This is a genomic window from Mesorhizobium sp. P2_D1, assembly GCF_056404455.1.
This window is the reverse complement of sequence record NZ_JBFUDZ010000032.1, coordinates 1-56,249: the sequence shown is the minus strand read 5'-3', so window position 1 is coordinate 56,249 and position 56,249 is coordinate 1. Positions and strand designations below refer to the sequence as shown.

The 56,249-nt window shown below is 61.7% G+C and carries 58 protein-coding genes and 1 pseudogene (1 of these 59 running past the window's edge); 46 read left to right on the top strand and 13 right to left on the bottom strand.

What is annotated here, in order from left to right:
- The 16 genes from secY to AC1D0I_RS21650 form a co-directional block, all read left to right on the top strand.
- Positions 1-195: the 3' end of a preprotein translocase subunit SecY gene (secY, locus tag AC1D0I_RS21725; protein ID WP_379097713.1), read on the top strand. 1,146 nt of this gene lie to the left of the window's left edge; only the last 195 of its 1,341 coding nucleotides appear in the window; its start codon lies off the left edge, out of view; the stop codon is at positions 193-195.
- The gene (locus AC1D0I_RS21720; protein WP_477397619.1) at positions 192-788 is read left to right on the top strand and encodes an adenylate kinase; all 597 of its coding nucleotides are present in this window, start codon (positions 192-194) and stop codon (positions 786-788) included. The genes secY and AC1D0I_RS21720 overlap by 4 nt, the downstream gene beginning before the upstream one ends.
- A 192-nt stretch (positions 789-980) precedes the next feature.
- Positions 981-1,349 (top strand): 30S ribosomal protein S13, encoded by a 369-nt coding sequence (rpsM, locus tag AC1D0I_RS21715; RefSeq protein WP_006205445.1) that lies wholly within the window; start codon positions 981-983, stop codon positions 1,347-1,349.
- A 125-nt stretch (positions 1,350-1,474) separates the two neighbouring features.
- Positions 1,475-1,864, top strand: coding sequence for a 30S ribosomal protein S11 (rpsK, locus tag AC1D0I_RS21710; protein WP_006205444.1), 390 nt, complete (start codon positions 1,475-1,477; stop codon positions 1,862-1,864).
- A 104-nt stretch (positions 1,865-1,968) separates the two neighbouring features.
- A complete protein-coding gene (locus AC1D0I_RS21705; RefSeq protein ID WP_477397618.1) occupies positions 1,969-2,979 on the top strand; it encodes a DNA-directed RNA polymerase subunit alpha in 1,011 nt (336 codons plus the stop codon).
- Positions 2,980-3,016: 37 nt separating this feature from the next.
- Positions 3,017-3,448: a 50S ribosomal protein L17 gene (gene rplQ, locus AC1D0I_RS21700; protein ID WP_027044984.1), complete on the top strand. Its 432-nt coding sequence runs from the start codon at positions 3,017-3,019 to the stop codon at positions 3,446-3,448.
- A gap of 199 nt (positions 3,449-3,647) precedes the next feature.
- Positions 3,648-5,135 (top strand): DegQ family serine endoprotease, encoded by a 1,488-nt coding sequence (locus AC1D0I_RS21695; protein ID WP_477397616.1) that lies wholly within the window; start codon positions 3,648-3,650, stop codon positions 5,133-5,135.
- A 42-nt stretch (positions 5,136-5,177) separates the two neighbouring features.
- Entirely contained in the window at positions 5,178-6,485 is a 1,308-nt protein-coding gene (locus AC1D0I_RS21690; RefSeq protein ID WP_477397614.1) for a replication-associated recombination protein A, read from the top strand.
- A 5-nt stretch (positions 6,486-6,490) separates the two neighbouring features.
- The gene (locus tag AC1D0I_RS21685) at positions 6,491-7,168 is read left to right on the top strand and encodes a DUF930 domain-containing protein (RefSeq protein WP_477397612.1); all 678 of its coding nucleotides are present in this window, start codon (positions 6,491-6,493) and stop codon (positions 7,166-7,168) included.
- A 160-nt stretch (positions 7,169-7,328) separates the two neighbouring features.
- Complete coding sequence (locus tag AC1D0I_RS21680) at positions 7,329-8,159, top strand: aspartyl/asparaginyl beta-hydroxylase domain-containing protein (protein ID WP_477397611.1); 831 nt, start codon at positions 7,329-7,331, stop codon at positions 8,157-8,159.
- 284 nt (positions 8,160-8,443) lie between these two features.
- A complete protein-coding gene (locus AC1D0I_RS21675) occupies positions 8,444-10,102 on the top strand; it encodes a hypothetical protein (RefSeq protein WP_477397609.1) in 1,659 nt (552 codons plus the stop codon).
- Positions 10,103-10,242: 140 nt separating this feature from the next.
- Complete coding sequence (crcB, locus tag AC1D0I_RS21670) at positions 10,243-10,617, top strand: fluoride efflux transporter CrcB (RefSeq protein WP_477397607.1); 375 nt, start codon at positions 10,243-10,245, stop codon at positions 10,615-10,617.
- 60 nt (positions 10,618-10,677) lie between these two features.
- On the top strand, positions 10,678-11,658 hold the full coding sequence (locus tag AC1D0I_RS21665) for an RluA family pseudouridine synthase (RefSeq protein ID WP_477397605.1): 981 nt from the start codon (positions 10,678-10,680) through the stop codon (positions 11,656-11,658).
- A gap of 47 nt (positions 11,659-11,705) precedes the next feature.
- Complete coding sequence (locus AC1D0I_RS21660) at positions 11,706-12,578, top strand: DMT family transporter (RefSeq protein WP_477397624.1); 873 nt, start codon at positions 11,706-11,708, stop codon at positions 12,576-12,578.
- A 12-nt stretch (positions 12,579-12,590) separates the two neighbouring features.
- Positions 12,591-13,382, top strand: coding sequence for an ATP12 family chaperone protein (locus AC1D0I_RS21655; RefSeq protein WP_477397603.1), 792 nt, complete (start codon positions 12,591-12,593; stop codon positions 13,380-13,382).
- Between the two features lie 192 nt (positions 13,383-13,574).
- Entirely contained in the window at positions 13,575-15,464 is a 1,890-nt protein-coding gene (locus AC1D0I_RS21650; RefSeq protein WP_477227540.1) for an MFS transporter, read from the top strand.
- Positions 15,465-15,547: 83 nt separating this feature from the next.
- On the opposite strand, the gene AC1D0I_RS21645 is transcribed toward AC1D0I_RS21650, so the two are convergent.
- Positions 15,548-15,745, bottom strand: coding sequence for a DUF2735 domain-containing protein (locus AC1D0I_RS21645; RefSeq protein WP_457155357.1), 198 nt, complete (start codon positions 15,743-15,745; stop codon positions 15,548-15,550).
- Positions 15,746-16,061: 316 nt separating this feature from the next.
- Between AC1D0I_RS21645 and AC1D0I_RS21640 the strand changes: the two genes are divergently transcribed.
- Complete coding sequence (locus AC1D0I_RS21640; protein ID WP_477397601.1) at positions 16,062-17,102, top strand: glutamine synthetase beta-grasp domain-containing protein; 1,041 nt, start codon at positions 16,062-16,064, stop codon at positions 17,100-17,102.
- Between the two features lie 693 nt (positions 17,103-17,795).
- Here AC1D0I_RS21640 and glnA read toward each other — a convergent pair.
- Together glnA and AC1D0I_RS21630 are read right to left on the bottom strand one after the other, a co-directional pair.
- Entirely contained in the window at positions 17,796-19,205 is a 1,410-nt protein-coding gene (gene glnA, locus AC1D0I_RS21635) for a type I glutamate--ammonia ligase (RefSeq protein ID WP_095091650.1), read from the bottom strand.
- 67 nt (positions 19,206-19,272) lie between these two features.
- Complete coding sequence (locus AC1D0I_RS21630; RefSeq protein WP_006205430.1) at positions 19,273-19,611, bottom strand: P-II family nitrogen regulator; 339 nt, start codon at positions 19,609-19,611, stop codon at positions 19,273-19,275.
- Between the two features lie 358 nt (positions 19,612-19,969).
- On the opposite strand from AC1D0I_RS21630, the gene AC1D0I_RS21625 reads away from it, so the two are divergent.
- Both AC1D0I_RS21625 and AC1D0I_RS21620 read left to right on the top strand, forming a co-directional pair.
- Positions 19,970-21,502 (top strand): NAD(P)H-hydrate dehydratase, encoded by a 1,533-nt coding sequence (locus tag AC1D0I_RS21625; RefSeq protein ID WP_477397599.1) that lies wholly within the window; start codon positions 19,970-19,972, stop codon positions 21,500-21,502.
- Positions 21,499-23,502: a hypothetical protein gene (locus tag AC1D0I_RS21620; protein ID WP_477397597.1), complete on the top strand. Its 2,004-nt coding sequence runs from the start codon at positions 21,499-21,501 to the stop codon at positions 23,500-23,502. The genes AC1D0I_RS21625 and AC1D0I_RS21620 overlap by 4 nt, the downstream gene beginning before the upstream one ends.
- An 80-nt stretch (positions 23,503-23,582) precedes the next feature.
- On the opposite strand, the gene AC1D0I_RS21615 is transcribed toward AC1D0I_RS21620, so the two are convergent.
- Both AC1D0I_RS21615 and AC1D0I_RS21610 read right to left on the bottom strand, forming a co-directional pair.
- Positions 23,583-24,653, bottom strand: coding sequence for a M48 family metallopeptidase (locus tag AC1D0I_RS21615; protein ID WP_477397595.1), 1,071 nt, complete (start codon positions 24,651-24,653; stop codon positions 23,583-23,585).
- Positions 24,654-24,660: 7 nt separating this feature from the next.
- A complete protein-coding gene (locus tag AC1D0I_RS21610) occupies positions 24,661-26,193 on the bottom strand; it encodes an acyl-CoA carboxylase subunit beta (RefSeq protein ID WP_095091646.1) in 1,533 nt (510 codons plus the stop codon).
- Positions 26,194-26,602: 409 nt separating this feature from the next.
- Between AC1D0I_RS21610 and AC1D0I_RS21605 the strand changes: the two genes are divergently transcribed.
- A complete protein-coding gene (locus AC1D0I_RS21605; RefSeq protein WP_477397593.1) occupies positions 26,603-28,024 on the top strand; it encodes a DEAD/DEAH box helicase in 1,422 nt (473 codons plus the stop codon).
- Positions 28,025-28,128: 104 nt separating this feature from the next.
- Here AC1D0I_RS21605 and AC1D0I_RS21600 read toward each other — a convergent pair whose 3' ends face one another.
- Both AC1D0I_RS21600 and AC1D0I_RS21595 read right to left on the bottom strand, forming a co-directional pair.
- The gene (locus AC1D0I_RS21600) at positions 28,129-29,103 is read right to left on the bottom strand and encodes an alpha/beta hydrolase (protein ID WP_477397591.1); all 975 of its coding nucleotides are present in this window, start codon (positions 29,101-29,103) and stop codon (positions 28,129-28,131) included.
- A 96-nt stretch (positions 29,104-29,199) separates the two neighbouring features.
- On the bottom strand, positions 29,200-30,021 hold the full coding sequence (locus AC1D0I_RS21595) for an SDR family oxidoreductase (RefSeq protein WP_095091643.1): 822 nt from the start codon (positions 30,019-30,021) through the stop codon (positions 29,200-29,202).
- A gap of 227 nt (positions 30,022-30,248) precedes the next feature.
- Here AC1D0I_RS21595 and AC1D0I_RS21590 point away from each other — a divergent pair, with 227 nt between their 5' ends.
- The 6 genes from AC1D0I_RS21590 to AC1D0I_RS21565 all read left to right on the top strand — a co-directional run bounded on the left by AC1D0I_RS21590 (position 30,249) and on the right by AC1D0I_RS21565 (position 34,372).
- A complete protein-coding gene (locus AC1D0I_RS21590; protein WP_477397589.1) occupies positions 30,249-31,283 on the top strand; it encodes a cysteine synthase A in 1,035 nt (344 codons plus the stop codon).
- Positions 31,283-32,026: an alanyl-tRNA editing protein gene (locus AC1D0I_RS21585; protein WP_477397587.1), complete on the top strand. Its 744-nt coding sequence runs from the start codon at positions 31,283-31,285 to the stop codon at positions 32,024-32,026. Before AC1D0I_RS21590 ends, AC1D0I_RS21585 begins: the two co-directional genes overlap by 1 nt.
- Before the next feature lie 141 nt (positions 32,027-32,167).
- Positions 32,168-33,019, top strand: a complete 852-nt coding sequence (gene sseA / locus AC1D0I_RS21580; protein WP_477397585.1) for a 3-mercaptopyruvate sulfurtransferase — start codon at positions 32,168-32,170, stop codon at positions 33,017-33,019.
- 5 nt (positions 33,020-33,024) lie between these two features.
- The gene (locus AC1D0I_RS21575) at positions 33,025-33,588 is read left to right on the top strand and encodes a GNAT family N-acetyltransferase (protein ID WP_095091816.1); all 564 of its coding nucleotides are present in this window, start codon (positions 33,025-33,027) and stop codon (positions 33,586-33,588) included.
- Between the two features lie 101 nt (positions 33,589-33,689).
- Positions 33,690-34,157 (top strand): DUF1203 domain-containing protein, encoded by a 468-nt coding sequence (locus AC1D0I_RS21570; RefSeq protein ID WP_477397583.1) that lies wholly within the window; start codon positions 33,690-33,692, stop codon positions 34,155-34,157.
- Positions 34,158-34,219: 62 nt separating this feature from the next.
- A complete protein-coding gene (locus tag AC1D0I_RS21565; protein ID WP_477290573.1) occupies positions 34,220-34,372 on the top strand; it encodes a hypothetical protein in 153 nt (50 codons plus the stop codon).
- Between the two features lie 21 nt (positions 34,373-34,393).
- Here AC1D0I_RS21565 and ald read toward each other — a convergent pair whose 3' ends face one another.
- A complete protein-coding gene (gene ald, locus AC1D0I_RS21560; RefSeq protein WP_477397581.1) occupies positions 34,394-35,509 on the bottom strand; it encodes an alanine dehydrogenase in 1,116 nt (371 codons plus the stop codon).
- A gap of 156 nt (positions 35,510-35,665) precedes the next feature.
- Here ald and AC1D0I_RS21555 point away from each other — a divergent pair, with 156 nt between their 5' ends.
- Positions 35,666-36,139 carry an Lrp/AsnC family transcriptional regulator gene (locus AC1D0I_RS21555; RefSeq protein WP_010909317.1) on the top strand — a complete coding sequence of 158 codons (474 nt, stop codon included), beginning with the start codon at positions 35,666-35,668 and terminating at the stop codon, positions 36,137-36,139.
- Here AC1D0I_RS21555 and AC1D0I_RS21550 read toward each other — a convergent pair.
- Both AC1D0I_RS21550 and AC1D0I_RS21545 read right to left on the bottom strand, forming a co-directional pair.
- Positions 36,136-36,549: a hypothetical protein gene (locus AC1D0I_RS21550; RefSeq protein ID WP_477397579.1), complete on the bottom strand. Its 414-nt coding sequence runs from the start codon at positions 36,547-36,549 to the stop codon at positions 36,136-36,138. The two genes, AC1D0I_RS21555 and AC1D0I_RS21550, sit on opposite strands and share 4 nt — an antisense overlap.
- A gap of 201 nt (positions 36,550-36,750) precedes the next feature.
- Complete coding sequence (locus tag AC1D0I_RS21545; protein WP_095091637.1) at positions 36,751-37,401, bottom strand: 5-formyltetrahydrofolate cyclo-ligase; 651 nt, start codon at positions 37,399-37,401, stop codon at positions 36,751-36,753.
- 165 nt (positions 37,402-37,566) lie between these two features.
- Between AC1D0I_RS21545 and AC1D0I_RS21540 the strand changes: the two genes are divergently transcribed.
- Together AC1D0I_RS21540 and AC1D0I_RS21535 are read left to right on the top strand one after the other, a co-directional pair.
- A complete protein-coding gene (locus AC1D0I_RS21540; RefSeq protein ID WP_477397577.1) occupies positions 37,567-38,832 on the top strand; it encodes an NAD(P)/FAD-dependent oxidoreductase in 1,266 nt (421 codons plus the stop codon).
- A gap of 148 nt (positions 38,833-38,980) precedes the next feature.
- Complete coding sequence (locus AC1D0I_RS21535) at positions 38,981-40,960, top strand: bifunctional 2',3'-cyclic-nucleotide 2'-phosphodiesterase/3'-nucleotidase (protein WP_477397575.1); 1,980 nt, start codon at positions 38,981-38,983, stop codon at positions 40,958-40,960.
- A 38-nt stretch (positions 40,961-40,998) separates the two neighbouring features.
- Here AC1D0I_RS21535 and AC1D0I_RS21530 read toward each other — a convergent pair whose 3' ends face one another.
- Positions 40,999-42,255 (bottom strand): class I SAM-dependent methyltransferase, encoded by a 1,257-nt coding sequence (locus AC1D0I_RS21530; RefSeq protein WP_477397573.1) that lies wholly within the window; start codon positions 42,253-42,255, stop codon positions 40,999-41,001.
- A gap of 132 nt (positions 42,256-42,387) precedes the next feature.
- A pseudogene (locus AC1D0I_RS21525) lies at positions 42,388-42,495 on the bottom strand (DUF1365 family protein); the annotation flags it as partial.
- Positions 42,496-42,601: 106 nt separating this feature from the next.
- On the opposite strand from AC1D0I_RS21525, the gene AC1D0I_RS21520 reads away from it, so the two are divergent.
- The 6 genes from AC1D0I_RS21520 to AC1D0I_RS21495 all read left to right on the top strand — a co-directional run bounded on the left by AC1D0I_RS21520 (position 42,602) and on the right by AC1D0I_RS21495 (position 45,762).
- A complete protein-coding gene (locus tag AC1D0I_RS21520) occupies positions 42,602-42,736 on the top strand; it encodes a hypothetical protein (RefSeq protein ID WP_280952844.1) in 135 nt (44 codons plus the stop codon).
- A 184-nt stretch (positions 42,737-42,920) separates the two neighbouring features.
- The gene (locus tag AC1D0I_RS21515; protein ID WP_457153997.1) at positions 42,921-43,211 is read left to right on the top strand and encodes a Dabb family protein; all 291 of its coding nucleotides are present in this window, start codon (positions 42,921-42,923) and stop codon (positions 43,209-43,211) included.
- A gap of 44 nt (positions 43,212-43,255) precedes the next feature.
- Positions 43,256-44,146: a VOC family protein gene (locus tag AC1D0I_RS21510; RefSeq protein ID WP_477397571.1), complete on the top strand. Its 891-nt coding sequence runs from the start codon at positions 43,256-43,258 to the stop codon at positions 44,144-44,146.
- Positions 44,143-44,988, top strand: coding sequence for a 3-deoxy-8-phosphooctulonate synthase (kdsA, locus tag AC1D0I_RS21505; protein ID WP_457153995.1), 846 nt, complete (start codon positions 44,143-44,145; stop codon positions 44,986-44,988). The genes AC1D0I_RS21510 and kdsA overlap by 4 nt, the downstream gene beginning before the upstream one ends.
- A gap of 121 nt (positions 44,989-45,109) precedes the next feature.
- On the top strand, positions 45,110-45,313 hold the full coding sequence (locus AC1D0I_RS21500; protein WP_436260047.1) for a dodecin family protein: 204 nt from the start codon (positions 45,110-45,112) through the stop codon (positions 45,311-45,313).
- A gap of 83 nt (positions 45,314-45,396) precedes the next feature.
- Entirely contained in the window at positions 45,397-45,762 is a 366-nt protein-coding gene (locus tag AC1D0I_RS21495) for a PRC-barrel domain-containing protein (RefSeq protein ID WP_477397570.1), read from the top strand.
- A gap of 55 nt (positions 45,763-45,817) precedes the next feature.
- On the opposite strand, the gene AC1D0I_RS21490 is transcribed toward AC1D0I_RS21495, so the two are convergent.
- Positions 45,818-45,943 (bottom strand): hypothetical protein, encoded by a 126-nt coding sequence (locus tag AC1D0I_RS21490; protein WP_095091814.1) that lies wholly within the window; start codon positions 45,941-45,943, stop codon positions 45,818-45,820.
- Between the two features lie 286 nt (positions 45,944-46,229).
- On the opposite strand from AC1D0I_RS21490, the gene eno reads away from it, so the two are divergent.
- The 11 genes from eno to AC1D0I_RS21435 all read left to right on the top strand — a co-directional run.
- Positions 46,230-47,504 (top strand): phosphopyruvate hydratase, encoded by a 1,275-nt coding sequence (gene eno / locus AC1D0I_RS21485; protein ID WP_184874324.1) that lies wholly within the window; start codon positions 46,230-46,232, stop codon positions 47,502-47,504.
- Positions 47,505-47,665: 161 nt separating this feature from the next.
- On the top strand, positions 47,666-47,989 hold the full coding sequence (locus AC1D0I_RS21480; RefSeq protein WP_184874323.1) for an FtsB family cell division protein: 324 nt from the start codon (positions 47,666-47,668) through the stop codon (positions 47,987-47,989).
- A gap of 194 nt (positions 47,990-48,183) precedes the next feature.
- Complete coding sequence (gene pdhA, locus AC1D0I_RS21475; RefSeq protein WP_477227108.1) at positions 48,184-49,221, top strand: pyruvate dehydrogenase (acetyl-transferring) E1 component subunit alpha; 1,038 nt, start codon at positions 48,184-48,186, stop codon at positions 49,219-49,221.
- A gap of 15 nt (positions 49,222-49,236) precedes the next feature.
- The gene (locus AC1D0I_RS21470; RefSeq protein ID WP_477397568.1) at positions 49,237-50,622 is read left to right on the top strand and encodes a pyruvate dehydrogenase complex E1 component subunit beta; all 1,386 of its coding nucleotides are present in this window, start codon (positions 49,237-49,239) and stop codon (positions 50,620-50,622) included.
- A gap of 18 nt (positions 50,623-50,640) precedes the next feature.
- Positions 50,641-52,017 (top strand): pyruvate dehydrogenase complex dihydrolipoamide acetyltransferase, encoded by a 1,377-nt coding sequence (locus AC1D0I_RS21465; RefSeq protein WP_477397566.1) that lies wholly within the window; start codon positions 50,641-50,643, stop codon positions 52,015-52,017.
- A 14-nt stretch (positions 52,018-52,031) separates the two neighbouring features.
- Complete coding sequence (locus AC1D0I_RS21460; protein WP_477397564.1) at positions 52,032-52,454, top strand: hypothetical protein; 423 nt, start codon at positions 52,032-52,034, stop codon at positions 52,452-52,454.
- A complete protein-coding gene (locus AC1D0I_RS21455; protein ID WP_477397562.1) occupies positions 52,451-53,089 on the top strand; it encodes an SGNH/GDSL hydrolase family protein in 639 nt (212 codons plus the stop codon). The genes AC1D0I_RS21460 and AC1D0I_RS21455 overlap by 4 nt, the downstream gene beginning before the upstream one ends.
- Before the next feature lie 15 nt (positions 53,090-53,104).
- The gene (gene lpdA / locus AC1D0I_RS21450) at positions 53,105-54,550 is read left to right on the top strand and encodes a dihydrolipoyl dehydrogenase (RefSeq protein WP_477397560.1); all 1,446 of its coding nucleotides are present in this window, start codon (positions 53,105-53,107) and stop codon (positions 54,548-54,550) included.
- A 90-nt stretch (positions 54,551-54,640) separates the two neighbouring features.
- A complete protein-coding gene (locus AC1D0I_RS21445; RefSeq protein WP_095091622.1) occupies positions 54,641-54,898 on the top strand; it encodes a GlsB/YeaQ/YmgE family stress response membrane protein in 258 nt (85 codons plus the stop codon).
- Positions 54,899-55,036: 138 nt separating this feature from the next.
- On the top strand, positions 55,037-56,002 hold the full coding sequence (gene lipA, locus AC1D0I_RS21440; RefSeq protein WP_379025166.1) for a lipoyl synthase: 966 nt from the start codon (positions 55,037-55,039) through the stop codon (positions 56,000-56,002).
- Between the two features lie 113 nt (positions 56,003-56,115).
- Positions 56,116-56,249, top strand: a 134-nt coding sequence (locus AC1D0I_RS21435) for a type II toxin-antitoxin system RatA family toxin (protein ID WP_477397622.1), incomplete at its 3' end; no start/stop codon positions are given.

The following is a 56,249-nucleotide window of genomic DNA, read 5'->3' as shown; positions in this document are numbered from 1 at the left end:
GTGCTGGTGTGCTTGCTGCCGGAGTTCCTGATCTCGGCGACTGGCGTACCATTCTACCTTGGTGGCACATCGCTTCTGATCGTGGTCAGTGTCACGCTCGATACGGTTGCGCAGATTCAGGGCCACCTGATCGCGCACCAGTATGAAGGCCTGATCAAGAAGTCGAAGCTGCGCGGGGGGAAGAAAGCCAGATGAGGTTGATATTGCTTGGGCCGCCAGGGGCGGGCAAGGGGACACAAGCACAAAGACTGGTAGAAAAACACGGCATACCCCAGCTCTCGACGGGCGACATGCTGCGTGCTGCAGTCCAGGCTGGCACCGAAGTCGGCAAACGCGCCAAGGCGGTGATGGATGCCGGTGAACTGGTTTCCGACGCCATCGTCAACGCCATCGTCGCCGAACGTATCGATCAGCCGGATTGCGCGAAGGGTTTCATCCTCGACGGATATCCGCGGACCCTGGTGCAGGCGGACGCGGTTGAGCAGATGCTTTCGGATCGCTCGCAGGGCCTCGATGCGGTCATTGAACTTGTCGTCGACGACAAGGCGCTGGTTGGTCGTATCGTCAAGCGCGCCAACGAAGCACAAGCCGCCGRCCAGCCCGTGCGCAAGGACGACAATCCGACCGTGTTCGAGGAGCGTCTGAGGGAATACTACAAGAAGACAGCGCCGCTGATTGGCTACTATTATGCCAAGGGCAAGCTCCGCAGCGTCGACGGCATGGCCGATATCGACGCCGTGACGGGACAGATCGAAGCGGTGCTAAGGGACGCAACGCGGGGAATTTAAACGATTGCACTTGACGGGAGCGGTTCGCTGCGGTATGGCGGCCCGTCTTCCTATCAGGCATCGGCTTTGCTTGTCCGCAAGGGCAAGGCAGCCGCTTTGAACTGGAAACTCCCGCATGGGCCGGCCTCCACCGGACGCGGGGCAACTTAAGATAGCGCCGGTTCGTCCGGCCCACATGGAGAAGAGAAGAATATGGCTCGTATAGCCGGCGTCAACATTCCGACCAACAAGCGCGTTGTCATCGCGCTTCAGTACATTCACGGCATTGGCAAGAAGTTCGCCCAGGAGATCGTCGACAAGGTCGGCATCCCGGCCGAGCGTCGCGTCAACCAGCTCACCGACGCGGAAGTGCTGCAGATTCGCGAAACCATCGACCGCGACTACCAGGTCGAGGGCGACCTGCGCCGCGAAGTCTCGATGAACATCAAGCGGCTCATGGACCTCGGCTGCTATCGCGGCCTGCGTCACCGCCGCTCGCTGCCGGTCCGCGGCCAGCGCACGCATACCAATGCGCGCACCCGCAAGGGCCCGGCCAAGTCGATCGCCGGCAAGAAGAAGTAATTGAGCAAATAGCGATTGGGTCGTGGCGAATAGGTTTCTACCCACTATTCGCTACGCCCTACTCGCTTTTGCAAGGTGGAGCCGCTGGCATTACGGCGGTGTAGAGATCAACTGAAAGGACTATCATGGCCAAGGAAGCCGCTCGTGTTCGCCGTCGCGAACGCAAGAACATCTCGTCGGGCGTTGCCCACGTCAATTCGACCTTCAACAACACGATGATCACCATCACTGACGCACAGGGCAATTCGATTGCCTGGTCGTCGGCCGGTGCCCAGGGCTTCAAGGGTTCGCGCAAGTCGACCCCGTTCGCTGCCCAGATGGCTGCCGAGGACGTTGCCAAGAAGGCCCAGGAACACGGCATGCGCATGCTCGAAGTCGAGGTCTGCGGACCTGGCTCCGGTCGTGAATCGGCACTGCGCGCCCTGCAGGCGGCCGGCTTCACCATCACCTCGATCCGTGATGTGACGCCGATCCCGCACAATGGCTGCCGCCCGCGCAAGAAGCGCCGCGTCTAAAAAATTACCGAACGCCGCGCGAGCGCCCTTTGTGGCGCTCCTCCACGGCATTCCAGGTCGCCCGCCACGATTGGATGGTGGCGGGTCAACGGAAGGAAAGCATCATGATCCAGAAAAATTGGCAGGAACTGATCAAGCCGAACAAGATCGAGTTCTCGTCGAAGAAGAAGACGCTGACCACGCTGGTCGCCGAGCCGCTCGAGCGTGGCTTTGGCCTGACGCTCGGCAACGCGCTGCGCCGCGTGCTTCTGTCTTCGCTGCGCGGTGCGGCTGTTACCGCCGTGCAGATCGACGGCGTTCTGCATGAATTCTCGTCCATCGCCGGTGTGCGCGAAGACGTGACCGACATCGTCTTGAACATCAAGGAAATCGCCATCCGCATGGAAGGCGATGGCCCCAAGCGCATGGTCGTGCGCAAGCAGGGACCGGGTGCGGTTCTCGCCGGCGACATCCAGACGGTTGGCGACGTCGAAATTCTCAACCCCGACCACGTCATCTGCACGCTGGACGAGGGCGCTGAAATCCGCATGGAATTCACCGTCGACACCGGCAAGGGGTACGTGCCGGCCGACCGCAACCGCGCCGAAGACGCGCCGATCGGCCTGATCCCGGTCGACAGCCTGTATTCGCCGGTCAAGAAGGTCTCCTACAAGGTCGAAAACACCCGCGAGGGCCAGGTTCTCGACTATGACAAGCTGACCATGACCATCGAGACCGACGGTTCGATCTCGGGCGAAGACGCAGTGGCTTTCGCGGCCCRCATCCTGCAGGACCAGCTCGGCCTGTTCGTCAATTTCGACGAGCCGCAGAAGGAAGTCGCCGCCGAAGCCGTCACCGAGCTCGCCTTCAACCCGGCGCTGCTCAAGAAGGTCGACGAACTCGAGCTTTCGGTGCGTTCGGCCAACTGCCTGAAGAACGACAACATCGTCTATATCGGCGACCTGATCCAGAAGACCGAAGCCGAGATGCTGCGCACCCCGAACTTCGGCCGCAAGTCGCTGAACGAGATCAAGGAAGTCCTGGCGGCAATGGGCCTGCACCTCGGCATGGAAGTGCCGGACTGGCCGCCGGAGAACATCGAAGACCTCGCCAAGCGTTACGAAGATCAATATTGAGGCGTTGCCTCTGAACCCGCAATGAAGGAGAAGAGCCATGCGCCACGGATTTAAGGGCCGCCGGTTCGCCCGCAGCATAAGCCACCGCAAGTCGATGTTCGCCAACCTGGCCGTGTCGCTGCTCGAGCACGAGCAGATCGTCACCACCCTGCCGAAGGCGAAGGATCTGCGTCCGATCGTCGAGAAGCTGGTGACGCTCGGCAAGCGGGGCGACCTGCACGCCCGCCGCCAGGTGATCGCGCAGATCGGCAATGAAGGCGTCGTCAAGCGCCTGTTCGACACCATCGCCCCGCGCTACGCCACCCGCAACGGCGGCTATCTGCGCATCATGAAGGCGGGCTTCCGTCACGGCGACAATGCCGCGATGGCTGTCATCGAGTTCGTCGATCGCGACACCTCGGCCAAGGGCGCCGGCGACCGCGCCCGCATCGAAGCCGAAGGCACCGAAGCGGACGCCGCAGCCGCATAAGGCTTGGTTCTCCGGAATGAATGCAAAGGGGCCCACGGGCCCCTTTTTGTTTTCTGAAAGCAGGAGATTGCAGCCAAAGCCGATCTTCAGGCCGGAACCGAGGCTCTTTGGCCAAAATAATCGGATTTCAGCGGCTTAGCCTTTCATTTTGCACAATCGTCGGGACAATGCCCCCGAACTCGCCTTGGAGGATTCGTGAATGCGCGCCAACCGACTGTCCCTTGTTCTGCTCTTCGCCATGATGGCGTTCGCAGCCGCACCGGTGGCCAGGCAGGCATTGGCCGAGGGGACCAAGACCGATCCCGGCCTGTCCGATGTGCTGACGGACCTCTTGCATGGCGTCGAAGGCGAGAGCTCTACGTCCGGTCCCGACAAGCGCGTGCCGTTCGGCCGTGAAGAGGTGCAACTGTCGTTCGCCCCGCTGGTCAAGCAGACGGCGCCGGCCGTGGTCAATGTCTATGCCTCGCAGACCGCCAAGGTGACGTCGCCCTTCGACGGCGATCCGTTCTTCGAGGAGTTCTTTGGCCGTTCGCAGCCGCGCGCGCAGTCTTCCCTGGGCTCCGGTGTGCTGGTCGACCCGACCGGCATCGTGGTCACCAATTACCACGTCATCAAGGACGCCGACCAGGTCAAGGTGGCGACCGCGGACGGGCGTGAGTTCGACAGCAAGGTGATGCTGAAGGACGAGACACTCGACCTTGCAGTGCTCAAGATAACCTCGGACAAACCGTTTCCGGTCATCGCCATCGGCGATTCCGATGCGCTCGAGGTCGGCGATCTGGTGCTGGCCATCRGCAATCCCTTCGGTGTCGGCCAGACCACCACCAGCGGAATCGTTTCGGCACTTGCCCGCAGCCATATTGGCGTCGCCGATTCAAGCTTCTTCATCCAGACCGACGCCGCCATCAATCCCGGCAATTCGGGAGGTGCGCTGATCAACATGGGCGGCCAGCTGGTCGGCATCAACACGGCGATCTACAGCCGCAGCGGCGGCTCGATCGGCATCGGCTTTGCCATCCCCGCAAACATGGTGCGCGCCTTCGCCGATGCCGCCAAGGCCGGGCTCGACTTCTTCGAACGGCCCTATATCGGCGCCGAGTTCGAAGCGGTGACGCCGCAGATTGCCGAATCGCTCGGCATGGAGAAGCCGACCGGTGCTTTGGTCTCGTCGGTCGAGGCGACCGGCCCGGCCGCCAAGGCGGGGCTCAAGCCTGGCGACGTCGTGATGCAGCTCAACGGCAAGCCGGTCGAGAGCATCGAAGCGCTGGATTACCGGATGGCGACGCTGTCGATTGGCACCAATGCAAATTTCGCGGTTCTGACCAAGGGCCAGCAGGCGGCGATGGACATCGCGCTGGAGCGCGCTCCGGAAGGCATGAAGGCGGCTGAAGTGACGCTGCACGGCCGCAGCCCGTTCTCAGGCGCCAAGGTCGCCGAACTGTCGCCCCGGCTTGCCCAGAAGCTTGGCCTGCGCACCGACATCAAGGGCGTCACCGTGGTCGACATCAACCGCGACTCGCCGGCCGCCGATTTCGGATTCCAGCCGGGCGATATCGTGCGCGAGGTGAACGGCACCACCATCGATACCGCGGCGACCCTGGAGCAGGCCGCCCAGGCGGACACGCGCTGGTGGCGCTTTACCGTCGAGCGCGGCGGGCAGATACTGCGTCAGGTATTGCGTTATTAAAGCACGTCCCTTCGGGTTCATGCTCCAACCAAAAAGAAGTGCATGGCCGATCTGTTCAGCGTCGATGAACCGGAAAAGGCGTCGCCCGGGCGGCCGCTCGCCGACAGGCTGCGGCCGAAAAACCTCGGTGAGGTCGTCGGCCAGGAGCATCTGACCGGCCCTGATGGCGCGCTGACCCGGCTGATTGGTTCCGGCTCACTCGGCTCGATGATCTTCTGGGGACCGCCCGGCACCGGCAAGACCACGGTGGCGCGGTTGCTGGCCGGCGAAACCAGCCTTGCTTTCGAGCAGATATCGGCGGTGTTCTCCGGCGTCGCCGACCTGAAAAAAGTGTTCGAAGCCGCCAAGCTGCGGCGCACCAACGGTCGCCAGACCTTGTTGTTCGTTGACGAGATCCATCGATTCAACCGCGCCCAGCAGGATTCCTTTCTCCCCGTCATGGAGGACGGCACGGTCGTGCTCGTCGGTGCCACCACCGAAAACCCGTCCTTTGAACTGAACGCGGCCCTGTTGTCGCGCGCGCGTGTGCTGGTCTTCCATTCATTGGGCGAGGAAAGCATCGCCAAGCTGATGGCGCGAGCCGAGGAGGCTGAGGGCAGGGCGCTGCCGCTCGACGACGAGGCAAGGGCGATGCTCATCCGCATGAGCGATGGCGACGGCCGCGCCTCGCTGACGCTGGCCGAAGAGGTGTGGCGCGCCGCCAAGCTAGGCGAGGTCTTCAACCCCGAGGGCTTGCAGCGCATCGTCCAGCGTCGCGCGCCGATCTACGACAAGGGCCAGGACGGCCACTACAATCTGATCTCGGCGCTGCACAAATCGGTGCGCGGTTCGGATCCAGACGCCGCGCTCTATTATCTGGCGCGCATGTTCAATGCCGGCGAGGATCCGCTCTATCTCGGCCGCCGGCTGGTGCGCATGGCCATGGAAGACATCGGCCTTGCCGACCCGCAGGCGCTTGTCGTCGCCAACGCCGCTAAGGACGCCTACGACTATCTCGGCTCGCCCGAGGGCGAGCTCGCCTTTGCCGAGGCCACCGTCTATCTCGCCACCGCGCCCAAATCCAATGCCGTCTACACCGCCTTCAAGGCAGCCACGCGTGCGGCGAAGGAACATGGCTCGCTGCTGCCGCCGAAACACATCCTCAACGCGCCAACCAAGCTGATGAAAGAGGAGGATTACGGCGCTGGCTATCGCTACGACCACGACGAGCCGGATGCCTTTTCGGGCCAGGACTATTTTCCCGAGAAGATGGGCCGGCAGACCTTTTATGATCCGCCTGAACGCGGCTTCGAGCGCGACATCAGAAAGCGGCTCGACTATTGGGCGAAGCTGCGCAAAGAGCGGGAATAGCAGGCTTGCGTGCCCCGGTCGTCGTCACGCTTCCAAACCAGGCTTCGCCTTGGGGCATCTCCGCTTCGGTCGTTCTCCACACGCTGCTGGCTGCGACGCTGGCCCTGATGCCGTTGCCGAAGCGGCCCAAGCGGCTCGAGGAGGACCGGGTGTCGGTCGACATCCTGACGCCGCAACAATTCGAGGCGGCGACCAGGCCACCGCCTGCTCCAATGACGCCGGCACTGCTTGAAGCGCCTGCAGCGGCGCCTCCGCCTGCCTCGATCCCGCCCGAACCGCAACCGCCCGCCGCGCCGGCCATGATCCGGTCGACCGAAATGCTGTCGGCCAAGACACTGGCCGATCCGCGCAGCCGGCAGGCGCGCGCCGATCTCGCCACCTTCGCTTCCGACGAGCGCATGGTTCAGCTGTGCAATCTCGAAGCCATGGATCAGATCCGCAAATGGCGTACGGATTTCAAGCCGGAGCGGGTCGTGCCCTACGCAATGGCGGAGGAAAAAATCACTGGAACCACCATCGCCGCGAATGGCGCGGCTTTCCGTAATCGCAGAAACTGGTATAGCCTGAAGTTCAGATGCCAACTGGCTGCGGACGGCGAAAGCGTCGTCGGCTTTGAGTTCCTGGTTGGCGATCTGGTCCCCAGGGAAAAATGGGACGAGCTTGGCCTGCCGGCGGTGCATTGACCGAAATCCGACAGGCTTCACAAGGCAGCCAGCCGGCCACGATACCACGGCCGTTGTGTGGTGACCCAAAAAACCTTATCAAGGCGCACGGCCGGGGGGTGGTCGTTGCCATGATTTTGGCGCCTCATTCGCAACAGGATCGCGCTTCGCGCGTGGAAAAATGACAAGAACCCTTCGCAAAACCCTTCGCAAATTCGCCATTGCCATCCCGCTTCTCGCCCTTGGCTTTTACTTCATCCCGATCCTGACATCGGTGTTTATCGTCCTCGGCCTCATCGATGTCCTGCGCAACGACCGCAAGGACCTGTCGCTGTTCTCGGGCTATTTCCTCGGCAACGGCCTCTTCACCTGGCTGCTTTCGCCTTTCAATCTGCTGGTCGATCTCCTGTGCTACCGCAATCCCGGCGTCTGGAAGCTGGAACAGTTCCCCGCCGACTATCAGCGCGAGGTCAATGAGGTCCTGGACATCTTCAAGGCGCGCAAGGACGAGATCATCGCCGACATCGACGCCAATTTCGGCGCCGGCCGGCGCGGCATGTATGTCTATCAGTGGTACGGCAAGCACAAGATCGACAACGTCGCCGAGTTCAACAAGGACTTCAAATACATCAAGACCATCGCCGTTTCCGTCTTCAGCAAGCGCGAATCGACCTCATGGCACTTCGGTCCGCTGCGGCTCAGCCTGCGCATTCTCTACAATCTGATCCCGGTGAAATCGGAGATTTTCGTCGAATGCGGCAACGTCAAGAACTACTGGTATGACAATCCGCTGTTCATCTTCGACGACACGCTGCTGCATCGCTCGGTCAACGAATATGATGGCCGCCGCTACTGCGTGTTCATGGACATTATCAGACCATCCCCGGTTCCCGGGCTGATCGCCGGCATGCTTGCCGTCGTCTCGGTGAGTGTCGAGCRCATCAACTCGATGTTCTACAAGAACTGGAAGATGATCGGTTCGACCAAGCCGAAGAAGGTCGGGACGGCCTGAGCCTGAAATCGTCAATGCTGCCGGCCCTGCCGGCGGCATTGAGGCGCTTTTAACGCGCCACTCATCCCACCGCCCCGTGCTCGCTGTTCCGCCCCGTGTCTTCTGAGGGCGTTCTGAATGCTTGCGATGGCCGCGCGTTCAAGTATACATCCCGCCAAGCTCTCAACAGTTCCTGATACGAATCGCGTGGGGTTCCTGTTTGCCGAAACGGCTTCCTGGCTACATCGGCGGGAGTCCCGGTTTGCCTCGACAGTCCTGCCTCTTCCCTTCCTTGGCGGCCTCAAGTGACGAAGAACGAAACCCTCGGATTCTGGCTAAAAATCTACATATGTACGGCGTTGCTGGGCGTTGCTTTCGCCGCGATATACGTAAGGCTTGAGCAGCCCGTCTACTATTGGGATTTTGCCGCTTACTTCAATGGGYTTGACCAGTATGGCTCACTCCTGGCCGAGAGCCCGCTCCAGTGGCTGAGCCAATTGCGGGCTTCTGTCGCGAGGGATGACTACAGCGCGGCAATTCTGGTGCCGCTTATGCCGTTTCACATGTTTTTCGGCGGTTCAAGGCTTTCCTATATCGCTGGAATAGTCATCGTTTACCTGGTCCCGACCGCTCTTTTCATAGGACGAATGAGCTACCTGGAGGCGGTCTCCGACACTCCTTCGCCCCGAAGCTGGTTTGTCGTGTGGATCGCGGCCTTTCTCTACACGCCGTTCTGGTCGGCGACGCTTCGTGGATTGCCGGATATTGCCGGCTGCCTCGCGCTTTCTGCGGCAACTTATTTTCTCTGGAAATCAAGGTTCCTGACACGCCAACCGGTGGTCAACGGGATACGCATCGGCATATGCCTGTGGTTGGCGTTCATGCTGCGCCGTTGGTATGCATTTGCCGTCATAGGGATCGCACTTTCTGCAGCCTTCTTTTGTTTGTTGCAGGTCGCAAAAGACCGCGACTTCGCGGCATTCCGGAACGCGGCGTTAGGGGGCGTGTGCACGCTTTTTGTGATTGCCGGAGCCGCATTGGCCTTCCAGCAACCGCTGATCCTCAAGATTCTGGGAACCAGCTACGGTGACCTTTACAGCGGATACAAAACCAACTTCGTTTCGCAGATCGACCAGGTGGGATCGCGGCTGAGCTATGTGAACTGGCTGTTGATCATAGTGGGCCTTTATATCTCCATTGTACGCCGCAACAGTTTCGTTTTGTTCTGTGCTCTCGCCTCGGTACTGACCTTCTTCCTCTTCACCCGGACGCAGGATCCGGACCGTCATCATTCGATGCCAATGTTTCTTTGGCTCTTTCCTGCATATGCCCAGGCAATCGTCTCGATCGTTTCGATGCCGGCGCTGAAATCTCGATGGTCAACCGTCGTCATAGCCGTCGTCGCCGGGTTTGCGTATCTGGGTACCTTTTTCCCGATCGGCCGCCAGTTGCTGCCACCGATCGCCTATGTTTTTGCCAGGGAAGATACGCTTCCTCTTCACCTCGACAATCTTCCCGAATACAGGCGCCTCATCGACGATCTTGTTAGGGAAATGCGGCCTGAGGACCGCTTCTCGGTGTTTGCCTCTGGCGCGGTCATGAATAGCTCGCTGCTGTTTGAAATGGATATGGACCTTTTCCCTCGTGTCGGATGGTCTTGCCAGGTTGATAGTCGCGATCAATTCGCACCGGAGGCATTGAAATCGAGATATGTCGTCGTAACCGATCCTCCTGTTACCCATTTGCAGTCGGGTGCGCAGATCTGCGTCACGATACCGGACCAGGATATTGTCGAAGGGAAAGGTATCGGCGCCGCCTATGAGCGCATTGCGACATATCAGCTGTCCGACGGTGTCACGGGCTATCTCTACGAACAGGTGCGCCCGGTCAGCAAAACGGAACTCGATGCCCTTTACAGCGAGTTCAGGAAAAAATACCCAGGCTGGACAACGCCTGAGTGGTGACGATCAGGTTGACACGCTCTGAGCAACTCGACGATGGCCGCGAAAGGCGGCTCGCGCCCGATTGTCTGCGCGGTGCCAACCGCATCGTCGTCAGCTTCAGGGGATTGACCATGCCGCGCTTGTGGAGGCAGTAAACGTTCATGTTCAATCTGCTTCTCGTTGTGGTCGGCGGTGGCATCGGCGCCGGCATTCGTCACCTCACCAACATCGGCGCGCTGCGCCTTTTCGGCCCCAACTATCCCTGGGGGACGATGGCCATCAACATCGTCGGCTCGTTCGCCATGGGCCTGTTCATAGCCACCCTGGCGCGCCGCGGCGGATCGAACGAGCTCAGACTGTTCGTCGCCACCGGCATCTTTGGCGGCTTCACCACCTTTTCCGCGTTTTCGCTCGATTTCGCGACTTTGTGGGAGCGGGGAGCCACGCTGCCGGCGTTTGGATATGCCCTTGCCAGCGTCATTGGCGCCATTATCGCCCTGTTTCTGGGACTTTGGCTCGCAAGAACCGTTTCATAGTGTTATTGCCGCGCCAAGAGCGGGCCGAACCCTGCTCGGGAAACGGATAAGCGGAAAAATATGGCAGGCGTTGAACAGATCACAGTGGAGGCCGGCGAGGCGGGCATGCGGCTCGATCGCTGGTTCAAGACCCATTTTCCGGGCCTGGGCTTCGGCCATCTGCAAAAGCTGCTGCGCTCCGGCCAGATCCGTGTCGATGGCGGCCGGGTCAAGGCCGACACCCGCGTCGAACCCGGCCAGATGGTGCGCGTTCCGCCGCTTGAGGTGGACAAGAAGGGCGAGAGCGCGCTGACCGGTCACTCGATCCGCAACCAGGGCGATGCCGACGTCCTGGCGAAAATGCTGATCCATGAAGATCCCAAGGTCTTCGTCTTCAACAAGCCGGCGGGCCTTGCGGTGCAAGGCGGCTCGGGCGTCACCCGCAATGTCGACGACATGCTGGAGGCCTGGCGCAACCAAAAGGGCGAGAAGCCGCGGCTGGTCCATCGCCTCGACCGCGACACTTCGGGCGTGCTGGTCGTCGCCCGCACCCGGCTTGCCGCCATGAAGCTGTCGGAAGCGTTTCGCGCCCGCGAGACCAAGAAGACCTATTGGGCGCTGGTCAAGGGCGTGCCGCCCAAGCGCGAGGACAAGATCTCGACCTGGCTGATCAAGGAGCCGACGCCCGATGGCGATCGCGTGCGCGTCGCCGCGCATGGCGAAAAGGGCGCCGACCACGCCGTGTCATACTATCGCATCATCGAGCAGGCGGCGCAGACGATGACCTGGCTGGAAATGGAACCTTATACCGGCCGCACGCACCAGCTTCGTGTTCATGCTGCCTATATCGGCTGCCCGATCATCGGCGACCCGAAATATTTCGAGGCCGACACCAATTGGGATTTCCCTGGTGGCATTCAAAACCGCCTGCACTTGCATGCGCGCCGCATCATCATTCCGCACCCAGACAAGGGCGTCATCGATGTCACCGCGCCGATGCCACCGCATATGCGCCAGAGCTGGAACCTGATCGGCTTCGACGACGCCTGCGCGGAGGACTGATCGTGAGCGGCGCGACCGATACGCTCGACCGGCGCGACACAGTCGACATGGCCGCCGCCGCAATCATGGTCGGCCTGACCTTTTCCTGGGGGCTGAACTACGTCGCCGCCAAGATCTCCTACGCCGGTTACGATCCTGTCTTCCTGTCGATCGCGCGCTCGGTCATCGGCGGCCTGTGTGTCTTCGCGTGGTGCCGCTGGCGCGGCATCGCGCTTTTCACGCGCGACGGGACATTGCTCGCCGGCATCGCGGTTGGCGCGCTGTTCGGCATCGAGTTCCTCTGCCTCTATGTCGGCCTGGAGCACACGACCGTCGCCCGCAACACGCTGCTGGTCAACACAATGCCGTTCTGGATGTTGGTCGGCGGCCACTTCCTGCTCGGCGAGCAGATCACTTTGCGTAAGTTCCTTGGCCTGCTGCTGGCCTTTGCCGGCCTTGCCGCGGTGTTTTCCGACAAGCTTGGCGGCGGCGGGGACATGCTGTTCGGCGATCTCTTGAGCCTTGGCTCCGGATTTTTCTGGGCCTTGACCAACATCCTCATCAAGCGGTCGAAGCTGGTCGAGGCGAGCGCCGAGAAGCTGCTGCTCTATCAGCTCGCCGGTGCGGCAATCGTCGGAATACTGGTGTTGCCTCTCGCCGGTGCGCCCATCCGCGACCCTGCCGTGCTGCCGACATTGGCGCTGCTTTTCCAGGCAGTCTACATCGTTGCCTTCACCTATGTGCTTTGGTTCTGGCTGCTGAGGCGCTATCCGGCCTCAGGCCTATCCAGCTTCACCTTCTTGTCGCCGGTTTTCGGCGTGCTGTGCGGCGCCATGTTCTTGAATGAGCCGCTGACCATGCGCATCTTCCTGGCACTTGGCCTGATTGCCGCCGGCCTCATCATCGTCAACCGGCCGGCGCGCAAGCTCGTGCCGGTTTGAGAGAGCCTTTCAATGCGTGATATCCTCAACGATCTCGAAGCGGGCAAGCAGCTTTCCGATCCGGATCCGGTGCGCCGTGCCCAGATCCAGATGAAGACGCCTTTGCCGAAGCGTTTCTACAAGACCGTCGCGGTGGCGCCGGTGGAAGACGGCTTTGCCGTGCATCTCGACGGCAAGCCGGTGCGCACGCCGGGCAAGGCGCTGCTGTTGCTGCCGACCGAGGCGGCGGCTGCACTCGTCGCCGACGAATTCGCAGCGCAGAGCGAAACCATCAACCCGGTGACGATGCCGGTGATGCGCCTCGTCAACACTGCTATCGACGGCGTCGCCAGCGATCCGCAGGCGGTGCTGGAAGACATTCTGCGCTTCGCCTCGTCCGATCTGCTCTGCTACCGCGCCGATGCGCCGCAAGGCTTGGTGGAGCGGCAGAACGAACATTGGGACCCGGTCCTTGATTGGGTGCGCGGCAGCCTCGGGGCTCGCTTCAATCTCGCCGAAGGCATCATCCATGTCGAGCAGCCGCGTGAGACGATCGCCGTGCTGGGAAGTCATCTTGCCCAGCGTGCCGAACCGCTGCGGCTCGCTGCCATCCATGTGATGACCTCGCTGACCGGTTCGGCGCTGCTGGCGCTGGCTGTCGATTTCGGCGAACTCGACGCCGAGGCGGCCTGGGCGGCCGGCCATGTCGACGAGGACTGGCAGATCGAGCATTGGGGACAGGACGCCGAAGCAGTCGCGCGCCGCTCGGCCCGCAAGCGCGACATGATGGCTGCCGCCGGGCTATTGGAAGCGCTCAAGGGCTGACGGCTCCGCCGCTGGCTCCGCTTCATCCCGCAGCGCACCTAATACCAAAGTCATAATCCCAAAGACGCCCTGACGTTGGCGCACGCTTTCTGTCATTTTTTCCGTGATCGCAGTGCATGAGTCCATGTTCGGAGGAGAACGCGGACAATGAGGCACAGCATCGAGGACAAGGTCTCACGGGAGGACAATTCTATGGCAATGGCATCGACTGCCGGCGGAGCAAGCCGCGGCATGACGCGGGAGGAAAAGAAGGTCATCTTCGCTTCCTCGCTGGGCACCGTTTTCGAATGGTATGATTTCTATCTCTACGGCTCGCTCGCGGTGTTCATTGGTTCGACCTTCTTCAGTCCAACCATTCCGGAAGCGACGCGCAACATCTTCGCGCTGCTGGCGTTCGCCGCCGGCTTCCTGGTACGACCGTTCGGCGCGCTGCTGTTCGGCCGCATCGGCGACCTTGTCGGCCGCAAGTATACGTTCCTTGTCACCATGACGATCATGGGCCTTTCGACCTTCCTGGTCGGCCTGCTGCCTGGATATGCGACTTTGGGCATCGCGGCTCCCGTGATCCTGATTGTCCTGCGCATGCTGCAAGGCCTGGCGCTGGGCGGCGAATATGGCGGCGCGGCCACCTATGTCGCCGAGCATGCACCGGACAACCGACGCGGCTACTACACCTCGTGGATCCAGACGACGGCGACGCTCGGCCTGTTCCTGTCGCTGGTCGTCATCCTGATCGTCCAGGGTTCGATGAGCAAGGAAACCTACGCCTCATGGGGCTGGCGCATTCCGTTCATCGTCTCCTTCCTGCTGCTCGGCATCTCGATCTGGATCCGGCTTTCGCTCTCCGAATCGCCGACCTTCCAGCGTATGAAGGATGAGGGCAAGGGCTCCAAAGCGCCGCTTTCGGAAGCGTTTGGTCAATGGAAGAATGCCCGAATCGCGCTGCTGGCGCTGCTCGGCCTCACCGCCGGTCAGGCCGTGGTCTGGTACAATGGCCAGTTCTACGCGCTGTTCTTCCTGCAGAACGTGCTCAAGGTCGACGCGCAGTCGGTCAACATCATGATCGCCATAGCGCTCGCCCTCGGCTCGATCTTCTTCGTCGTCTTCGGCTGGCTCTCCGACAAGATCGGGCGCAAGCCGATCATCATGGCGGGCCTTGCCTTGGCGATCGTCTGCACCTTCCCGCTGTTCAAGGCATTGACCTGGGCCGCCAATCCGGCGCTCGCCACGGCCCAGCAGAACACACGCGCGACGGTGACGGCGGCACCCGGCGACTGCAAGTTCCAGTTCAATCCGGTCGGCACGGCGAAGTTCACGACGTCTTGTGACATCGCGACCTCGTTCCTGACCAAGAACTCGGTTCCCTATGACGTGGTGTCGACGGCCGCGGCCGGGACGGCCGCGTCGGTCAAGATCGGCAACGAGACGGTGGAATCCTACGATGCCATCGCCGCTGGCGATCAGGCGAAAGCCAAGGACGCCGCCTTCATCAAGGCCGTCAACATGTCGCTGCGGGACGGCGGCTATCCGCTGAAGCGCGCGGCGATCAAGATCCCGGACCAGAAGCTTGACGCGTTTGTCGCCGCCAACCCGGAACTGAAGCTCGATGCCGCCGCCATTCGCGCCGGCGAGAAGGCGACGGTCCCGACCGATCAGGCGATCAAGGACAAGCTGCTGACCGCCGACGAGGCCGCGGGTGCGCCCGAGGTCACCGTCTACAATATACCGGGCGGCGGCGCTTTCGCCATGTTCGCCGATCCGGCGGGAATCAACTGGCCGATGACGATCGGCATCCTGTTCATCCTGGTCCTGTTCGTGACCATGGTCTACGGCCCGATTGCCGCGATCCTGGTCGAGATGTTCCCGACCCGCATCCGCTACACCGGCATGTCGTTGCCCTATCACATCGGCAATGGCTGGTTCGGTGGCCTGTTGCCGGCGACGGTGTTCGCACTCAGTGCCTACAGGGGCGATATCTACTTTGGTCTGTGGTACCCGGTGGTGATCGCCGCGATGTCGCTGGTCATCGGCATGATCTTCGTCAGGGACACGCTGGGAACCGATCTGAACACCAAGCAGTAACGACTGTTCGGTAGTCAACGAAAACCCGGCGCGAGCGATCGCGCCGGGTTTTTCAATGATAGTCATGCGATGAGGGTAGGGGCTTAGCTTTGACGGTCCTGCTTCGCGTCCTCTATCGCCGCATCGTGATACCAGCCGTCGCCGAAATCCGCCCGAACACCGCGCAGTGAGGCAAGCTCTGCCGCAAACTTAGCCTTGCCGCTCAAATTTGAGGCAGAGACGCGCGCTGCCGCCGGGAACATCAGAATTTTTGCCGACGGACGCGTGGAAATGATTTCCATTGTCGGGCTCCTTTCTTCAGTCGAACCTTGTCGATTCAACCTACCTCGAAGATAAGGTCTGCAATCAAGTTAGGCAATATGCCTACGAAAAGATCAGTATTTGCCTATTATTTGTGCGAATTGCGATTGTGATTGATCTCAACGCATTGCTTAGGCGGCGTGCCAACTTCAATCGAATGCGGCGTCAATTTTGCCGCACCCTGCAGGTCAAGAGTGGCACACGAATTGCATTTTAGTGATCCGGCAGGCCGGCTGCTGGTGGCAGACGCATGTCGACGCCGTCCAGTGTTCGGTGATCAAGCAACGAGAGGCTAGAATGACGAAATACAAGCTCGAGTACATTTGGCTCGATGGATACACCCCGGTCCCCAACCTTCGCGGCAAGACGCAGGTCAAGGAATACGCCGAATTCCCGACGCTCGAGCAGCTTCCGCTGTGGGGCTTTGATGGCTCGTCGACACAGCAGGCCGAAGGCCACAGCTCCGATTGCGTGCTGAAGCCGGTTGCTGTCTATCCGGATCCGGCCCGCAGCAACGGCGTGCTTGTCATGTGCGAAGTCATGATGCCTGATGGCGTCACGCCGCATGCCTCCAACAAGCGCGCAACCATCCTCGATGACGAGGGCGCCTGGTTCGGTTTCGAGCAGGAATATTTCTTCTACAAGGACGGCCGCCCGCTGGGCTTCCCGGAAAGCGGCTATCCGGCACCGCAGGGCCCGTACTACACCGGCGTCGGCTATTCCAACGTCGGCTCCGTCGCCCGCCAGATCGTCGAAGAGCATCTCGATCTCTGTCTGGCGGCCGGCATCAACCATGAAGGCATCAACGCCGAAGTGGCCAAGGGCCAGTGGGAATTCCAGATTTTCGGCAAGGGCTCCAAGAAGGCCGCCGACCAGATGTGGATGGCCCGCTACCTGATGCAGCGCCTGACCGAGAAATACGGCATCGACATCGAATACCATTGCAAGCCGCTCGGCGACACCGACTGGAACGGCTCGGGCATGCACGCCAACTTCTCGACCGCCTATATGCGCGACGTCGGCGGCAAGGCCTATTTCGAAGCGCTGATGGCGGCCTTCGACAAGAACCTGATGGATCACATCGCCGTCTATGGCCCGGACAACGACAAGCGTTTGACCGGCAAGCATGAGACCGCGCCGTGGAACAGGTTCAGCTATGGCATCGCCGATCGCGGTGCTTCGATCCGCGTCCCGCATTCCTTCATCAAGAACGACTACAAGGGCTATCTGGAAGACCGTCGTCCGAATTCCCAGGGTGACCCCTACCAGATCGCCTCGCAGATCCTGAAGACGATCGCCTCGGTGCCGGCGAGCGCTGAGGTTTCGGCAGCCGCGTAATCATTCGAATCGGGACTTCACGTCCATGCCGTGACAGTCTGAGATTCATCCAAGTCCATCCAAGAACCCCGGCGAAAGCTGGGGTTCTTTTTTTGCCGTGACCCGGCGGATCGGGCCCCGGGCAAAACATACCCAGAAAAAGTCAGGCAATGCAGGCGATCGCGAATCCGGTTGAACCCTCGGCCGCCACTGTTCCAGTTTCCAGTGGCAGCCCGCCAGAAAGCCCGCAAAACTGGCATTTTGAGCACTATCCGTGACCTCGCACCCCTTCCATAACCACCTGTTCATGTTGCGGAATCGGCTGCCCGCAGCCGGCTTGGCGGCGTTGACAGATTGCAGTGCAGCATGCGTATTCGAAGCGCTTGGGGTTACGTCACGCGATGCTGTTCGGACGGGCGGGGTTTACTTGAACGGCGGCATAGGCGTGGGCGCCGGACGAGCGGTCACTGTAGCCTGAGGCAGTGCGCCGCTCGCTCCTGGCTTTCATGTTCACCATCGACCGAACTGTTTCTGCCAGCCCATGAAACGCGGGCTCAGCAACCCAGGCATTCACACACGCCGAAAAGCTCAATGGCAAAGGGGCGTCCATCGCGATGGGCGCGGACCTGTCGGTACAGGCGGGGCCCATCGGAGCGCAGCAAAAAGCCCTTGAAAGAGGGAACTCTTTCAAGGGCTTGAATAGTATATCGAATCTTAGACCGAGTAGTACATGTCGTACTCGACTGGATGCGGGGTCATTTCGAAGCGCATCACCTCAGCCATCTTCAACTCGATGTAGCTGTCGATCTGATCGTCGTCGAAGACGCCGCCGGCTTTCAGGAAGCCGCGATCCTTGTCGAGGCTCTGCAGCGCTTCGCGCAGCGAACCGCAGACGGTCGGGATCTTCTTCAGCTCCTTCGGCGGCAGGTCGTAGAGATCCTTGTCCATCGGCTGGCCGGGATGGATCTTGTTCTTGATGCCGTCGAGACCGGCCATCAGCATGGCGGCGAAAGCGAGGTAGGGGTTCGCGCCCGGATCGGGGAAGCGGACCTCGACGCGCTTGGACTTGGGCGATGAGCCGAACGGGATGCGGCAGGATGCCGAGCGGTTGCGCGCCGAATAGGCGAGCAGCACCGGCGCTTCGTAGCCCGGCACCAGACGCTTGTAGGAGTTTGTCAGTGGGTTGGTGAAGGCGTTGATCGCCTTGGCATGCTTGATGATGCCACCGATGTAGAACAGGCAGCTTTCCGACAGGCCGGCATATTCATTGCCGGCGAAGGTCGGCTTGCCGTTCTTCCAGATCGACTGGTGGACGTGCATGCCCGAACCATTGTCGCCGAAGATCGGCTTCGGCATGAAGGTGGCCGTCTTGCCGTAGGCGTTGGCGACCTGGTGCACGACATACTTGTAGATCAGCATCTTGTCGGCGTTGCGCACGAGCGTATCGAACTTGATGCCGAGTTCGTGCTGGGCGGCCGCCACCTCGTGGTGGTGCTTTTCGACCCGCACGCCCATTTCGGCGAGCACGGTCAGCATTTCCGAGCGCATATCCTGCGCGGAATCGATCGGCGGCACCGGGAAATAGCCGCCCTTGATGCGCGGACGGTGGCCGAGATTGCCGGTCTCGTAGTCGGTGTCGTCGTTCGACGGCAGTTCGGTGGAATCGAGCTTGAAGCCGGTGTTGTAAGGATCGGCCTTGTACTTCACGTCGTCGAAGACGAAGAATTCGGCTTCCGGGCCGACGAAGATCTGGTCGCCGATGCCTTCCGACTTCATGTAGGCCTCGGCCTTCTTGGCCGTGCCGCGCGGATCGCGGTTGTAGGATTCACCCGAAACCGGATCGAGGATGTCGCACAGGATGACCATGGTCGACTGCGCGAAGAACGGGTCCATGTGGACCGTGTCCGCATCGGGCATCAGCACCATGTCGGACTCGTTGATGGCCTTCCAGCCGGCAATCGAGGAGCCGTCGAACATGACGCCATCAGCGAACATGTCTTCCTCGACCTCGATGACATCCATCGTCACGTGTTGCAGCTTGCCCTTCGGGTCGGTGAAGCGCAGGTCGACGAATTTCACGTCGTTGTCCTTGATCTGCTTCATGATGTCTTTGGCTGTCGTCATGTCATGTATCCCTGTGTGATGACGTTTTTTGATGATGACGGTTTTTCAGGCGGATGGCCGGGTCGAATCAGACCGCGTCCATGCCGGTTTCGCCGGTGCGGATTCGCACGACTTCCTCGATGTTGGAGACGAAGATCTTGCCGTCGCCGATGCGGCCTGTCTGGGCCGCCTTGCGGATGGCTTCGATCGCACCTTCGACCGCGTCGTCGCCAAGCACGACCTCGATCTTCACCTTGGGCAGAAAATCGACGACATATTCGGCGCCGCGATAGAGTTCGGTATGGCCTTTCTGGCGCCCGAAGCCTTTGGCCTCGGTGACGGTGATGCCTTGCAGTCCGGCCTCCTGAAGCGCTTCCTTCACTTCGTCCAGCTTGAATGGCTTGATGATCGCTTCGATCTTTTTCATGTAAAAAGTGGCCTCCACTGCCAAAAAAACGGGTTGTGAACCCCCGCTTGCGCCTCCATCAAGCACGAACTGTGCCAATTGGACGGATTTGAAGCGGTCTCATACGATTTCAAAGCCGCGCCGCGCCGGGAAGCAAATTAGCGTCATTCACTGCATCAGGTGCGCCATGGGCCGCTGGAGCCACGAAGGAGCCAGCATGTGCGTCTGCACAATAATTAGGCATATCGCCTATTCAGCGGGCAGTTTTGTGCCTGCGACGCCCTCATTCCAACGATATGGCCGCAAAATTCGCCACTCCCCTTTGTTTGCTTCGGATCGAAAATTGGACAATGCTTGATCGAATGCGGATCGGCAATCCATGAGCAACGAACTTCTTTCCCCGGCCGAAATGAGTGAGGCCGATCGGCTGGCGATTGCCGCCGGTCCGCTCGATGGCTTCGGGCTGATGCGCCGTGCCGGCGAAGCGGTCGCGGCCGTGATCCTGGCGCGTTATCCCGCAGCGACGCGTGTCCATGTGCTGTGCGGCCCCGGCAACAATGGCGGCGATGGCTATGTCGTTGCCCGGTTGCTGGCCGGCAGCGGCGTAAGCACAACGATCTGGGCGAGCGGCACGCCGAGGCCGCAAAGCGATGCGGCGCTCGCCGCCGCGCAATGCCCGGTGAAACCTCGGCCACTGTCGGATTTTGCCGCCGAGGCCGGCTCGATTGTCGTCGACGCGCTTTACGGGGCAGGGCTGTCCAAGCCGCTGGCCGGCGATGCCGTGAAAGCCGTCGACACTGCAACAGCTCTGCGCCTGCCTGTGGTCGCGGTCGACCTGCCGTCGGGTGTCTCAGGAGCCAGCGGCGCAATATTGGGCAGGGCGTTTCACGCCGAGGTCACCGTCACCTTCGCGGGGCAAAAGCCCGGCCACTTGCTGCTCCCGGGACGAGAGCAATGTGGTGAAATCGTGCTCGCTGATATCGGCATAGGCGACGGCATCATCGCCCAACTCGCCGTGTCGACTTTTGAGAATGTGCCAGACCTGTGGTCGCGGGAATTTCCCGTGCCAGCGGTGGACACGCACAAATACAAGCGCGGCCATGTCGGCGTCTTTTCCGGCGGTCCGAGCGCCACCGGCGCGGCGCGGCTGTCGGCACTAGCCGCCGCGAGAAGCGGGGCAGGGGCGGTCACCGTGCTGTCGCCGGCCAATGCCATGCAGGTAAACGCTGCGCATCTCACCTCGATCATGCTGCGCAAGGCCGATGACAGCGTCGACATCGACTCGTTCATCGGCGAACGCCGGCCGTCGGCTTTTGTTCTCGGGCCCGGTTTCGGCATTGGCGAAAAGACGCGGCAATTTGCACTCGCGCTGCTCAGCCCTGCCCAGCCTAGCGGCACGTCAACCCGGATTGACGGCGTCGTGTTCGATGCCGACGCGATCACCTCTTTTCGCGAGGCGCCGGACGTCCTGTTCGAAGCTTCTCGCCAACCGGTTGCTCCGGGCCTGGTGATGACGCCGCACGAAGGGGAGTTCGCCAGGCTGTTTCCCGATATCGCCGATGACGTTGCGTCCTCCAAGCTCGACAAGGCCCGCGGAGCCGCCGTGCGTGCCAATGCCGTCATCGTCTACAAGGGCGCCGACACCGTCATCGCCGCTCCTGACGGCAGGGCGGCGATCAACGCCAACGGCGCGCCGTGGCTGGCCACCGCAGGGTCGGGCGACGTGCTGTCAGGCGTCATCGCCGGGCTGCTGGCGCAAGGCATGCCGGCCTTCGAAGCGGCCTGCGCCGGGGTGTGGATTCATGCCGAAGCCGGCAGCCGGTTCGGGCCGGGGCTGATCGCCGAGGATCTGCCGCCGGCGCTGGTGCCGGTGCTGCGCGACCTTGTCGAAGCACGTTCGGCCGCTCGATGAGCCGCGCCCTGGCTCTGATGCTCGCCACCCTCCTCGCTGTCTTCGTGGCGTCGGCAGCGCGCGCCGAAGGTCCTGTGACGATCGTTGATGATCCGGCGGTGCTCGCCGCACTTGATGCCAAGGGCTACGGCTTTGCCGATATTTTTGGCGCGGCGGGCGCGGGCGACCTGAAAGCTCTCTACGACAAGGCGCCGGCCTATCACGCTGTCGTCGACACTGTGGCGGCCGATGTCGCCGCGCTGCGCGCCGACATGAAGGCCGGCGGGCGGCCGCTCTACGAGGTCACCGACGGCAATGTCGGCCGCATCATGGACCTGCGCTGGCTGAAGACCGATGCAGCGCGCTCCCGGCTGGTCGGCGTCGTCAACCGGCTCGACCGTCGCGACTTCGCGGCCCTACTGGGTGACAAGAGCTGCGGCGAGGTGCGTTTCATCTACCGCCTTGCCTACAGTTTCCGCAAAAATGGCAAGCTGTTGGCGTCGCGTCTCCCGTTCAATTTCAACGCCGTCTACAGCGCGGCGCCCGATGCCGACGGCGGCTGCGTCGGTGTTGCCGGACGCTGGACGCCACAGCTTGACGAGACCGTTGATGCCGGCTGGCTGACCGGCGGACCGCTGGAGAAAGCCGGGCTGACCTTCAAGCAGCTGGAACTCAACGCGCAGGTGGTGCGCTTTCCCTCTGGCCAGGAAACCGAGTTCGGCGGCCAGGCCGCCTATCTCATGCGGATATTCGGCATCGATGGCGACGCCGTCAGCGAGAAGCCGCTGGAGAACACGCCTGACGCCGCACGGCTTTCGCAAGACGCGGCGCTGAAGGCAAGGCTCGCCGCCTATGTCAGCGCCAATCTGCCGGCCGTCGACGAAGGCGTCTACGAAATCCCCGACGAATTCCTGGCCAGGAAGGTCATCTCGTGTTCGACCTTCGGCAGCGCGCGGCAGGCCAACCACCCGTTCACGCCGCTGCTCCAGCCAGAGGAATTCGCATCGCTCGACTATTCCGGGCTCAAACTGCTGCGCACGCCAGAAGCTCTCGTCGAGCGGCTGGACAATGGCGCCTGCCAGGGTTGCCATCAGGCTGGTTCCACCGCCGGTTTCCATTTCATCGGCCTCGACGACAAGACGACCTCGCCGCTCAACCGCATCGAGGTCGGCATTTCGCCGCATCTTCACGCCGAGATACCGCGCCGTCAGGCCTGGCTGCGCGCCATGGCGCAAGGCAAGGAGCCGAACCGCTTCCGCCCGCTGTCCTTTGCACCACCGGCTGCCTGGACGGACGCCGGCGCGATCGACTACGCGCCGGCAGAGATGGCAATGCCGTGCCTGATGCCGGACGATGCCGCACGCTTCGGCAAGACTTGGCAGTGCGGCGGCGGCACCATCTGCACGCCGCTAGCCAGCGCTTCGGGTGTGCGGACGAAGCTGGCGCAATGCCTGCTGCCCAAGGACAGTCCCGACATGTTTTCCGGCCATCCCTGCCTGACCGGATCGATCGCCAGCAACGCAACGCAGCCTTTCAACGATCGCTTCAAAATATCAGGCCAGTTCGCGGCCTTTGCGCAGGATGTCTCGCGCGCTGCCTACACCTGCCGTCCGCCGAAGATCGGCGTGCCTGGCGGCATCGCTTATCGCGGCTGCGACGACAAGGACCGCGCCTTCGCGGGCTTCAAATCCGGCAAGCCGATGCCGAACGAGATCTGCGGGCTGGTCGGCGGCAAGAAATTCGACATCTGCGTGGCCACCAACAATTTCGACCAATGCCTTGGCGGCGCCATCAACCGCGGCAACCGGCCGGCCTGTTCGGCCGATCATTTCTGCCGCGAGGACTATATGTGCCAATCGCTGCCGCCCGATACGCCTGGCATCGGTAAGATCAAGGGAATCGGCTTCTGCTCGCCGACCTATTTCATCTTCCAGATGCGCATCGACAACCACGCGACGCCCTGGGGCAGTTCCGTCCGTGCCACCATGGGGGCAGGATTTGGCGCGGCGGAAGAGGAGTAGGTATCAGTCGCGGGTGACGGCGATCGGTGAAAAGGCGTCCCGCACTTGGGTCTCGTCGACATCAACGTGCGAGCATCGCCTTAGCGTTGAAGATAGTCCTCCATCTGCTCGGTCCACGTCTTGTTGAATTCCGCAATGTATCGTTCGGTGGCACTCGGGCTTAGCAGCGTCGAGAGGGCCGTGACGGCTATCGGCTGGATGTCGGGCGCTTCGGCATACCCAAGTGCCACCAGTCGCTGTGCCCATGATGGATGCGTCGACTTCCCGTCATCGGGACGTTCCCACGCTCTGTGGACGCAAGCGTCCAGGTAAGTCTGTTCCGACAACTGCCCGGCCGTCTGCAGAAGGCGGTCGAGTGGTGGCCGTGGTGGACGCATTGCTCCCCTCAGTTCAAGCCCCAAAGGGTCATACACCTTCTCCTTGAAGTGTACGTCTGCAGCCGCAACGAGCAACAGCGCACGCGCGGCTTGCTCGGCATTGCCAGACACTGCCGCATGACGATCCGCTTTGATCTCTGCTTCGCGTGAAAGCCGGATATCCTCCCGTTGAAACGATTCCGACAGCCAACCGATTGCAGCATGAAGCAGGCTGCCCGAAATCGTCGCTCCCGGAGGGGCGTACTCGAACACAAATCCGAAACTATTTTCGAACTCTGCGAGATTGAGGCCGCCATTGGTGTCTTTGTTGCGTAAATGGGCATCTTCATGAGCAAGAATCGCTGCAAGCGCCTTCTCATCGGTCACCGCCAGGAGGGGAATGCCGACGGTCAAGAACACGCGGCGACCCAAGCGTCCGAGAAGTGTGCGTTCTTCCCGTACGCTGGCGTTAAGGTCGTCTTCCAACGCAATCACGGTGCGTGCCGCACGGCGCGGGCCGGCAATTTCTTCCCAGTGCGCCCATAGGCCGGGTGCCTCGGTTCTGGGCACGCCCTTGACCTTGCGGCGCCGAAGTCCGGCAAACAAAGTGCCGAACAGGAATGCCGCCGCCGTGGTTGCGATCGGCATGGCAACAAATCCACTGGCGATAAACCAGATCGGATGGCTGTCGAGCAGTGACATCCAGACGCAGAAGATGATTGCTGCAGGGATCACGAAAAACAGCACGGCAAACCTGCCGAACCGCCGCCCTGCGCTGATGACCAGACGCGACATCAGCGCCTCACAGCGGGATGTTGTCGTGCTTCTTCCAGGGGTTTTGCATGTCCTTGTTGCGCAGCATCCGGAGCGCGCGCGCGATGCGGCGACGGGTCGAGTGCGGCATGATCACCTCATCGACATAGCCGCGCTCGGCGGCGACGAAGGGCGACAGGAAGCGATCTTCGTAAGCCTTTGTATGGGCTGCGATCTTTTCAGCATCACCGATGTCCTTGCGGTAGATGATCTCGACCGCGCCCCTGGCGCCCATCACGGCGATCTGCGCCGTCGGCCAGGCATAGTTCATGTCGCCGCGCAGATGCTTTGACGCCATCACGTCATAGGCGCCGCCATACGCCTTGCGGGTGATGACGGTGATCTTCGGCACGGTGGCCTCGGCATAAGCGAACAGGAGTTTCGCCCCATGCTTGATCAGCCCGCCATATTCCTGCGCCGTGCCGGGCAGGAAGCCCGGAACATCGACGAAGGTGACGATCGGGATTGAGAAGCAGTCGCAGAAGCGCACGAAACGCGCCGCCTTGCGGCTGGCGTCTGAATCGAGCACGCCGGCCAGCACCATCGGCTGGTTGGCGACGAAGCCGACAGTGCGGCCCTCGACCCGTCCGAACCCGGTGACGATGTTCTTGGCGAAATTCTGCTGGATCTCGAAGAAGTCGCCTTCGTCGGCAACTTTAAGGATCAACTCCTTGATGTCGTACGGCTTGTTGGCGTTGTCGGGAATCAGCCGGTCGAGCGACTGATCATGGTCGGTCACCGACTGATAGCATTCGATCTCCGGAAGCTCCGATGTGTTGGAGGCGGGCAGCAGGTCGACCAGCCGGCGCATCTGCAGCAGCGCCTCGACGTCATTGTCATAGGCGCCGTCGGCGATCGAGGATTTCGTCGTGTGCACCGAGGCACCRCCAAGGCTCTCGGCGGTCACCGTCTCGTTGGTGACGGTCTTCACCACATCCGGTCCGGTGACGAACATGTAGGAGGTGTCGCGCACCATGAAGATGAAGTCGGTCATCGCCGGCGAATAGACGTCGCCGCCGGCGCAGGGGCCCATGATCAGCGAAATCTGCGGAATGACACCGGAGGCGAGCACGTTGCGCTGAAAGATCTCGGCATAGCCGCCCAGTGCGGCCACGCCTTCCTGGATACGCGCGCCGCCGGCATCGTAGAGGCCGATGATCGGCGCGCGGTTGCGCAGCGCCATCTCCTGCACCTTGATGACCTTTTCGGCATGCGCTTCCGACAGCGAACCGCCAAACACGGTGAAGTCCTTGGCGAAGAGATAGACCGGGCGGCCGTTGACGGTGCCCCAGCCGGTGACCACACCGTCGCCGGCGATCTTGGTCTTCTCCATGCCGAAATCGGTCGAGCGGTGTTCGACATACATGTCGAACTCCTCGAACGAGCCCTCGTCGAGAAACACCTCGATGCGTTCGCGCGCGGTGAGTTTGCCCTTCTTGTGCTGTGCATCGATGCGGGCCTGGCCGCCGCCCATGCGGGCGATGTCACGGCGGCGCTCGAGTTCTTTCAGCACGTCCTTCATCGGTTACCTCCCAAGCCAGCGGCATTTCGTGGTAATCGTGCGGGCGGGCGAGCGCAAGGACCGCTTGCGCCGTGGTTTTGTTGCGCTGCAGCATGACGGCCCTTGCATTTGACCGCGAACTGGGCCATATGCGGCGACATAGGCGCTTGGGCCGGGAACAATCCGGCCTTCTCGACAAATGAGACTGGTTGCGTCTGTTTTCCCTCTTTCCGGTATATCGGCCCCTCTTTCCGGTAAATCACAAAGTGGCGAAAAAGCCCCGTGGCATGATGCCTGCGGGCACGACAGCGCAGCCGAGTGGACGAAACCGTCCGCCCGCCTTGTCGTTCCATGACAATTTATCCGACGGCAGGTTGCGCCCTGCCGCCATTGATGTTTGCGGCCAGAGGCCGCGTGAAAGAAGAATATTTTGACCAACGAAAACACTTTGCTTGCTGATAAAACTGGGGAACTCTCCGGTTTCGCAGCACTGGGAATTACGGGTGCGCTGCTCAAGGCGACCCATGCCGCCGGCTTTACCGATCCGAAGCCGATCCAGGCGCAGGCGATCCCGCCGCAGATGGAAGGCCGTGACATTTTCGGCATCGCCCAGACCGGTTCCGGCAAGACGGCTGCCTTCGCGCTGCCCATCCTGTCGAAGATCATCGCTCTCGGCACCAAGCGGCGGCCGAAGACGGCGCGTGCGCTGATCCTGGCGCCGACGCGCGAACTTGCCGTGCAGATCGAGGACACCATCAAGATCCTCGCCAAGGGCGCGCATGTCTCGACCGCACTTGTGCTGGGTGGCGTCTCGCGCTTCAGCCAGGTGAAGAAGGTCGCGCCCGGCGTCGACATCCTGATCGCAACGCCCGGTCGCCTGACCGATCTGGTGCGCGAGGGCGACCTCATGCTTGCCGACACCAAATGGCTGGTGCTGGACGAGGGCGACCGCATGCTCGACATGGGCTTCATCAACGACGTCAAGCGCATCGCCAAGGCGACCGCGCCCGACCGTCAGACGGTGCTGTTCTCTGCGACCATGCCCAATGAAATCGCCGAGCTGGCCAAGGGTCTGCTGAAGAACCCGATCCGCGTCGAAGTCGCGCCGCAAAGCACCGCGGCCGCCGAGATCGTGCAGGGCGTCGTCTTTGCCCGCACCAAGCAGAAGCGCCAGGTGCTGTCGACGATGCTCGCCGACGAGGCAATGAAGTCCGTCATCATCTTTTCGCGCACCAAGCACGGTGCCGACAGGGTGACCAAGGACCTCGAGCGCGACGGCTTCAAGGCCGCCGTCATTCACGGCAACAAGTCGCAGAATGCCCGTCAGAAGGCGCTGAACGATTTCCGTGAGGGCTCGGTGCGCATTCTGGTGGCTACCGACATTGCGGCGCGCGGCATCGATGTGCCAGGAATCAGCCATGTCGTGAATTTCGACCTGCCGGACGAAGCCGAAAGCTATGTCCACCGCATCGGCCGGACCGGCCGCAACGGCATGGACGGCATTGCCATCACGCTTTGCGATCCTTCGGAGAACAGCAAGCTGCGTCAGGTCGAGCGCATCATCCGCACAAAGCTTCCGATCGTTGCCGACCATCTCGGCAGCCCTGATCCGCTGCGCAATCCGGCTGAAAAGAACGAGCGCTTCGAGCCCGCCAATGACCGCAACGACCGCAACGGTCGTCGTGACGGCAGGCGACCGGGTGGCGAGAACAAGGGTAACGGCTTCGGCAAGAAGCGCTTCGGCGACAAGCCGGCCTTCGCTGGCGAGCGCAAGCCGGAAGGCGCCAAGCCTTTCAAGGGCAACAACAAGCGCCGCTTCGGCGGCAAGCGTCCGGCGGCGCGGGCTGCGTAAGCCTGACAGCGTTTTGGTCGGCCAAGCTTAGGCTGGCTGATTGCCGTGACCGACAAGGAAAGGGCGGCCGAAGCGATGCTTCGGTCGCCCTTTTCGTTAGGAGGCTATTTGGCTACCGCCTCGACCCAGACGGCGATCCTTTGCGCGAGATAGGCCGTGGTCGATGGCGACAGTGCGTCGCCGGCGATGACGTGATGGTCGGGATCGCCAGTGTCGTCGACCGGGACCAGTTCATGCGGCGCGCCCCAGCGCCCGGCGATTTCGCGGGTGCGGTCCTCGCGCACCACCCTGTCGGAATCGGAAAAGATGAATAGGGCAGGGATGGTCGCCTTTTCCACCGGCGCGGCGTAGGCGAGCTCCGTCAGCGCCGCCATCGGCAGTGTCGCGGCCATCGGATATTTGTGCGTCCAGAATTTCTCGTGCAGGGCGTTACGGGTCGGAAAGCTGCGTTCCTTGCCGCCGACAAGCTCGGCAATCTGCTTGCCCCAGGGCATGGTCAGCAGTTCGGCGCCGGACGCCCTGACGCCGAAATTCGGCGAGATGAACGCGATCGCCGCCACCCCGTCCGATGCGCCCGGCTGCGTTGCAGCCCATGTCGCCAGCGAGCCGCCTGTCGAGGTCGAGATGACGATCACCTTGTCGCCAATCGCCCTGCCGATGGCGAGTGCCTCCTCATAGTCGTTGATCCAGGCATTGACGCTGCCTTGCGTCATCGCCGCGCCGTCCTGCCCGTGACCGGTAAGGCGGGTGTAGAACAGATTGGCGTCGAGTTGGTCGGCCACCTCGTCCGACAGCGGGCGGACCTCGCCCTTCGATGCGGAAAAGCCGTGGATATAGACAATCGATAGCGGCGTCCTGGCATGCACCATCGGATTGGCCCAGACGATCTCTTTCTCCAGACCCTCACGGATTCCGGGTATGGCGGCCTCTGTCTTCGCCACATAGGCCTGCGGATCGTCGCCGATGACCGAGGGATCGAAACGGATCGTGGTGTCGACGGGTACGCGCGGGCCAAACACGAAAGCCAGTGCGAGGACAACGACAAGGCCAAGCACAGCAAGCACGATCCGTCGCCCCATCGCAGACTCCAAAGAACAATTTCTCAACCTATGGCGACGGTCACTATCGGGCAACGCCATGCCCCGGAGAGGGAGCCTGCCAATCTCGATGGCGTTCTATTCGCTTTGGGGCTTCCGGTCGTAGTGCAGCGGCCGCGCCTTCCAGTTGGTCATCAGGCCGATCACCCCTCTGCACAGCGGCCTCGGCAGCAGGCTGAGCACTTTCAGGGGCCAGCTTAGCCGGCGCGGGAAGGTGACTTCGAAGCCGCCGGACTTGATGCCCCGCGCCATGCGGCGCGTCGCGCGGCTGACTGGCATCAGCCCCGGCATCGGCAGCATGTTCTTCTCTGTAAGAGCGGTGTCGATGAAGCCCGGGTTGATCACCTGGACACGCACATTCATCTTGTCGAAGTCGTATTTCAGCGACTCGGCCAGGATGTTGATCGCCGCCTTGGTGCCGCCATAGGCGGCCGTGGTCGGCCAGCCGAAATAGGCGGTGACCGAGCCGACCAGCACGACATGGCCGCGTGCCCGCACACGCATGCGCTGGATGACCGGCACCAGGCCGTTGATGATGCCGAAATAGTTCACATCGAAGGACCGGCGAAAGTCGTTGACGACAAGATTCTCACCCGGCGTCGAAATGTAGTTCCCGGCATTGAAGACGGCGAGCACGATAGGCCCGAGTTCCTTCTCGATCGTGGCGACCGTCCTTGCCATGCGCGGCTCGTCGGTGACATCACAGGGAAAGGCCGTGACACTGCCCGGCATCTGCGCGGTTTCGACGACAAGCGTGTCGATCGGATCGTCGTCGAGCGCCGTCACCGCGACGGTATAGCCCTGGGCAGCAAGATCCCTGGCCAGCGAACGGCCAATGCCGCTGCTGCCGCCCGTGATCCAGGCGACGCCGTGCTTCGGATTGGCCCGATAGAGTGTCATGCTGCGCCCTGTCGACTTGCTCGTACCTTGCTCTAGCGATGAAGAAATCGAATGAAAAGAGTGCTTTCATCACAGTGAGGAAATGAACTGTGGCGCATGAAGGCGATATTGAGAAGCGTCGGCCGCGATAACAATGCCGCAAATGCGACTGGTCCAGACAAATTCTTGCCTTGAAACCGAAGCTTCGGGTTTCTACGGTTTCGGCACAGCTGCACAAGGAATCCTGAATGCCCCGTTCTGTGATCGACGCGATCGGCAACACGCCTCTGATCCGCCTCAACAAAGCGTCTGAACAAACCGGCTGCGAGATCCTGGGCAAGGCCGAGTTCATGAATCCAGGCCAGTCGGTCAAGGATCGCGCCGGCTTGTTCATCATCCGCGACGCCGAGCAGCGCGGGCTGCTGAAGCCCGGCGGTGTGATCGTCGAGGGAACGGCCGGCAATACCGGTATCGGGCTGACGCTGGTCGCCAAGGCGCTGGGATACCGCACGGTCATCGTCATTCCAGACACGCAGAGCCAGGAAAAGAAGGACACCATCAGACTGCTCGGCGCCGAGCTGATCGAGGTGCCTGCGGTACCTTACAAGAATCCCAACAATTACGTGAAATTGTCGGGGCGGCTGGCCGAGCAGATGGCGCGGACGGAGCCGAACGGCGCCATCTGGGCCAACCAGTTCGACAATGTCGCCAACCGTGACGGCCATATCCGCACCACGGCGGAAGAGATCTGGAACCAGACCGGCGGCAAGGTCGACGGCTTTGTCTCGGCGGTCGGCTCGGGTGGAACGCTGGCCGGCGTCGCCTTCGGATTGAGGGCCAGGCGCGAGGACGTCAAGATCGCGCTCGCCGATCCGCTGGGAGCCGCGCTCTACAGTTTCTACACCAGCGGTGAGTTGAAGTCCGAAGGCAGCTCGATCACTGAAGGCATCGGGCAGGGGCGCATCACCGCCAATCTCGATGGCTTCACGCCGGATTTTTCGTTCCAGATCCCGGACGAAGATGCGCTGCCGATCGTCTTCGACCTGATCCAGGAAGAAGGACTTTGCGTCGGCGGCTCGACCGGCATCAACATTGCCGGCGCGATCCGGCTGGCGCGCGAACTGGGCCCCGGCCACACCGTCGTGACTGTTCTTTGCGACTATGGCACGCGCTATCAATCGAAGCTGTTCAACCCGGAATTCCTGCGCGAGAAGAACCTGCCGATACCGGGCTGGATGGAGCAGCGGAGCACGATTTCTGTGCCGTTCGAAAAGGTCGGTTGATGGCGCACAGGACCGAAGCGCTGTTTCGCGACGACGCCTATCTGCGGACAGCGGACGCCACAATCATTGCCGTCAACGACCGCGGCGGCATCATTTTCGACCGGACGATCTTCTACGCCACATCGGGCGGCCAGCCGGGCGATATCGGTCATCTGGAGCGCGCCGACGGCAGCCGCATCGCCATCGCCGCCACCATTACGGGCGAGACCAAGGACGAGATCATCCATGTCCCGGCGTTGGAGCAGAGGGTTCTAGAGGTCGGTGAACGCTTGAGCCTGGCGATCGACTGGGAGCGCCGGCATCTTTTGATGCGCATGCACGCGGCCTGCCACCTGCTCACTGTGGTCTGCCCGTTCCCGATCACCGGTGCGTCCGTTTCCGAGGATGACAGCCGCGTCGATTTCGATATTCCCGACGCCAGCTTCACCAGGGAAGACGTAACGGCGAGCCTGATGGATCTGGTGCGGGCCGATCACCCGATCTTCACCAGGCTGATCAGCGACGAAGAACTGGCCGCCAACCCGGGCCTGGTGAAATCCAAGAATGTCCGGCCGCCGATTGGCACCGGTAAGATCCGCCTGGTCTGCATCGGTGACAACGCTTCGGTCGATAGCCAGCCCTGTGGCGGCACCCATGTCAAAAGCACCGGTGAGGTCGGCGAAATCCATATCGGCAAGATCGAGAAGAAGGGCCGTGAAAACAGACGCTTCCGCATCCGCTTCGGCCCGATGCCGGCGACCTGATGCATGTCGCCCAAGAAAGTGGCCTCGATGTTGGGTCAACGACATGCATGAGAACAAAGACTTAAGCGCGTCGCTTGAATCCGCTTCAACGCGACGCACTTTAATTGGACAATCACCGCCAAACGGCGAGCAGGAGAAAAAATGGCCGAGGACAGTCCTTTCACCGTCGACGCGGATTGGCTGCAGCAGCGCCTCGGCGAGCCGGGCCTGACGATCATCGACGCATCCTGGTATCTGCCGGCGCAAAAGCGCGATGCGCGCGGCGAATACGGCGCGGCCCACATTCCGGGCGCACGATTTCTGGACCAGGACGCGGTTTCGGACCCGGATTCGCCGCTGCCGCATACGCTGCCGTCACCGCAGCATTTTGCCCAGTATGTCGGATCGATGGGCGTTTCGGCCGACGACACCATCATCATCTATGATGGTCCGGGCTTCTTCTCGGCTCCTCGGGCGTGGTGGATGTTCCGGGTGATGGGCGTGTTCCAGACCTATATTCTGGACGGCGGTTTCGATGGCTGGAAAGCGGCCGGCCGGCCGGTAACGGCCGAACCGACCAGGATCGCGCCAAGTGTGTTTCATGCCGATTTCGACGCCGGTCGCGTCGCCAGCCTCGCCGACATGCGCCGGATCGTCGATACCGGGGAAAGCCAGATCGCCGACGCCCGTGGACCGGGCCGCTTTGCCGGCACGGAGCCCGAACCCCGCGCCGGTATCCGCTCTGGCCATATGCCTGGCGCGCGCAATCTGCCCTACTCGGCGCTGTCGGCAAACGGCGAGCTCTTGTCGAAGGACCGCTTGCGCAAGGTGATCGAGGCGGCCGGCATCGATCTGTCGAAACCCGTCATCACCTCGTGTGGTTCGGGCATTACAGCCGCGGTGGCGACGCTGGCGCTGGAAACGCTTGGCCATACCGACAACAAACTTTACGACGGCTCGTGGACGGAGTGGGGTGGGCTCTCCGACACGCCGGTCGTGACCGGCAAGGAATGAAGACGATGGAAAACGGTGCGCTGGAAGACATCGATGTCACGGTCACGTTCCTCGAAATGCATGTGCCTCCAGCCTATTCGCCGCCGGTGCCCTACAACCGTCAGGTCGCCCTGCTGAAGACCAAGGACATTCCCCTGCATTTCTACCGCTATTTGATGGATCGGGTGGGACGCAAATGGCACTGGGTGAACGTGCTGAGGCTGGATGACGAGGAGCTTTCGGCCGGCATCCACCGCGAGGACCGTGACATCAGAGTGCTCTACCTCGACGGCGCGCCGGCCGGCTTCTTCGACCTCAAGCCGCATCTGCCGGAAGAAGTCGAGCTCGCCTATTTCGGCATGATGGAACATGCGACCGGGCAAGGCATCGGCCGCTGGTTCCTGGGGGCGGCGATCGCAGCGGCGTGGTCGTACGGGCCGAAGCGGGTGACCGTGCAGACCTGCACACTCGATCATCCGGCGGCTTTGCCGCTCTACCAGAAGCTCGGCTTTGCGCCGGTGGCGCAAAAGAAGGAAATCGTGCATCCGCTGCCTTTCGGAGAACGCTCGGCCAGCGTCATGAGGCCGTGACATCAGCCAAAAATTCGAAGCATCCGTCACTGCGCAGGAATCGGGTGGGAAGCGTGGACTTGAGGGCATAATTTCCGGTGGACAACACCGGAGATCCCACCATGACCATTCAGTTCAAAGCGCTGCCGACCGAAAATGTCAGGGCATTGCAGCACGGCGGCTCGGATGCCTACGGCCAAACGCCCGAACGAAAGATTTCCGACGGCGATGGCATGCCTTGTCGGCACTGTCTGAAGAACATCGCCGCTGGCGACGTTTACCTCGTTCTGGCCTATCGGCCATTCCCGGAGCTTCAGCCTTATGCCGAAACCGGGCCGATCTTCTTGCATGCCGAAGAATGCGACCGCGCCGCCGAGAGCGAGGTGCTGCCCGAGATCCTGGAAAGCCCTGACTATATCGTGCGCGGCTACGGCAGGGACAATCGTATCGTCTACGGCAGCGGCGGCGTCATTCCGACCGCAGCAATTACAGCGCGGGCCGAGGCCCTCTTCGAGAGCGACGATATCGCCTACGTTCATGTCCGCTCGGCACGCAACAATTGCTACCAGTGTCGCATCGAGCGCGTCTGAGGCATTGGAACGCTGGGCGAGGGCTTGTCGTACTCCCGTCGCACAATCGCGCTAGAAAGCGATTGTCGATCGATTTGCCGACCGCGGATGAACCGGCGGCAAATCTCGATATCGAGGAAGCGGGGCTTTGGCTCCGCTTTTTTGTTGCCCAGCCTCGCGCTCAAGAAAACCTTCACGCCCAAGAAAAAACCCGCCGGCAAGAACCGGCGGGCTGACGGAGGAATTCTGAAGAAGAATCAGGCCGCGAGAACGGCTTTCGGCTCAACCAGTTCGTAGCCGAGCGCCTCGGCGACCGCGCGGTTGGTGATCTTGCCCTTGTGGACATTGAGGCCATTGCGCAGATGGTGGTCATCGACCAGCGCCTTCAGGCCCTTGTCGGCAAGCTGCAGGCCATAATGAAGCGTCGCGTTGTTGAGCGCGTGGGCCGACGTCACCGGTACCGCGCCGGGCATGTTGGCTACGCAGTAATGGATGACACCGTCAACCTCGTAGGTCGGGTCGGCATGGGTGGTGGCGTGCGAGGTCTCGAAGCAGCCGCCCTGGTCGATGGCGACGTCGACCAGCACGGAACCCTTCTTCATGCCGGACAGCATTTCGCGCGTGACGAGCTTCGGCGCCGCAGCGCCGGGGATCAGCACGGCGCCGACGACGATGTCGGCCGAGAAGCACTCTTCCTCGAGCGCCTCGACGGTCGAGTAACGGGTGTGCACGCGGCCGGTGAAGAGGTCGTCGAGCTGGCGCAGGCGCGGGATCGAGCGATCGATGATGGTGACGTCGGCACCAAGCCCCACCGCCATCCTGGCAGCATGCAGGCCTACGACGCCGCCGCCGAGCACGGTGACCTTGCCGGGCAGCACGCCGGGCACGCCGCCGAGCAGCACGCCGCGGCCGCCATTGGCCTTCTGCAGCGCCGTGGCACCAGCCTGGATCGACAGTCGTCCGGCGACTTCCGACATCGGCGCCAACAGCGGCAGGCCACCACGGTCGTCGGTCACGGTCTCGTAGGCTATTGCTGTCACGCCGGAAGCGAGCAGGCCCTTGGTCTGCTCCGGATCCGGAGCCAGGTGAAGATAGGTATAGAGAATCTGGCCTTCGCGAAGCTGCGCCCATTCGTTGGGCTGCGGCTCCTTGACCTTGACGATCATGTCCGACTTGGCGAACACATCGGCAGCCGTCTTGGCGATTGTCGCACCGGCAGCGCGATAGGCATTGTCATCGGCGCCGATGCCGGCGCCGGCGCCGGTCTCGACCAGCACTTCATGGCCGTGGGCGACATATTCGCGGACCGAGCCGGGCGTGAGGCCGACGCGATATTCGTGGTTCTTGATTTCCTTGGGGCAGCCGACGCGCATTTTCTTCTCCTGATCCGGCCCTTTTGGGCTCGTTCCCTGTATAGGTGGAGTGAACCACGAATCGCTGCGCAGGTGTTTGCGAATGCGCTTGCGCGAACAGCCAAGTTTCGATAATCGTTGCGCGAAATAGTGGGATATTCGCAGGATTCACGAAAAATGCCGCTCGACAGGATTGATATCGCCATTCTCGAGACTTTGCAGAAGGATGGCAGGATACCCAATGCTGCACTGGCCGAGAAGGTTGGCCTGTCGCAGTCAGCCTGTTCGCGCCGGCTCGACAATCTGGAGAAATCCGGAACCATCCGTGGCTACCATGCCCGGCTGTCCAATGCCGCACTGGGCCACCAGATGACGGCGATCGTGCATATTTCCCTGTCGGGACAGTTCGAGAAAACGCTGTCGGATTTCGAGGCGGCGATCAAGCGCTGCCCCAACGTGCTGTCCTGCCATCTGATGTCAGGCGAATATGATTACATCCTGCGCATCGCGGCCAAGGATCTGGTGGACTATGAGCGCATCCACAAGGAATGGCTGTCGGCGATGCCGCATGTGACCAAGATCAACTCGTCATTCGCCTTGCGTGAGATCGTCGATCGCACGGCGATGGGCATGAAGCCGGAAATGGCTTAACGCCAAAGGCATACCCGGACGTCCTTCCCAACATAGCATGCCCCTTCGCGGCGAAGGTCTTTCCAGCGTTCGTCACCGTGAGTTTCGGAAACGTCCGAGTTGCCATAGCCTTCCCAAAGATCACCATCCTTGTAGACAACTGCCCAGTAGTCTTTGGACATTTCACCAGCCCCACTATGCGTATCAGGATAGTCGATACCTGCAAAAACTTGCCGAGGCCCCTGGATATTAAAATCGCCGCCGTTCTCGATTTGATAGTAGCATCTTCCGGATATGCGAGTCTGACCGTCAACAGTAAGCAGGCAGCGGCCCCATTTATAGCCGCTCGGCAAACGATGCTGTAGTTGCGCCTGCGAAGGCGAAACGGAAAACGCAATTGCTAGGGCAGCCGCTATGGTTCGTCCGACCATCTTATCCTCCGTTGTGACGCAGCCAATCCTAGGAGCTACCGGACACTGTTGGATCCGCCCGGAGCGCATGTCGAAACGCCGCGGCATGGTTCCCTTAAAGATCAGACTATTTATCGACCAAATCGGATTTTTGTCACATGACATTTGCGCTGCTTCGCAGCGGAACAGAAATCCAGCCGGTCTCATTTTCCAAACAGGCTCTTAGGCCTCGGTGACGATCCGATCCATCGGGATGTCGTGCGGCTGCGGGTAGATGGTGGCGATACGCTGCAACTCATAGCCGACGCCGATCACCAGCGGCTTGAACGGCATCGCCGCCAGCGTGCGATCGAAGAACCCGCCGCCATAGCCCAGGCGGTAGTTTCTAGGATCGATGCCGACGATTGGCGCAATGACGATGTCCGGCAGCACCGGATCGCCCTCGGCCGGGATCGGGATGTTCCAGACACCTTTTTCCAGCCGGTCGCCCGGCGCGTAGGCGCGAAAGATAAGCGGCTGACCTTTCTCGATGACGACGGGCAGGGCGGTGCGGCCGCCGCGCGCATTGACGGACGCCATCCATGGCCGCAGGTCCGGCTCACCGCGAAACGGCCAGTAAAGACTGACCATGCGGCCGGCGATCTCGCCGACGATTGCGTCGAGACCTTCCGCAATGCGCTGCGACATCACCGTTCGCGCGTCGGCCGAAACGGCGAGACGCGCGGCGATCAGGCGTTCGCGCTCGGCCTTGCGCCAGCGCCGGACGTCGGTCCAGTCGGTTAGTGGTGTCTGAAACGCGGGATCGAGTTCATGCATGAAGCAGGGAGGAGAGGCATATTGCGCCGGACCTTGGTCGTCATGATTGCTAGCCATGCTTTACCTCATCGCGTATTTGATCACGCTATACCTCGTGACACGATACGACATGTGCGTTCACGACATAGAACGACGAGTCTCAGGCACCACCCCCGCGTTGCTGCGATGCACAAAAGTACCTACATCTAGCCTAGGCAATCTTGCCCGTTAGCGGTGAATGAGATGAACCAGGCCAGCCATCATGTCGTTGTTGTCGGCGCAGGTTTCGGCGGTCTCGAATTCACCCGAGCGCTTGCCGGTGCGCCGGTCAGCATCACCATGATCGACAAGCGTAATCATCACCTCTTCCAGCCGCTGCTCTACCAGGTGGCGACCACGGCGCTGGCGACGTCCGAAATTGCATGGCCGGTCCGCCACCTCCTGCGCAAGCGCAAGGATGTGACGACGCTGCTTGCCAATGTCGTCGGTGTCGACCGTGCCGGCAAACGCGTGCTGCTCGATGATGGCAATGCTGTCGCCTACGACACCCTGCTGCTCGCCACCGGTGCGCGCCACGCCTATTTCGGCCACGACGAATGGGAACCTTTCGCGCCGGGCCTGAAGACGCTGGAGGATGCCACCACGGTTCGGCGGCGCATTCTGCTGGCCTTCGAGAAGGCCGAGCGGGAGATCGATCCCGTCAAGCGCCAGGCGCTGCTGACCATTGCGATCGTCGGTGGCGGGCCGACCGGCGTCGAGCTTGCCGGCACCATCGTCGAACTGGCGCATGACACGCTGCGCGGTGAATTCCGCAACATCGATACACGGCAAACGCGTGTCGTGCTGATCGAGGCCGGCGACCGAATCCTGGCCAATTTCGCACCGAAACTTTCCGACTACGCGATGAAGGCGCTCGAGCGGCTCGGTGTGACCATCGAACTCGGCAGGGCTGTTACGCGGTGCGACGCCGAAGGCGTCGTCTTCGGCGACAAGCACTTGTCGGCAGGCACAATCCTGTGGGCAGCGGGCGTCGCCGCCTCGCCGGCCGCCGAGTGGCTCGGCGCGGCGGCGGATCGGGCAGGCAGGGTGCTCGTCGAGCCTGACTTGAGCGTGCCGGGCAGCCCGGAGATTTTCGTCGTCGGCGATGCCGCGCATGTGCTGCGGCCGGACGGGCGGCCCGTTCCCGGCGTGGCGCCGGCCGCCAAACAGCAGGGCCGCCATGTTGCCGCCACGCTGAAGGCGCGGCTTGCCGGCGACACCAGCCCACGGCCGTTCCGCTACCGGCATGACGGCGACCTCGCCACGATCGGCAAGCGCGCCGCCGTGATCGATTTCGGCTGGATCAAGCTGACCGGCTGGGCGGCATGGTGGCTGTGGGGCATAGCCCACATCTATTTCCTGATCGGCTTTCGCAACCGGCTTGCGGTTTCACTAAGCTGGCTATGGATCTACGCGACGGGCCAGCGCAGCGCGCGGCTGATCACCCAGGGCGACGACGACAAGGGCTGACTTCTTCTCCCCAGACCGTTCATCCGCACGTCATCTGTTGCTGATCGAGTGGCGGCGTTATGCGCTCGACTTCTTGAATGGACTCGGATGGGTTTCAGCGCCAAGTTCGCTGCGGGGCAGGGCTTGTCACTTTGTCGAAGGAGAAAACATGTCTCGACTGCTCCATCCTGTCTCCCGCCGCGATCTCCTTGGCGGTGCCGCCGCCGCAGGAGCGATGATCATGTTGCATCCGTTCTCCGCCCGCGCCCAGGCCAACCAGGCCCATCTTCGGATCATGGAAACCACCGACATCCATGTGAACGTGCTGCCTTACGATTACTACGCCGACAAAGCGAACGACACGATGGGCCTGTCGCGCACGGCTTCCCTGATCGACGCAGTGCGCAAGGAAGCCGTCAATTCGATGCTCATCGACAATGGCGACCTGCTGCAGGGCAATCCGATGGGCGACTACATCGCCTATGAGAGGGGCATGAAGGACGGCGACCTGCATCCGATCATGAAGGCCATGAACCTGCTCGGCTATGAATGCTCGACGCTGGGCAACCACGAGTTCAACTACGGCCTGTCGTTCATGGACAAGGTGCTGGCTGGCGCCAATTTCCCCTTTGTCTGCGCCAATTTGATCCGTGGCACCGAGCTTGCCGCGAACCCACGCGACGACAAGCTTTATCTCAAGCCCTATGTCATCCTCGACAGGAAGATCAAGGACGGGTCAGGCGCCGAGCAGCCGATCAGGATCGGCATCATCGGCTTCGTGCCGCCGCAGATCATGGTCTGGGATCTCAAGAATCTGGAGGGCAACGTCAAGACGCGCGACATCGTCCAGGCGGCCAAGGCCTGGGTGCCGCAGATGAAGGAGGAAGGCGCCGACATCGTGATTGCGCTCTCGCATTCCGGCATCGACGTGAAGCAGGGCGACATGATGGAAAACGCATCGTTCTTCGTCGCCGGTGTCGACGGAATCGATGCGCTATTCACCGGCCACCAACATCTGGTTTTTCCCGGCAAGAAGGACTTCCAGTCGCTGGACGGCGTCGACACGCAAAAAGGCACGCTGCAGGGCAAGCCCGCCGTGATGGGCGGCTTCTGGGGCTCGCATATGGGGTTGGTCGACCTGATGCTGGAGCGCGACGGGTCGAGATGGAAGGTCGTTTCCGCCACCTCCGAGGCGCGGCCGATCTTCGAACGCGTGGACAACAAGGCCAAGCCGATCGTCCCCGACGACAAGCGCATCATCGCGGCACTCGAACAGGACCACCAGGCAACTCTGGCCTATGTGCGCCGCCCCGTCGGCAAGACCTCGGCGCCGCTCTATTCCTATTTCGCGCTGGTCGCCGACGATCCGTCGGTGCAGGTCGTCAGCCAGGCGCAGACCTGGTACCTGAAGGATATTCTCAAGAACACGCAATGGAAGGACGTGCCGCTGCTGTCGGCCGCCGCACCCTTCAAGGCCGGCGGACGCAGCGGCGCCGACTACTATACCGACGTGCCGGCGGGCGACATCGCCATCAAGAACGTCGCCGATCTCTACCTCTACCCGAACACCGTGCGGGCCGTCGAAATCACCGGCGCACAGGTGAAGGAGTGGCTGGAAATGTCGGCCGGCATCTTCAACCGGATCGAACCGGGCAAGGCCGACCAGGCCCTCATCAACACCGACTTCCCGTCCTACAATTTCGACGTCATCGACGGCGTGACCTACAAGATAGACCTGTCGCAGCCGCCGAAATACGATGCCAAGGGCGGACTGGCGAATGCCGGCGCCAATCGCATCGTCGACTTGATGTTTGGCGGCAAGCCAATTGATCCCAAACAGAAATTTGTCGTTGCGACCAACAACTACCGTGCCGGCGGTGGCGGCAATTTCCCCGACATCAATGCCTCGAAGATCATCTACGAGGCGCCGGACACCAATCGCGACGTCATCGTTCGCTACATCGTGAGCGAGGGCACGATCAATCCGTCGGCGGACGGCAACTGGTCGTTCGCGCCGCTGCCTGGAACCAGCGTCGTGTTCGAGACCGGCGCTAAGGCAAAGGATTTCATTACCGAGGTGAGGTCGCTGAAGATCGAGCCGGTAGGAGAGGGCGAAGCGGGATTTGCGAAATACCGAATCCTTCTCTGACCGTCGGCATAGGTCCGCGCCGGTACGGCAGCGTGGATCTATGCCTTGTAGACCACCTGGCGCACGTCGATATAGCTGGCGCGGAAGCCGGCCTCGCAATAATGCAGGTAGAATTCCCAGAGCTTCTTGAAGCGGTCGTCGAAGCCGAGCGGGACGATCTTTTCCCATGACGCCCAGAACCGGTTGCGCCATTCGGCGAGCGTGCGCGCGTAGTCGTCCGGAAACACCCGCTCGCGCAGATGGGCAAGCCCATGATCGTTGCCGAGTGCCTTCAGGATCGACGGCGTCGGCAGCATGCCACCCGGAAAAACATAGCGCTGGATGAAATCCGGCCTTGCGCGATACGTGTCGTAGGCGGCTTCGTTGATGGTGATGATCTGCAGGCCCGCGGTGCCGCCGGGCCTCAGGCAGGCTTTCATCTTGCCGAAGAACACCGGCCAGTACTTCTCGCCGACCGCCTCGAACATCTCGATCGAGGCGATGCGGTCGTAGGTGCCGGTTTCGTCGCGATAGTCCTGCAGCTTGATGTCGACCTTGTCGGCAAGCCCGGCCTTGGCGAGGCGCGCCTTGGCGAAGTCGTGCTGCTCGCGGCTGATCGTCAGCCCGGTCACACGGCAGCCGATCTCGCGAGCCGCGAATTCGGCGAAGCCGCCCCAGCCGCAGCCGATCTCCAGCACGTGATCCTTCGGCCCGATCCCCGTATCCTTGGCCAGTGCGCGATATTTGGCGGCCTGGGCGCTTTCGAGGTCGTTGGCGCCGGTGGCATAGAGTGCCGAGGAATAGGTCATGCTCGGATCGAGCCATTCCTTGTAGAAGGCGTTGCCGAGATCGTAATGCGCCGAAATATTGCGCTTCGAGCCGGTGCGCGTGTTCTCGTTGAACCAATGCCGGATGCGCTGGACGGTGTTGATGAGCCAGCTGGCGCCGCCCGCAACACGTTCGCCGATCGCCGAATTGATCACGAACAGCTCCAGGAAGCTGGTGACGTCAGGGCTTTCCCAATCGCCGTCCATGTAGGATTCGGCAAGGCCGATCGTGCCGCCGGAAAAGGCACGGCCGGGCAAGCGCCAGTTCTTGAGCACCAGTTCGGCGTCCGGGCCTGGTCCCTTGCCACCGACCAGGACGGCGCGTCCGTCCGGCATCCTGACCTTCAGCGATCCCCGCGGCAGGTTCATCGCCGCCGACAGCACCATGCGCGCCTTCGCCGGCAAGCCCTTGACGATCTCAGCGAAATTGAATTCGTCCAGCCTGACCGCGTCGCTCAACGCCAGACCATGATGTTCCTTGTTTGTCATCTCACGCCCCTGCGCTTCCGCGGCGTCGGCGCAAATTGCCGAGCCTCGGTTCTCGCGGTTCATTCGCCGGGTTCGAACGCCATTGCCTGATCCCGGCTGTTGACCGGTTTCGGCGACAGGAGGGCTCGAACGAAAGCGCGCGCCCTTTAACCAGAGCTTCAGCGCTACCCAGTGAATCCCTGCGACAATCTTCCACGTCATGAGGGGGAACATCAAGAGGCAGGCTGCAAGCCGGGCTGTGCCAAGTGGAGGCGCTCGCCGTCGTGGATCTGGCTTCTACACAGCAAAGGCCGAACACGCCTAAAACGCCTATGGTTGCAACCGTGCTTGTGCGATAGCTTTGGCCATGCGTTATGTGATCGTCATTGCTGCCATCACCTTTTTCCTGATCTGGGACGGCCTCTACAATCAGGGCCGGTATCTCGACACGGCGGTAAGGGGTGTCACGCACGTCGTGCGATCCGTCACCGGCGAGAGCTAGCGCCCATCCGCATGAGGCGCTGCCGCGACATCCTTGTCGATTGACGCGGCCGTCCTGTCGTCACAAAAGACCCCGGCGCTTAATGCATGTCGTCCAAAAGTGGCCCGGTCTTGGGGCAACGACATGCATAGAGACAAAGACCCGAAGCGCGTCGCCCGACGCGCTTTCGATCGAGGAGGCGGCGTTGATCCGGCATATCGTTTTCTTCAGCGCGCGGCGTAAAGAGGATGTGGAGGCCGTTCGCACCGGCCTGCAGGCGCTCGGCAACATTCCCCATTCCAGCCTCTTCGAGGTGACCATCAACACAAAGGTGGACCCGCTGTCGGACGAGATCGATGTGGTCGTCTATGCCGAGTTCGCCGATGACGCGGCGTTGGCCGCCTACAAGGCGCACCCGCTCTATGGGCAGACGACCAGCAAGGTCAAACCATTGCGCGAGCTGCGTTATTCCGCCGATGTCGTGGCCGGCGCCTGATTGAGACTTGAACCGGTTTGCGGAATGATGCACATCGCGCCTGCATGAATCGAACAACAGCCGCCGGCACTCATCCGCTCGATCATCTGGTGCTGCCGACACAGAACCTCGATGTGGCACGAGCCCGGCTTACCGCGCTTGGCTTCGTGGTTGCCCCGACCGGCATTCATCCCTTCGGGACCGAAAACTGTTGTGTTTTCCTCGCCGACGGCACCTATCTCGAGCCGCTCGTGGTCGGCGACGAACAGGCCGCGACGGCGGCCATTGCCAAGGGCAATGTTTTCGTCGCGCGCGACCGTATCTATCGCAACAGGCACGGTGACGAGGGGTTTTCCGCCGTGGTCCTGGGGACCAGCAACGCAGATGCCGACCAGGCACGCTATGTCGAAGCCGGCATCTCCGCGGGAGACATGCTGGGCTTTTCGCGCGCGTTCACCGACACGGCGGGTAAAAGCGACATTGCATCGTTCAAGCTCGCCTTTGCATCCGATAGCAACGCTACGGATGCTTTCCTGTTTGCCTGCGAACGGGTCAACGCGCCGAAAGTGGATCGGACGGCCTTGCAGGCGCACGCTAACGGCGCCACGGGAATTGTCGAGATCGTGGCGGTCAGCGACCGGCCCGCCGAGCAGCGCCGGCTGATCTCCTTGGCGGTGGACGATCCGGCCGCCAGCGGGCAAGGCGGCGCGTTTCACTTGCCGAATGTAACCTTGAGTGTGCTTGCCCCGACGTCTTTCACCGCACGCTTTGGCTTGCCTGCCGACGCGCCGACGGACCTGCGCTTCGCCGCCGTGGTCTTTTCGGTCCGCAGCGCCGATATCGCCTCGAGGCTGCTTGCAGCCAACTCCGTCAAACACGATATAGCGGGCAATGATATTGTCGTGCAGCCGGCATCCGGACAGGGCGCGGCTTTCATCTTCCGGGAGATCCAATGAGCAAGCCCCTGGCGCCCAATTCGTCGGTAACCGTCGGCAATGTCGTCTTCGATAACAACGCGGCCTTGTCGCTGATCGCTGGTCCTTGCCAGTTTGAATCGCGCCAGCATGCCTTCGACATGGCCGGCGCGCTGAAGGAACTGACCGGAAAACTTGGAATAGGCCTCGTCTACAAGACCAGCTACGACAAGGCCAACCGCACCTCGCTGTCGGCGACGCGCGGCGCGGGCATGGAAGCGGCACTTCCCGTCTTCGACGAACTGCGCAAGGAATTTTCGCTGCCGGTGCTGACCGATGTCCACACCGAGGAACAGTGCGCGATCGTCGCGCCGCATGTCGATGTCCTGCAGATTCCGGCCTTCCTGTCGCGCCAGACCGACATGCTGGTCGCCGCCGCCAGGACCGGCAAGGTGATCAACGTGAAGAAGGGGCAGTTCCTGGCTCCCTGGGACATGAAGAACGTGGTTGCCAAGATCACCGGTTCCGGCAACGCCAATGTTTTGACCACGGAACGCGGCGCGTCGTTCGGCTACAACACGCTGGTGTCCGACATGCGCGCTCTGCCTATCATGGCCGAGATCGGCGCGCCGGTGATCTTCGACGCCACGCATTCGGTTCAGCAGCCAGGCGGGCAGGGCGGCTCTTCTGGCGGCGAGCGCCGCTTTGTCGAGACGCTGGCCCGGGCGGCTGTCGCCGTCGGTGTGGCCGGTGTGTTCATCGAGACCCACCAGGATCCGGACAATTCGACCTCTTCCGATGGCCCGAACATGGTGCCGCTGAAGGATATGCCGGCACTGCTGGAAAGACTCATGGCATTCGATCGTATCGCCAAGGGTCACTGAAGCGTCCTACGGGCGTTCCCGCGTCGGTTACTGACAATGGCCCCATGGCCCCGGCGCTTGTGGAAGACATAAGCCGGCTGTACGCTCGCCTCGCAAATGAGCGTTTTGGCAGGAGGAAGCCATGTCTGTCGCCCGCGTCACCGAAATCACCTCATCGTCGAAGAAGAGCTTTCAGGACGCCATCGAGAAGGGGATTGCGCGTGCCGCAAAGACCTTGAAGAACGTCGAAGGCGCCTGGATCCAGGACCAGAAGATCGTCGTCGAGGACGGCAAGATCGCTGCCTATCGCGTCAACATGAAGGTCACCTTCATCCTCGCGGACTAACCGGCTGCCGCCGAAAAAGTCGGGAACTTTMGCCCGCGCCCCTCATTGTCAAAGCATGGATCAACGACAATGAGGAGCACATCATGACAACCCAGACAGGCCACACCGAAGCCATYGCCGCTTCGCGCGTCATCCGCACGTCCGTCTACAACACCGAGGGCAGGAGCATCGGCAGCATCGAGGACATCATGCTCGATAAGACCTCGAACGGCATCATGTTCGCGGTGATCGGCTTCGGCGGTTTTCTCGGCATCGGCGAGAAGTACCACGCCATTCCGTGGGCCAGCCTCGACTATGACGAGGACAAGGGTGGCTATGTCGTTCCGTTCTCCAAGGAACAGCTGAAGGCAGCACCCGCTTATTCGATCAATGAACTGGCCGGCGCGGATGGCGAGACGGCGCGCGACGCGTCCTATGATTACTACAAGGTCACGCCTTACTGGCATTGACGCCTGCAAACAAAAGGCCCCGTTCAGACGGGGCCTTTTGGATTCGATGCAGCGCCTATTCGCTGACATGCAAGGCCGGTAGCGGCCCTGCTGCCTTGGGTGGCGATTGCTGATTGTCGCACGACGTCAGAAACGCCGCCGCGATCAGGAACAGACTCACGATACCACTCAACTGGGACATGGCGAAACTCCTCCTGTTTCGCCCCGCGCACCCGCACCATAGCCGGAAGTACATCCGCCGCACATGACTTATGATGACAGCGATTTGCGCTTCGTGAATCGCCTGATGCATATCGCCACAAAGTAGTCCCCGGTTTTGAGACACCGCATGCGGCGCCTGACTCCGTTCAGGCGCGGCGCGCGTTCGGCTGACGCCACGGCAATAATTGCGACCGGGCCGATTGCCTTTTGCGGCACTTTGGCTAAGACGTGCGCGACCCTTCTTCAGATCAATCGAGGACATCGCAATGACCGCCATCATCGACATTGTCGGGCGTGAAATCCTGGACAGCCGTGGAAATCCGACCGTCGAGGTCGATGTCGTTCTCGAAGATGGCTCGATGGGCCGCGCTGCGGTGCCGTCGGGCGCCTCGACCGGCGCCCACGAGGCCGTCGAACTGCGCGACGGCGGCGCCCGCTATCTCGGCAAGGGCGTGCTCAAGGCTGTCGAAGCCGTGAATGGCGAGCTGTTCGAGGCGATCGGCGGCATGGAAGCCGAAAACCAGATCCATATCGACCAGACCATGATCGAGCTCGACGGAACGCCCAACAAGAGCCGGCTCGGCGCCAACGCCATCCTTGGCGTCTCGCTGGCCGTGGCCAAGGCCGCGGCCGATGCCGCCGGCCTGCCGCTCTACCGTTATGTCGGCGGTACCAAGGCGCATGTCCTGCCGGTGCCGATGATGAACATCATCAATGGCGGCGCCCATGCCGACAACCCGATCGACTTCCAGGAATTCATGATCCTGCCGATCGGCGCGCCGACGCTGCGCGAAGGTGTTCGCTGGGGTTCGGAAATCTTCCACACGCTGAGGAAGAAACTGAAGGATGCCGGCCACAACACCAATGTCGGCGACGAGGGCGGCTTTGCCCCGAACCTGAAGAGCGCGCCTGTGGCGCTCGACTTCATCATGGAATCGATCGAGAAAGCCGGCTTCAAGCCCGGCGAAGAGATCGCGCTCGGCCTCGACTGCGCCGCGACCGAGTTCTTCAAGGACGGCAACTACGTCTACGAGGGCGAGAAGAAGACCCGCGATCCCAAGGCCCAGGCCAAGTACCTGGCCAAGCTCGCCGCCGACTATCCGATCATCTCGATCGAGGACGGCCTTGCCGAGGACGACTGGGAAGGCTGGAAGTATCTGACCGACTTGATCGGGAAGAAGACCCAGCTGGTCGGCGACGACCTGTTCGTCACCAACACGGCACGGCTGCGTGACGGCATCCGCATGGGCGTCGCCAATTCGATCCTGGTCAAGGTCAACCAGATCGGTTCGTTGACGGAAACGCTCGACGCCGTCGAGACCGCGCACAAGGCCGGCTACACCGCCGTCATGTCGCACCGCTCGGGCGAAACCGAGGATTCGACCATCGCCGATCTCGCCGTTGCCACCAATTGCGGACAGATCAAGACCGGCTCGCTGTCGCGCTCGGACCGCATGGCCAAGTACAACCAGCTGATCCGCATCGAGGAAGAACTCGGCAAGCAGGCGAGCTACGCCGGCAAGTCAGTGGTCAAGGGCTGATCCGGAAAACACCCAGGCATGGGATATCGATGAAGGGCGGGAGCATTCCCGCCCTTTTTCATTTCGGTCTCGCGCAGCCGGTCATCCGTAACCGTCCGTTAAGCACAATCGGGCGAAAAAGATGGGGAGCCGTAGGAGTTCGCGGCCGCGAGGACTTGGATATGTGGACGCGTCAGCACAAGCAGAGAAACACCGGCCGGTTGATCATTCCCTCGCTCTGCGTGGCGTTCCTCGCCTATTTCGGCTTTCATGCCTACCATGGCGAATTCGGCATCAACTCGAAATATCAGCTGGAAGCCCAGACGGTTGCGCTGCAAGGTCAGCTCGACGCGATCAAGGCACGCCGGATGGAGCTCGAACGGCGCGTTCGGCTCATGCATGAAGGGTCGATCGAGAAGGACATGCTCGACGAGCAGGCGCGCAAGGCGCTCAATCTGTCCCAGGCTGACGAAATCACCATCATGTTGCCGGTCTCGGCGAAGTAACCAGTTTTCAGTTAATAGCCAATATTTTCAATGATTTTAATCGCTTAGACGCATGTGAGCTATGCAATTTCGGCATGGCATAACGCTCTAGCGCGTGTTAGCCTCTCCAAAATCGGTGGGGAGGAGCTGATCTCCCCAGGGCGGATTTGATCCTGCCCTAATGTCCGCAAAGAGACGCCAACAGGGAGTGATGCATGGCCACCGCAGCCAGAAAAGCGCCTGCCAAATCCAAATCCGACGGCAAGATGGGGCTTTCGGCCCCCAAGCCTGCAGAATTCACCAAGGATGAAGAGCTTGCCGCCTACCGGCACATGCTGCTTATCCGCCGTTTCGAGGAAAAGGCCGGCCAGCTTTACGGCATGGGCTTCATCGGTGGTTTCTGCCATCTCTATATCGGCCAGGAAGCGGTCGTCACCGGCATGAAGATGGCCCTGATCCAGGGCGACCAGATGATCACCGCCTATCGCGACCACGGCCACATGCTGGCGATGGAGCTTTCACCGCGTGGCGTCATGGCTGAGCTGACCGGACGTCGTGGCGGCCTGTCCAGGGGCAAGGGCGGCTCCATGCACATGTTCTCCAAGGAGAAGCATTTCTACGGCGGCCACGGCATCGTCGGCGCGCAGGTGTCGCTCGGCACTGGTCTGGCCTTCGCCAATCGCTACCGCGACAACAACAATGTGTCGCTGACCTATTTCGGCGATGGTGCGGCCAACCAGGGCCAGGTCTATGAAAGCTTCAACATGGCCTCGCTGTGGAAGCTGCCGGTTATCTACATCATCGAGAACAACCGCTATGCCATGGGCACTTCTGTCTCGCGCTCGTCGGCGGAGACGGACTTTTCGCATCGCGGCGCCTCGTTCAAGATTCCCGGGCTCCAGGTCGACGGCATGGATGTCCGCGCCGTCAAGGCTGCGGGCGATCTGGCCACCGAATGGTGCCGCGCCGGCAACGGCCCGCTGATCCTCGAGATGCAGACCTATCGCTATCGCGGCCACTCGATGTCCGACCCGGCGAAGTACCGTTCCAAGGAAGAAGTACAGAAGATGCGCTCCGAGCATGACCCGATCGAGCAGGTCAAGGCGCGGCTGATAGAGAAGAAGTGGGCGACCGAGGACGAACTGAAGACCGTCGACAAGGAGGTTCGCGATGTCGTCGCGGATGCCGCCGAATTTGCCCAGAACGACGCGGAGCCGGATCCGTCCGAGCTCTGGACCGATATCGTATTGTAACGGGAGGGCAAGGACATGCCGATCGAAATTCTCATGCCCGCTCTCTCGCCGACCATGGAAGAGGGCAATCTTTCCAAGTGGTTGAAGAACGAGGGCGACAAGGTCGTCGCCGGTGACGTCATCGCCGAGATCGAAACCGACAAGGCGACGATGGAAGTTGAAGCCGTCGATGAAGGCACGCTTGCCAAGATCGTGGTTCCTGCCGGCACCGAAGGCGTCAAGGTCAATGCAGTAATCGCCGTACTCGCGGTTGACGGCGAAGACGTCGACAAGGCCGGCGAAGGCATCGGCGAAGAGCCCCCGAGGGCTGAAACAGCGGCGCCTGCGCCGGCGGCAGCCAAAAGCGAGGCCTCAGCACCGGTCGCAGCCGCCCCGAAGACGGAAATCGCCGGCGATCCGGATATTCCGGCCGGGACGGAAATGGTCTCGACCACCGTGCGCGAAGCGCTGCGTGATGCGATGGCCGAGGAAATGCGCCGCGACGGCGATGTCTTCGTCATGGGCGAGGAGGTTGCCGAATACCAGGGCGCCTACAAGATCACGCAGGGACTGCTGCAGGAGTTCGGGCCGCGGCGCGTCGTCGACACGCCGATCACCGAGCATGGCTTTGCCGGCGTCGGCGTCGGCGCGGCGATGGCCGGCCTGAAGCCGATCGTCGAGTTCATGACCTTCAACTTCGCCATGCAGGCGATCGACCAGATCATCAACTCGGCTGCCAAGACGCTCTATATGTCGGGCGGCCAGATGGGCGCGCCGATCGTGTTCCGTGGACCGAACGGCGCCGCCGCTCGCGTCGCAGCCCAGCATTCGCAGTGCTATGCCGCTTGGTACAGCCACATTCCCGGCCTCAAGGTCGTGATGCCCTACACCGCTGCCGATGCCAAGGGCCTGCTGAAGGCGGCGATCCGCGATCCCAACCCGGTTATCTTCCTCGAGAACGAAATCCTCTACGGTCATTCCTTCGATGTGCCGAAGCTGGATGATTTCGTGCTGCCGATCGGCAAGGCGCGCATCCACAAGACCGGCAAGGACGTCACCATCGTCTCCTTCGGCATCGGCATGACCTATGCGGTCAAGGCTGAAGCCGAGTTGCGCGGCATGGGCATCGACGCCGAGATCATCGACCTCAGGACCATCCGCCCGCTCGACCTCGACACGGTCATCGCCTCGGTCAAGAAGACCAACCGGCTGATCGTCGTGGAAGAGGGATATCCGCAGAGTTCGGTCGGCGATCACATCGCCAACCAGGTGTCGCAGCGTGCCTTCGATTTCCTTGACGCCCCGGTCATCACCATTGCCGGCAAAGACGTGCCGATGCCGTATGCGGCGAACCTCGAAAAGCTGGCATTGCCGAATGTCGGCGAGGTCATCGAGGCGGTCAAAGCCGTCACGTATCGCTGAACCGGGCGGGAGGACAAAATGCCAATCAACATCACCATGCCGGCCCTGTCGCCCACGATGGAAGAGGGCAATCTGTCAAAGTGGCTGGTCAAGGAGGGCGACAAGGTTTCGCCCGGCGATGTCATTGCTGAGATCGAGACCGACAAGGCAACGATGGAAGTCGAGGCTGTCGACGAGGGCACGGTTGCAAAGCTAGTCGTTCCGGCCGGCACCGAGGGCGTCAAGGTTAATGCGCTGATCGCCGTGCTCGCTGCCGAAGGCGAGGACGCCGGCGTCGCCGCGAACAGCGGTGGCGCTGCTGCGGCAGCGAAAGCGGAAGCGCCGAAAACGGAGGCTCCGAAGGCGGAAGTACCAAGGACTGAGGCGCCAAAGGCCGAGCCTTCGCCTGCATCCAAGGCAGTAGCGGGTCCGGCCGCCAACGGCCATGCCTCTGGCGAGCGCACCTTTGCGTCGCCGCTCGCGCGCCGCATCGCTAAGGAAGCCGGTGTCGATGTGGCTGCCGTGACCGGCACCGGCCCGCATGGCCGGGTGGTGAAAGCCGACGTCGATGCGGCGATTGCCGGTGGCGGCGCCAAGCCTGCTGCCAAGGCAGCGCCCGCAGGCGCTCCGGCGGCTGCGGCTGCTGCTGCCGCGCCGGTGAAGTCGATGTCGGACGAGCAGGTGCTGAAACTGTTCGAGCAAGGCTCCTACGAACTCGTCCCGCACGACAATATGCGCAAGACCATCGCGCGCCGCCTGGTCGAGGCCAAGTCCACCATCCCGCATTTCTACCTGACACTCGACTGCGAACTCGATGCGCTCTTGGCATTGCGCACGCAGATCAATGCGGCAGCGCCAGTCAAGAAGACYGAAAAGGGTGACGTGCCGGCCTACAAGCTGTCGGTCAACGACATGGTGATCAAGGCAATGGCGCTGGCGCTGAAGGCGGTGCCGGATGCCAATGCATCATGGACCGAAAGCGCCATGGTCAAGCACAAGCATGCTGATGTCGGCGTTGCGGTGTCGATCCCGGGCGGCCTGATCACGCCGATCATCCGCAAGGCGGACGAAAAGACGCTGTCCACCATCTCCAACGAGATGAAGGACCTGGCCAGCCGGGCGCGCAGCCGCAAGTTGAAGCCGGAAGAGTATCAGGGCGGCACCACAGCGGTATCGAACCTCGGCATGTTCGGCATCAAGGACTTTGCTGCGGTGATCAACCCGCCGCATGCGACGATCCTGGCGGTCGGCGCCGGCGAGGAGCGGGCGGTGGTCAAGAATGGCGAGATCAAAATCGCCACCGTGATGTCGGTGACGCTGTCGACCGACCATCGCGCCGTTGATGGTGCGCTGGGGGCCGAATTGCTGGTTGCCTTCAAACGCCTGATCGAGAACCCGATGGGCATGCTGGTCTAGGAAGGGAAAGGGCGGTGCGGACATTCTTCACCAGCCTTTTCGCTTTCATTCTTTCCGGTTTGGCCGGCGGGCTGGTCGCGCAGTGGTTGGCCATCGCCACTGGCGCCGAGGAAGAATACATCCTCGTTTTCATGTTCTCGGTGCTGGTGACCTTCATGGTTACCTTCGTCTTCTTCGTGGCGCAGTTCATGACGGATCCGGTCGCGGCGGTGGCCAGGACGGGTAAGTGGCTGCTGATCATGTTTGCGGTGTTGCTTGCCCTGCTGGTCGCGCTTGTCCTCTACGCCGACAGCGGTGCCGTGGTGGTGAAGAAGGACATTCCCATGGTGGTCGGCTTTGGCCTGCCGGGGCTGGTGACTGTCGTTGTGCAATGGCTGTTCGTGCGCTGGCGGATGAGACGCGGTTTGATCAAGGCACAGGTGGGTGTGGGTGCATGAAGACAGTTCTGTGCTACGGCGATTCGCTGACCTGGGGACATAACCCGGAGACTTTGGGTCGACATGAACATGAAGACCAGTGGCCAACCACACTGGCGAGAGCGCTCGGACCGAGCTTCCACGTCATTGCCGAGGGACTGGGCGGCCGCACCACGGCCTACGACGACTTCTTGTCGGGCGCGGACCGAAACGGCGCCCGGATATTGCCGACGATCCTGAGCACGCATTCGCCGATCGATCTGATCGTCATCATGCTTGGCTCCAACGACATGAAGCCGTCGATTCATGGCAGCGCGGTCATAGCGTCCTATGGCATGCGACGCCTCGTCGAAATCGTGCGGGGGCACGCCTATCCATTCGGCGGTGCCGCCCCCAGGATTATCCTGGTTGCGCCGCCGCATATCGTGGAAACCCGCAAGGTGGACTACGCCGAAATGTTGGGAACGGGTGCAATCGAGTCGCCCAAGCTCGCCGGCTTTTATCAAACCGCCGCCAACGAGATGGGCTGCGGCTTTTTTGATGCAGCGAGCGTCGCTAGATGTACACCGCTCGACGGCGTCCATCTCGATGCCGAAAATACGCGCAACATCGGCAAGGCATTAGCGCCCCTCGTGCGCGGCATGCTGGAATCGTGAATCAAGGAGAAAATCGTGGCTGAGAACTACGACGTCATCATCATCGGCTCCGGCCCGGGCGGCTATGTCACGGCGGTACGTTCCGCCCAGCTTGGCTTCAAGACGGCGATCGTCGAGCGCGAGCATCTCGGTGGCATCTGCCTCAACTGGGGTTGCATTCCGACCAAGGCGCTGCTGCGCTCGGCCGAGATCATGCATTATTCGGATCACCTGAAGGATTACGGGCTGAAGCTCGACGGCAAGGTCAGCGTCGACACGGCTGCCGTGGTCGACCGTTCGCGAAAAGTCTCGCTGCGTCTCAATGGCGGCGTTGCCTTCCTGATGAAGAAGAACAAGGTCGACGTGATCTGGGGCGAAGCCAACCTCTCGAAGCCAGGTGAGATCGTCGTGTCCAAGACGGCCAAGACGCCGATGGAGCCGCAGCCGCCGGTGCCGAAAGGCGTCAAGGGCGAGGGCACCTACACCGCCAAGCACATCATTCTGGCGACCGGCGCCCGGCCGCGCGCGCTGCCCGGCATCGAGCCGGATGGCAAGCTCATCTGGACCTACTTCGAGGCCATGGTGCCGAAGGAGATGCCGAAATCGCTGCTGGTCGTGGGTTCAGGCGCCATCGGCATCGAATTCGCCTCCTTCTACCGCACCATGGGCGCCGAAGTGACGGTTGTCGAACTCCTGCCTGCGGTGATGCCGGTCGAGGACGCCGAAGTCTCGAAATTCGCCCAAAAGCAGTTCGAGAAGCAAGGCATGAAGATCATTCTCGAGGCCAAGGTGACCAAGGTCGAGAAGGGCGCGAACTCGGTCACCGCGCATGTCGAGATGAAGGACGGCAAAGTCGAGAAGATCACCGCCGACCGCATGATCTCGGCCGTCGGCGTGCAGGGCAACATCGAAAACCTCGGGCTTGAGGCGCTCGGCGTGAAGACCGACCGCGGCTGCATCGTCGTCGACGGCTACGGCAAGACCAATGTGCCCGGCATTTATGCCATCGGCGATGTCGCCGGCCCGCCGATGCTTGCCCACAAGGCAGAGCATGAGGGCGTGGTGTGCGTCGAAAAGATTGCCAACTTTCCCGGCGTGCATGCCACCGACAAGCTCAAGATTCCGGGCTGCACCTACTGCAATCCGCAGGTCGCCTCCGTCGGCCTGACGGAGGCCAAGGCCAAGGCCGAGGGCTGGGATATCCGAGTCGGACGTTTCCAGTTCGCCGCCAACGGCAAGGCCATCGCGCTTGGCGAGGACCAGGGCTTCGTGAAGACCATCTTCGACAAGAAGACAGGTCAGCTGCTCGGCGCGCATTTGGTCGGCGCCGAGGTGACCGAACTGATCCAGGGCTTTGTCGTGGCGATGAACCTGGAGACGACCGAGGAAGAATTGATGCACACCATCTTCCCGCATCCCACGCTCTCGGAAATGATGAAGGAAAGCGTGCTCGACGCCTATGGCCGGGCGCTCAACGCGTGATAAATCAGGACCGCGGGTAATCGATGGAACCCGGCGGCAAGGATGTTCGTTTGCGGATGCATTTTCACCCATCACACAAGGAGAGGGCATATGCACTTGAATGGCGTCGGTTGGATAGCAGCAATCATTATCGGCGGCCTGGCAGGCTGGCTCGCCGAAATGGTCATGAAGAGCAACACCGGGATCTTCATGAATATTGTTCTGGGCATCGTCGGTGCGATCGTGCTGAACGCCATCCTGCAGGCGCTCAACGTCGGTGTCTTCGGCATCGGCTGGACGGCCTATCTGATCACCGGCTTTATCGGCGCCTGCCTGCTGATCTGGGTCGGACGCCTGGTGCGCCGTTAACATCGTTGAACAACTGCTATGCGAAAAGGGCTGCCGCGGCATGCGCTGCGGCGGCCTTTTTCTTTGAGTTGAAAAGTCTTAGATGACGTTATGACAGCGAAAGCCGGACTGGCTGTCGCGAACAAACCAGGTTTCCAGATGGTCACTGTCCTCGATACGATTGCCAACGCACCGCGCTTGCGGCACCCGGAAAAGGCGCACAAGCCCGATCAGGACGTGCTGCGCAAGCCCGACTGGATCCGCGTCAAGGCGCCGGTCTCGAAGGGCTATGCCGAGACCCGCGAGATCGTGAAGTCGCACAAGCTGGTGACCGTCTGCGAAGAGGCCGGCTGCCCCAACATCGGTGAGTGCTGGGAGAAGAAGCACGCCACCTTCATGATCATGGGCGAGATCTGCACACGCGCCTGCGCCTTCTGCAACGTCGCCACCGGCATCCCGACCGCACTCGATCCCGACGAACCGGCCCGCGTCGCGCACGCGGTCAAGCAGATGGGCCTGACCCATGTCGTCATCACCTCGGTCGACCGCGACGATCTCGCCGACGGCGGTGCGCAGCATTTTGCGGAGGTCATCCGCGCCATCAGGGCGGCGACCCCGTTGACGACGATCGAAATCCTGACGCCCGATTTCCTGCGTAAGGAAGGCGCACTGGAGATCGTCGTGGCGGCCAAGCCCGACGTCTTCAACCACAATCTCGAGACCGTGCCGTCGAACTATCTGACGGTTCGTCCGGGCGCCCGCTATTTCCATTCAATCCGGCTGTTGCAGCGGGTCAAGGAACTCGACCCGTCGATCTTCACCAAGTCCGGCATCATGGTGGGCCTGGGCGAAGAGCGGAACGAAATCCTGCAATTGATGGACGATCTGCGCTCGGCCAATGTCGACTTCATGACCATCGGCCAGTATCTGCAGCCGTCCAAGAAGCACCATCCGGTGATCCGCTTCGTCACCCCGGAGGAGTTCAAATCCTTCGAGACGATCGGCCGGACCAAGGGTTTTCTGCTGGTGGCGTCGAGCCCGCTGACGCGCTCGTCGCACCACGCCGGCGACGATTTCGCTAGGCTGCGTGCGGCGCGGGAAGCGCTTCTCAAGAAATCGCTCTAATGCATGTCGCCCAAAAGTGACCTCGGTTTTGGGAGAACGACATGCATAAAAACAAGGAATCCAAAGCGCGTCGCATGAATCCGTTTCAACGCAACGCGCTTTAGGGCCGGTTTATGCCGAAATTCGAAGCCACCCGCCGGGTTGCMCATACGCCGCAACAGATGTTCGCACTGGTTGCCGATATCGAGGCCTATCCGCAGTTCCTGCCGCTTTGCGAAGCGCTGACGGTGCGCTCGCGCAAGGAGCG

Coding starts and splice junctions, on each gene's coding strand:
- AC1D0I_RS21535 (WP_477397575.1), top strand. CDS start 38,981: ATGTCTCGACTGCTCCATCCTGTCTCCCGCCGCGATCTCCTTGGCGGT.
- AC1D0I_RS21625 (WP_477397599.1), top strand. CDS start 19,970: ATGAGCAACGAACTTCTTTCCCCGGCCGAAATGAGTGAGGCCGATCGG.
- ald (WP_477397581.1), bottom strand. CDS start 35,509: ATGCGCGTCGGCTGCCCCAAGGAAATCAAGAACCACGAATATCGCGTC.
- AC1D0I_RS21500 (WP_436260047.1), top strand. CDS start 45,110: ATGTCTGTCGCCCGCGTCACCGAAATCACCTCATCGTCGAAGAAGAGC.
- rplQ (WP_027044984.1), top strand. CDS start 3,017: ATGCGCCACGGATTTAAGGGCCGCCGGTTCGCCCGCAGCATAAGCCAC.
- AC1D0I_RS21520 (WP_280952844.1), top strand. CDS start 42,602: ATGCGTTATGTGATCGTCATTGCTGCCATCACCTTTTTCCTGATCTGG.
- AC1D0I_RS21650 (WP_477227540.1), top strand. CDS start 13,575: ATGGCAATGGCATCGACTGCCGGCGGAGCAAGCCGCGGCATGACGCGG.
- AC1D0I_RS21660 (WP_477397624.1), top strand. CDS start 11,706: ATGGCCGCCGCCGCAATCATGGTCGGCCTGACCTTTTCCTGGGGGCTG.
- AC1D0I_RS21655 (WP_477397603.1), top strand. CDS start 12,591: ATGCGTGATATCCTCAACGATCTCGAAGCGGGCAAGCAGCTTTCCGAT.
- AC1D0I_RS21545 (WP_095091637.1), bottom strand. CDS start 37,401: ATGGCTAGCAATCATGACGACCAAGGTCCGGCGCAATATGCCTCTCCT.
- AC1D0I_RS21640 (WP_477397601.1), top strand. CDS start 16,062: ATGACGAAATACAAGCTCGAGTACATTTGGCTCGATGGATACACCCCG.
- AC1D0I_RS21620 (WP_477397597.1), top strand. CDS start 21,499: ATGAGCCGCGCCCTGGCTCTGATGCTCGCCACCCTCCTCGCTGTCTTC.
- AC1D0I_RS21510 (WP_477397571.1), top strand. CDS start 43,256: ATGAATCGAACAACAGCCGCCGGCACTCATCCGCTCGATCATCTGGTG.
- glnA (WP_095091650.1), bottom strand. CDS start 19,205: ATGACGACAGCCAAAGACATCATGAAGCAGATCAAGGACAACGACGTG.
- lipA (WP_379025166.1), top strand. CDS start 55,037: ATGGTCACTGTCCTCGATACGATTGCCAACGCACCGCGCTTGCGGCAC.
- AC1D0I_RS21590 (WP_477397589.1), top strand. CDS start 30,249: ATGCCCCGTTCTGTGATCGACGCGATCGGCAACACGCCTCTGATCCGC.
- AC1D0I_RS21555 (WP_010909317.1), top strand. CDS start 35,666: ATGCCGCTCGACAGGATTGATATCGCCATTCTCGAGACTTTGCAGAAG.
- AC1D0I_RS21445 (WP_095091622.1), top strand. CDS start 54,641: ATGCACTTGAATGGCGTCGGTTGGATAGCAGCAATCATTATCGGCGGC.
- AC1D0I_RS21595 (WP_095091643.1), bottom strand. CDS start 30,021: ATGACACTCTATCGGGCCAATCCGAAGCACGGCGTCGCCTGGATCACG.
- AC1D0I_RS21645 (WP_457155357.1), bottom strand. CDS start 15,745: ATGGAAATCATTTCCACGCGTCCGTCGGCAAAAATTCTGATGTTCCCG.
- AC1D0I_RS21455 (WP_477397562.1), top strand. CDS start 52,451: ATGAAGACAGTTCTGTGCTACGGCGATTCGCTGACCTGGGGACATAAC.
- AC1D0I_RS21570 (WP_477397583.1), top strand. CDS start 33,690: ATGACCATTCAGTTCAAAGCGCTGCCGACCGAAAATGTCAGGGCATTG.
- AC1D0I_RS21490 (WP_095091814.1), bottom strand. CDS start 45,943: ATGTCCCAGTTGAGTGGTATCGTGAGTCTGTTCCTGATCGCGGCGGCG.
- sseA (WP_477397585.1), top strand. CDS start 32,168: ATGGCCGAGGACAGTCCTTTCACCGTCGACGCGGATTGGCTGCAGCAG.
- AC1D0I_RS21480 (WP_184874323.1), top strand. CDS start 47,666: ATGTGGACGCGTCAGCACAAGCAGAGAAACACCGGCCGGTTGATCATT.
- AC1D0I_RS21470 (WP_477397568.1), top strand. CDS start 49,237: ATGCCGATCGAAATTCTCATGCCCGCTCTCTCGCCGACCATGGAAGAG.
- crcB (WP_477397607.1), top strand. CDS start 10,243: ATGTTCAATCTGCTTCTCGTTGTGGTCGGCGGTGGCATCGGCGCCGGC.
- AC1D0I_RS21615 (WP_477397595.1), bottom strand. CDS start 24,653: ATGTCGCGTCTGGTCATCAGCGCAGGGCGGCGGTTCGGCAGGTTTGCC.
- AC1D0I_RS21630 (WP_006205430.1), bottom strand. CDS start 19,611: ATGAAAAAGATCGAAGCGATCATCAAGCCATTCAAGCTGGACGAAGTG.
- AC1D0I_RS21665 (WP_477397605.1), top strand. CDS start 10,678: ATGGCAGGCGTTGAACAGATCACAGTGGAGGCCGGCGAGGCGGGCATG.
- pdhA (WP_477227108.1), top strand. CDS start 48,184: ATGGCCACCGCAGCCAGAAAAGCGCCTGCCAAATCCAAATCCGACGGC.
- rpsK (WP_006205444.1), top strand. CDS start 1,475: ATGGCCAAGGAAGCCGCTCGTGTTCGCCGTCGCGAACGCAAGAACATC.
- AC1D0I_RS21540 (WP_477397577.1), top strand. CDS start 37,567: ATGAACCAGGCCAGCCATCATGTCGTTGTTGTCGGCGCAGGTTTCGGC.
- AC1D0I_RS21600 (WP_477397591.1), bottom strand. CDS start 29,103: ATGGGGCGACGGATCGTGCTTGCTGTGCTTGGCCTTGTCGTTGTCCTC.
- eno (WP_184874324.1), top strand. CDS start 46,230: ATGACCGCCATCATCGACATTGTCGGGCGTGAAATCCTGGACAGCCGT.
- kdsA (WP_457153995.1), top strand. CDS start 44,143: ATGAGCAAGCCCCTGGCGCCCAATTCGTCGGTAACCGTCGGCAATGTC.
- AC1D0I_RS21550 (WP_477397579.1), bottom strand. CDS start 36,549: ATGGTCGGACGAACCATAGCGGCTGCCCTAGCAATTGCGTTTTCCGTT.
- rpsM (WP_006205445.1), top strand. CDS start 981: ATGGCTCGTATAGCCGGCGTCAACATTCCGACCAACAAGCGCGTTGTC.
- AC1D0I_RS21690 (WP_477397614.1), top strand. CDS start 5,178: ATGGCCGATCTGTTCAGCGTCGATGAACCGGAAAAGGCGTCGCCCGGG.
- AC1D0I_RS21575 (WP_095091816.1), top strand. CDS start 33,025: ATGGAAAACGGTGCGCTGGAAGACATCGATGTCACGGTCACGTTCCTC.
- AC1D0I_RS21530 (WP_477397573.1), bottom strand. CDS start 42,255: ATGACAAACAAGGAACATCATGGTCTGGCGTTGAGCGACGCGGTCAGG.
- AC1D0I_RS21585 (WP_477397587.1), top strand. CDS start 31,283: ATGGCGCACAGGACCGAAGCGCTGTTTCGCGACGACGCCTATCTGCGG.